The organism is Paucibacter soli, from assembly GCF_037482845.1.
GTDB classification, from domain to species: domain Bacteria; phylum Pseudomonadota; class Gammaproteobacteria; order Burkholderiales; family Burkholderiaceae_C; genus Paucibacter_B; species Paucibacter_B soli.
The window spans coordinates 952,760-1,002,716 of the sequence record NZ_JBBHJW010000001.1 but is presented as its reverse complement, the minus strand read 5'-3'; the positions used below and the strand labels follow the sequence as shown (position 1 = coordinate 1,002,716).

Annotated in this window: 48 protein-coding genes (1 of these 48 only partly in view); 23 read left to right on the top strand and 25 right to left on the bottom strand. The window is 68.1% G+C overall.

The annotated features are described in order from the left end of the window. Nucleotides 1-11 precede the first annotated feature (11 nt). Nucleotides 12-614, bottom strand: a complete 603-nt coding sequence (locus tag WG898_RS04735) for a Crp/Fnr family transcriptional regulator (RefSeq protein ID WP_339601589.1) — start codon at nt 612-614, stop codon at nt 12-14. 49 nt (nt 615-663) lie between these two features. On the opposite strand from WG898_RS04735, the gene WG898_RS04730 reads away from it, so the two are divergent. Continuing rightward, the gene (locus WG898_RS04730; protein WP_339601588.1) at nt 664-822 is read left to right on the top strand and encodes a hypothetical protein; all 159 of its coding nucleotides are present in this window, start codon (nt 664-666) and stop codon (nt 820-822) included. 4 nt (nt 823-826) lie between these two features. Next, a complete protein-coding gene (locus WG898_RS04725; protein ID WP_339601587.1) occupies nt 827-1,207 on the top strand; it encodes a sterol desaturase family protein in 381 nt (126 codons plus the stop codon). Nucleotides 1,208-1,244: 37 nt separating this feature from the next. Here WG898_RS04725 and WG898_RS04720 read toward each other — a convergent pair whose 3' ends face one another. The 3 genes from WG898_RS04720 to WG898_RS04710 form a co-directional block, all read right to left on the bottom strand. Next, the gene (locus tag WG898_RS04720; RefSeq protein ID WP_339601586.1) at nt 1,245-1,607 is read right to left on the bottom strand and encodes a hypothetical protein; all 363 of its coding nucleotides are present in this window, start codon (nt 1,605-1,607) and stop codon (nt 1,245-1,247) included. Nucleotides 1,608-1,633: 26 nt separating this feature from the next. Continuing rightward, a complete protein-coding gene (locus tag WG898_RS04715; protein ID WP_339601585.1) occupies nt 1,634-2,251 on the bottom strand; it encodes a TetR/AcrR family transcriptional regulator in 618 nt (205 codons plus the stop codon). A 70-nt stretch (nt 2,252-2,321) separates the two neighbouring features. Next, complete coding sequence (locus WG898_RS04710; RefSeq protein ID WP_339601584.1) at nt 2,322-2,753, bottom strand: nuclear transport factor 2 family protein; 432 nt, start codon at nt 2,751-2,753, stop codon at nt 2,322-2,324. Nucleotides 2,754-2,946: 193 nt separating this feature from the next. Here WG898_RS04710 and WG898_RS04705 point away from each other — a divergent pair, with 193 nt between their 5' ends. Further along, entirely contained in the window at nt 2,947-3,474 is a 528-nt protein-coding gene (locus WG898_RS04705; RefSeq protein WP_339601583.1) for an ester cyclase, read from the top strand. Between the two features lie 71 nt (nt 3,475-3,545). Next, a complete protein-coding gene (locus WG898_RS04700; protein ID WP_339601582.1) occupies nt 3,546-4,400 on the top strand; it encodes a PEP-CTERM sorting domain-containing protein in 855 nt (284 codons plus the stop codon). Here WG898_RS04700 and WG898_RS04695 read toward each other — a convergent pair. Next, nucleotides 4,361-5,038, bottom strand: a complete 678-nt coding sequence (locus WG898_RS04695; protein WP_339601581.1) for a Crp/Fnr family transcriptional regulator — start codon at nt 5,036-5,038, stop codon at nt 4,361-4,363. The two genes, WG898_RS04700 and WG898_RS04695, sit on opposite strands and share 40 nt — an antisense overlap. Nucleotides 5,039-5,103: 65 nt before the next feature. Here WG898_RS04695 and WG898_RS04690 point away from each other — a divergent pair, with 65 nt between their 5' ends. Next, nucleotides 5,104-6,210 (top strand): DUF2332 domain-containing protein, encoded by a 1,107-nt coding sequence (locus WG898_RS04690; RefSeq protein ID WP_339601580.1) that lies wholly within the window; start codon nt 5,104-5,106, stop codon nt 6,208-6,210. Between the two features lie 10 nt (nt 6,211-6,220). On the opposite strand, the gene WG898_RS04685 is transcribed toward WG898_RS04690, so the two are convergent. Genes WG898_RS04685 through WG898_RS04675 form a run of 3 tightly spaced genes read right to left on the bottom strand, consistent with a single transcriptional unit; the run spans nt 6,221 to nt 7,886 of the window. After that, entirely contained in the window at nt 6,221-6,784 is a 564-nt protein-coding gene (locus WG898_RS04685) for a hypothetical protein (RefSeq protein ID WP_339601579.1), read from the bottom strand. Continuing rightward, a complete protein-coding gene (locus WG898_RS04680) occupies nt 6,781-7,254 on the bottom strand; it encodes a nuclear transport factor 2 family protein (protein ID WP_339601578.1) in 474 nt (157 codons plus the stop codon). Before WG898_RS04680 ends, WG898_RS04685 begins: the two co-directional genes overlap by 4 nt. Beyond that, nucleotides 7,251-7,886 (bottom strand): class I SAM-dependent methyltransferase, encoded by a 636-nt coding sequence (locus WG898_RS04675; RefSeq protein WP_339601577.1) that lies wholly within the window; start codon nt 7,884-7,886, stop codon nt 7,251-7,253. The genes WG898_RS04680 and WG898_RS04675 overlap by 4 nt, the downstream gene beginning before the upstream one ends. A gap of 84 nt (nt 7,887-7,970) precedes the next feature. Between WG898_RS04675 and WG898_RS04670 the strand changes: the two genes are divergently transcribed. The 9 genes from WG898_RS04670 (at nt 7,971) to WG898_RS04630 (ending at nt 18,095) form a co-directional block, all read left to right on the top strand. Beyond that, a complete protein-coding gene (locus tag WG898_RS04670) occupies nt 7,971-9,164 on the top strand; it encodes an amino acid aminotransferase (protein WP_339601576.1) in 1,194 nt (397 codons plus the stop codon). Further along, the gene (locus WG898_RS04665) at nt 9,161-10,144 is read left to right on the top strand and encodes an alpha/beta hydrolase (RefSeq protein WP_339601575.1); all 984 of its coding nucleotides are present in this window, start codon (nt 9,161-9,163) and stop codon (nt 10,142-10,144) included. Before WG898_RS04670 ends, WG898_RS04665 begins: the two co-directional genes overlap by 4 nt. A 229-nt stretch (nt 10,145-10,373) precedes the next feature. Beyond that, on the top strand, nt 10,374-10,682 hold the full coding sequence (locus tag WG898_RS04660; RefSeq protein WP_339601574.1) for a hypothetical protein: 309 nt from the start codon (nt 10,374-10,376) through the stop codon (nt 10,680-10,682). A gap of 24 nt (nt 10,683-10,706) precedes the next feature. After that, on the top strand, nt 10,707-12,557 hold the full coding sequence (locus WG898_RS04655; protein ID WP_339601573.1) for an ATP-dependent nuclease: 1,851 nt from the start codon (nt 10,707-10,709) through the stop codon (nt 12,555-12,557). A 318-nt stretch (nt 12,558-12,875) separates the two neighbouring features. Continuing rightward, nucleotides 12,876-14,078, top strand: a complete 1,203-nt coding sequence (locus WG898_RS04650) for an MBL fold metallo-hydrolase (RefSeq protein WP_339601572.1) — start codon at nt 12,876-12,878, stop codon at nt 14,076-14,078. A gap of 175 nt (nt 14,079-14,253) precedes the next feature. Then, a complete protein-coding gene (locus tag WG898_RS04645; RefSeq protein ID WP_339601571.1) occupies nt 14,254-14,607 on the top strand; it encodes a hypothetical protein in 354 nt (117 codons plus the stop codon). 226 nt (nt 14,608-14,833) lie between these two features. Continuing rightward, on the top strand, nt 14,834-16,105 hold the full coding sequence (locus tag WG898_RS04640) for a D-amino acid dehydrogenase (RefSeq protein ID WP_339601570.1): 1,272 nt from the start codon (nt 14,834-14,836) through the stop codon (nt 16,103-16,105). Then, a complete protein-coding gene (locus WG898_RS04635; protein ID WP_339601569.1) occupies nt 16,102-17,193 on the top strand; it encodes a serine hydrolase in 1,092 nt (363 codons plus the stop codon). Before WG898_RS04640 ends, WG898_RS04635 begins: the two co-directional genes overlap by 4 nt. Next, the gene (locus WG898_RS04630; protein ID WP_339601568.1) at nt 17,190-18,095 is read left to right on the top strand and encodes a S66 peptidase family protein; all 906 of its coding nucleotides are present in this window, start codon (nt 17,190-17,192) and stop codon (nt 18,093-18,095) included. Before WG898_RS04635 ends, WG898_RS04630 begins: the two co-directional genes overlap by 4 nt. A 16-nt stretch (nt 18,096-18,111) precedes the next feature. On the opposite strand, the gene WG898_RS04625 is transcribed toward WG898_RS04630, so the two are convergent. Together WG898_RS04625 and WG898_RS04620 are read right to left on the bottom strand one after the other, a co-directional pair. Further along, nucleotides 18,112-18,846, bottom strand: a complete 735-nt coding sequence (locus WG898_RS04625; RefSeq protein ID WP_339601567.1) for a substrate-binding periplasmic protein — start codon at nt 18,844-18,846, stop codon at nt 18,112-18,114. Nucleotides 18,847-18,955: 109 nt separating this feature from the next. Beyond that, nucleotides 18,956-21,802, bottom strand: a complete 2,847-nt coding sequence (locus WG898_RS04620) for a TonB-dependent receptor domain-containing protein (protein WP_339601566.1) — start codon at nt 21,800-21,802, stop codon at nt 18,956-18,958. 229 nt (nt 21,803-22,031) lie between these two features. On the opposite strand from WG898_RS04620, the gene dacB reads away from it, so the two are divergent. Together dacB and WG898_RS04610 are read left to right on the top strand one after the other, a co-directional pair. Then, nucleotides 22,032-23,510: a D-alanyl-D-alanine carboxypeptidase/D-alanyl-D-alanine endopeptidase gene (gene dacB / locus WG898_RS04615; protein WP_339601565.1), complete on the top strand. Its 1,479-nt coding sequence runs from the start codon at nt 22,032-22,034 to the stop codon at nt 23,508-23,510. Nucleotides 23,511-23,572: 62 nt separating this feature from the next. Next, complete coding sequence (locus WG898_RS04610; protein ID WP_339601564.1) at nt 23,573-24,358, top strand: substrate-binding periplasmic protein; 786 nt, start codon at nt 23,573-23,575, stop codon at nt 24,356-24,358. A 30-nt stretch (nt 24,359-24,388) separates the two neighbouring features. Here the strand turns inward: WG898_RS04610 and WG898_RS04605 are convergent, their stop codons facing one another. From WG898_RS04605 to WG898_RS04580, 6 genes are all read right to left on the bottom strand, one after another. Further along, nucleotides 24,389-25,444 carry a S66 peptidase family protein gene (locus WG898_RS04605; protein ID WP_339601563.1) on the bottom strand — a complete coding sequence of 352 codons (1,056 nt, stop codon included), beginning with the start codon at nt 25,442-25,444 and terminating at the stop codon, nt 24,389-24,391. 17 nt (nt 25,445-25,461) lie between these two features. Continuing rightward, the gene (locus WG898_RS04600; protein WP_339601562.1) at nt 25,462-26,073 is read right to left on the bottom strand and encodes a M15 family metallopeptidase; all 612 of its coding nucleotides are present in this window, start codon (nt 26,071-26,073) and stop codon (nt 25,462-25,464) included. Next, nucleotides 26,073-26,978 carry a LysR family transcriptional regulator gene (locus WG898_RS04595; protein WP_339601561.1) on the bottom strand — a complete coding sequence of 302 codons (906 nt, stop codon included), beginning with the start codon at nt 26,976-26,978 and terminating at the stop codon, nt 26,073-26,075. The genes WG898_RS04600 and WG898_RS04595 overlap by 1 nt, the downstream gene beginning before the upstream one ends. Further along, nucleotides 26,975-28,564 carry an ABC transporter substrate-binding protein gene (locus tag WG898_RS04590; RefSeq protein ID WP_339601560.1) on the bottom strand — a complete coding sequence of 530 codons (1,590 nt, stop codon included), beginning with the start codon at nt 28,562-28,564 and terminating at the stop codon, nt 26,975-26,977. Before WG898_RS04590 ends, WG898_RS04595 begins: the two co-directional genes overlap by 4 nt. Nucleotides 28,565-28,643: 79 nt before the next feature. Continuing rightward, nucleotides 28,644-29,597, bottom strand: coding sequence for an agmatinase (speB, locus tag WG898_RS04585; RefSeq protein ID WP_339601559.1), 954 nt, complete (start codon nt 29,595-29,597; stop codon nt 28,644-28,646). 124 nt (nt 29,598-29,721) lie between these two features. After that, a complete protein-coding gene (locus WG898_RS04580) occupies nt 29,722-32,262 on the bottom strand; it encodes a TonB-dependent receptor (RefSeq protein ID WP_339601558.1) in 2,541 nt (846 codons plus the stop codon). Between the two features lie 181 nt (nt 32,263-32,443). On the opposite strand from WG898_RS04580, the gene WG898_RS04575 reads away from it, so the two are divergent. The 3 genes from WG898_RS04575 to WG898_RS04565 all read left to right on the top strand — a co-directional run bounded on the left by WG898_RS04575 (nt 32,444) and on the right by WG898_RS04565 (nt 35,431). After that, nucleotides 32,444-33,361, top strand: a complete 918-nt coding sequence (locus tag WG898_RS04575) for a LysR family transcriptional regulator (RefSeq protein ID WP_339601557.1) — start codon at nt 32,444-32,446, stop codon at nt 33,359-33,361. A 100-nt stretch (nt 33,362-33,461) separates the two neighbouring features. After that, nucleotides 33,462-34,832, top strand: coding sequence for a tryptophanase (locus WG898_RS04570; RefSeq protein WP_339601556.1), 1,371 nt, complete (start codon nt 33,462-33,464; stop codon nt 34,830-34,832). Nucleotides 34,833-34,957: 125 nt separating this feature from the next. Then, nucleotides 34,958-35,431 (top strand): hypothetical protein, encoded by a 474-nt coding sequence (locus WG898_RS04565; protein ID WP_339601555.1) that lies wholly within the window; start codon nt 34,958-34,960, stop codon nt 35,429-35,431. 3 nt (nt 35,432-35,434) lie between these two features. Here the strand turns inward: WG898_RS04565 and WG898_RS04560 are convergent, their stop codons facing one another. The 6 genes from WG898_RS04560 to WG898_RS04535 are packed head-to-tail and all read right to left on the bottom strand — an operon-like array spanning nt 35,435 to nt 41,113. Next, nucleotides 35,435-36,403 carry a peptide ABC transporter ATP-binding protein gene (locus WG898_RS04560; protein ID WP_339601554.1) on the bottom strand — a complete coding sequence of 323 codons (969 nt, stop codon included), beginning with the start codon at nt 36,401-36,403 and terminating at the stop codon, nt 35,435-35,437. Next, entirely contained in the window at nt 36,396-37,361 is a 966-nt protein-coding gene (locus WG898_RS04555) for an ABC transporter ATP-binding protein (protein ID WP_339601553.1), read from the bottom strand. The genes WG898_RS04560 and WG898_RS04555 overlap by 8 nt, the downstream gene beginning before the upstream one ends. Beyond that, complete coding sequence (locus WG898_RS04550) at nt 37,361-38,260, bottom strand: ABC transporter permease subunit (protein WP_339601552.1); 900 nt, start codon at nt 38,258-38,260, stop codon at nt 37,361-37,363. The genes WG898_RS04555 and WG898_RS04550 overlap by 1 nt, the downstream gene beginning before the upstream one ends. Continuing rightward, a complete protein-coding gene (locus WG898_RS04545) occupies nt 38,257-39,285 on the bottom strand; it encodes an ABC transporter permease (protein WP_339601551.1) in 1,029 nt (342 codons plus the stop codon). The genes WG898_RS04550 and WG898_RS04545 overlap by 4 nt, the downstream gene beginning before the upstream one ends. Next, nucleotides 39,285-40,163, bottom strand: coding sequence for an N-acetylmuramoyl-L-alanine amidase (locus WG898_RS04540; RefSeq protein WP_339601550.1), 879 nt, complete (start codon nt 40,161-40,163; stop codon nt 39,285-39,287). Before WG898_RS04540 ends, WG898_RS04545 begins: the two co-directional genes overlap by 1 nt. Then, nucleotides 40,160-41,113 (bottom strand): N-acetylglucosamine kinase, encoded by a 954-nt coding sequence (locus tag WG898_RS04535; protein WP_339601549.1) that lies wholly within the window; start codon nt 41,111-41,113, stop codon nt 40,160-40,162. Before WG898_RS04535 ends, WG898_RS04540 begins: the two co-directional genes overlap by 4 nt. A gap of 176 nt (nt 41,114-41,289) precedes the next feature. Between WG898_RS04535 and WG898_RS04530 the strand changes: the two genes are divergently transcribed. The 3 genes from WG898_RS04530 to WG898_RS04520 are packed head-to-tail and all read left to right on the top strand — an operon-like array spanning nt 41,290 to nt 44,379. Further along, nucleotides 41,290-42,372, top strand: a complete 1,083-nt coding sequence (locus WG898_RS04530) for a PEP-CTERM sorting domain-containing protein (RefSeq protein WP_339601548.1) — start codon at nt 41,290-41,292, stop codon at nt 42,370-42,372. A 50-nt stretch (nt 42,373-42,422) separates the two neighbouring features. After that, entirely contained in the window at nt 42,423-43,067 is a 645-nt protein-coding gene (locus WG898_RS04525; protein WP_339601547.1) for a response regulator transcription factor, read from the top strand. After that, the gene (locus WG898_RS04520) at nt 43,057-44,379 is read left to right on the top strand and encodes a sensor histidine kinase (protein ID WP_339601546.1); all 1,323 of its coding nucleotides are present in this window, start codon (nt 43,057-43,059) and stop codon (nt 44,377-44,379) included. Before WG898_RS04525 ends, WG898_RS04520 begins: the two co-directional genes overlap by 11 nt. A gap of 49 nt (nt 44,380-44,428) precedes the next feature. Here the strand turns inward: WG898_RS04520 and WG898_RS04515 are convergent, their stop codons facing one another. After that, nucleotides 44,429-47,734 carry a TonB-dependent receptor gene (locus tag WG898_RS04515; RefSeq protein ID WP_339601545.1) on the bottom strand — a complete coding sequence of 1,102 codons (3,306 nt, stop codon included), beginning with the start codon at nt 47,732-47,734 and terminating at the stop codon, nt 44,429-44,431. A 554-nt stretch (nt 47,735-48,288) separates the two neighbouring features. On the opposite strand from WG898_RS04515, the gene WG898_RS04510 reads away from it, so the two are divergent. Beyond that, nucleotides 48,289-49,341: a patatin-like phospholipase family protein gene (locus WG898_RS04510; protein ID WP_339601544.1), complete on the top strand. Its 1,053-nt coding sequence runs from the start codon at nt 48,289-48,291 to the stop codon at nt 49,339-49,341. A gap of 6 nt (nt 49,342-49,347) precedes the next feature. Here the strand turns inward: WG898_RS04510 and WG898_RS04505 are convergent, their stop codons facing one another. Both WG898_RS04505 and WG898_RS04500 read right to left on the bottom strand, forming a co-directional pair. After that, entirely contained in the window at nt 49,348-49,740 is a 393-nt protein-coding gene (locus WG898_RS04505) for a response regulator (protein ID WP_339601543.1), read from the bottom strand. A 2-nt stretch (nt 49,741-49,742) separates the two neighbouring features. Further along, nucleotides 49,743-49,957, bottom strand: partial view of a GAF domain-containing protein gene (locus WG898_RS04500; RefSeq protein WP_339601542.1) — the final stretch only. It continues 283 nt past the right edge of the window; only the last 215 of its 498 coding nucleotides appear in the window; its start codon lies beyond the right edge, outside the window — the gene reads right to left on this strand; its stop codon occupies nt 49,743-49,745.

Here is a 49,957-nt window from a genome sequence, read left to right as displayed (position 1 = left end):
CAAGGCCAAGGTCAAGACCTGACCCCAATCGCCGGACCGGCTTCGCGGAGTCGGCGCCGCAGGCGCGACAGCGCCACCTCGGTGATGCCCAGATAGCTCGCCACCTGCTTGAGCGCCAGCCTTTGCGCCAATGCCGGCTCGTCGGCCAGAAAGCGCTGGTAGCGCGCGGTCGCGTCCAGCATCAGCAGCTGCTGCTCGCGCGCGGTCTGGCGCGCCAGACCGGCGGCCAGGCCCCGCAGGATCAGCTCCAGCGCCTGCGGCCAAGCGTGCTGCAGGGCATGCAGCGCCGGCCCCGAGAGTTCCACCAGCTCGCTGGGCTCCAGCGCCTCGACGATGGCGGGCGCCGCCACCGCGGCCGCTGCGCCCACAGCGCCCGGCAGGCCCAGCCATTGCAGCTCGGGGTAGAAGGCGTGGTTGCGCTCGCGCCCCTGCGCATCTATGAACATGCCGCGCAACAGGCCCCGCTCGACCCAGGCCAGGCCCTCGCCGGGCCAGCGCTGGCCGCGCGCCAGGCGCCGGCGCGGCAAGGCCCGCCATTGCGCCAGGCGTTCGGCGTCCTGTTGCAGCCAGTCGAGAAAAGCGGGCCCGCACACGGGGCAGGGTGTCGTCGTCATGAACCTGGGTCAATGCGGTGGAGGTGGCGTTGCCCGAGCATCATGCCGCATGAAACCCACTCTCATCCCTCTCGCCGGCTGGAACTGGCCGCACCTGAGCCTGCTGCTGGCGCTGCCGGCCTATGCCTGGCTGAGCGGCCGGCTTGGGCTGCAGGCCGATCTCGTCCTCAGCGTTGGCACGCTCGCCGGCCTGGCCTGGCCTGGCTGATGCTGTGCGAGCGCCTGTGGCCGGCGCGGCGTTGCACTGGCAGGCCGCCCGCGCGCAGCCGGGCCTGGCGCAAGACCTGACCCCGGCGCTGGCGCTGCCGCTGGCGGTGGTGCTGGGCGAGCTGGGGCCCTACTGGCTGCACCGCGCCGCGCACCGCCTGCCGGGGCTGTTGCTGGGTTTCAGCGCCGAGCTGCACCGCTGGCACCACAGCGTGCGGGCCGCCGAGGCGCACAACTTCGGCACCGCGCTGCCGCTGTGGGACCAGCTGTTCGGCAGTTATGTATACCGCCCGGGCCAGGCGCCCGGCCGCGTCGGCTGGCTGGAGGACGCCGAGCGGCCGCGGCGCGCGCCCTGGCTGGGCTGCTGCCTGCTCAGCCGCCCGTAGCGCAGCCGCCAGCGCGGCGTGCGGCAGTGCTTTGCGGTCAAGCCCGCGCCAGGTCGGACACTTGCGTCAGCTGCAGCGGGCGCGCCAGCTCGATGCGAAAGCGTCCGCGCCCGGACTTGTGGATCTGCATCGCGGCACGGCGCTCGCAAAGGCGGCGTTGCAGCAACAGCATGCGCGTGCTCAGGTTGTCCTGCACATCGGGCAGGCGCAGTTCCGAGCCGGCCAGGCGCAGCTCGCGCAGGCTGAACTCGCTGCGCTGGCGTTCGTGACTCTCGCGGGCCAGCTTCCAGAAGATCGCACCGGCCACGCCCTTGATCAGGTAGTGGCTGTCCAGGAACACGCTGCCGTCGCGCTCGTAGTACCGCACGTCGACAGGTGCTTCGGTCGAGTTGGTGTTCATTTGCATCGCTCCTGTTGCAGCAGATGTCATCCCGGCCCTGCGGACTTGCGCGCCGCATCGACGAGGGCGCGGAGCGCCCAGCGGCGCACGCGCCGGGCTTCGGCCTCGTTGAGCTGCATCACGTCCTTGAGCGCGAGCATCGCCTCGGGGCCGATCACCATGGCCAGCGCCAGGCTCAGGGTCTTCAGCGCCGCTGGGCGGAACTGCTCGCGCGTCGGCTCCAAGGCCGCGTCAATCAGTGGCGCGCGTCGGTTCTGGCGCAGCGGCAGGTCTGAGGTTTCGCCAGGCCGCACGCTGCGCTCCAGCGAGTGCTTGAGCATCAGGCGCAGCGGCACCTCGTTGTCGCGGATCATCGCCTCGATGGCGGCGTCTACACGTTCCAGGCGGGCGACCGGATCCTCCTTGGGCGCGCCACGAAACACCGACTCGGCCTGCGGTGTGTCGATGTCCAGGGCCGCCTCGAGCATGAGCGCATGGATGTCCGGAAAGTGTCGATAGGCCGTGGCCCGCGAGACCATCGCCGCCTCGGCCACCTCTTCCAGGGTCGGACTGCGACCGCTGCGGGCCAGCTGGCCTGCCGCCTTCAGCAAGTCCTTGCGGGTGCGCCGCAGCTGATTGGCGCGAGCGCTGCTCTCGGCGCTCATGGCTGCACCCTTCGCGCTGCGCGCTGTCCCGCCGAGCGGGAATTCGCCCCTTCGGGCGGCCGCGCGGGGCTCATGTGGCGGCGTCCTGTGGCAACTGGGCCAGGATGGCTGGAAAGTCCATCCAGACGTTCTCACGGGCGATGCGGCCGTCCGCCGCGAAATCGACGACATGCAACATGCGGAACTGTAGCGGCCGCCCTCGGCCTTCCAGGCCGAAGGGTCGGCCCACCGCGCGGCCGCTCCATAGCGATTCGTCGACCACGAAATTCGCGCCATGCCAGCGGCGCAGGCGCTGCACCTGGCTGTCGGCCAGGTCCAGGAAGGTCTGTTGGTAGAAGGCCCTTGCGGCCTCGCGACCCAGCGATGGGCCGGGCGGCCAGCCGACGACATCGTGCTCGACCGCATCGGTCAGCGTGCTGAGCACGCCGTCCACATCGTCGGTGGCCTCGCATCGGAAGTGCGCGTCGAGCGCGCGATCCATCTGTTCAGGAGTGAGCGACATGGCGGATTCCGAATCCGTTGATATTTGGTGAGACAAGTGTCTCATGATGGTTTGATGTTCGCAACATGCGCATTGCTTAGCATTTTGTTAGCGCCCTGTTAGTGCTCTGTTGGCGAATTCTTAGCACTGGCCAGCGTTGCCGTTTGCACACTTGCGCTGCGTTCCCGATCTCGCCACCCAAAGGAGGCCAACCATGGACCAAGCCACTGCATTTCCGACCCGAAAGGTCGGCCCCGATAGCGCCACCTCGGAGGCACACAAGTCCGGCGGCGACCGGCCGGTCGCCGGCCCGCATCATTCGGCCGGATCCAGCACCTGTGCTCGCGACACGGTGATGGCCTTCTACGCCGCCTTCGACGGCGGCACCTTGGACGGTTTCGATGGCATCGCGCCGGGCTTCGAGGCCCGGGTGTTTGGCGCCACCGTGCTCGACTGGCCCGGCTTCTTCGGCTTTGCCAAGGCGTTCCGCGAAGGATTTCCCAGCGGCTGCCATGTCTTCGACGATGTGATCGTCGAAGGCGACAGGGTCGTGACCGTCGGCCGCTATCGCGGCCGCCACGAGCATGCCTTCATGGGTGTGCCGGCCACGCAGCGCGAGGTCGATTTCGCCGTGATGCATCTGGATGTCGTGGCGGATGGCCGCATCGTCGAACACCGAGGCATTGGCGACATCAACACGATGTGGGCACAGCTCGGTGTCAGTGCGTCGACAGCGGGCTGAGCCCGATGCGCGAGCCAACTGCAGCAATGTCATGAAACCGGCTGATCAATCACCAAGGCGAGAACACCCTGATGACGCGACCATACCGCTTCGGCCTGTTGCTCGCGACGGTGCTCGCCGCACAGGCCGGCACCGCCTCGGCCCAGTTCGATCGCCCCTTCGGCACCCGCGCCGGGGTGGGCTTCACCGGGCAGGACACCCAGTTCGTGGGTGGCGGCTTTCAACCCTATGCGTCGATCGACCTGACGGATTGGCGCCGGTCCAGGGGCCAGGCCGAGGCCGACTCGCGCGATGGCGCCCTGCACGCTTATGCCTTCACCGCGCCGAAGGTGCAGCCCGATTGTGATCCGCGCGCCAACACCCGCTGTACCTGGTTTGCCGAGGCAAACGCGCAGATGTGGGATGTCCTCACATTCCGCAAGGATGAGCTGCGCGATCCCAGCCAGATCAAGTGGCGCTTCCAGATCACGGGCGCCATGACCGAAGGCTGGCGCTCTCCCGCCGGCTCTTTTGGGTATTACGTCGGGACCGATCCGCTCGGCTGGTACGGCATTTCGGGCTTCAATGTGCGGCCGGGCGCCCAGGTGGCCGGCGCCTTGCCCATGCCCGACCAGGAGGGGGCCACGGTAAAGGTCTACGTGATGGCGTGGTTGCGGGCCTGGGCTGCCAACGGCAGCACGGCCGACTTCTCGCACACCGCACGTTTCGGTTTGGAGTTGCCCGCTGGCGTGAGCTTCACCAGTGCCTCAGGTGTGTTCATGGCGGACCACTTCCCGCCGCCGCCGGTGCCGGAGCCAGCGAGCTGGGCCTTGATGGGCGCGGGCCTGTTGCTGGTATTCCGTGCGGTGGCGAGACGTCGCGACCCTCCCAGCTCGAAGGTCTGCCATCAAGCGGGCACCCCATCCCTCACGGTGAGCCGGCCATAGGCCAGGCGCAGGCGACCGGCCGCCGCGGCCGCACGCAGCAACTGGTTGACAGTCTGGCGCGACACATTGGCCAGCGCCGCCAGTTCCGCCTGCGTGGCGCGAAATTCCAGCCAACCCTCGGCGTCGGGCGTCAGCCCGGCGCCGCGTTCGCGCCGCAGCTGCGCCAGCGCCAGCTCGAAGCGCTCGGGGGCACTGCGGTGGCGCGCGGCTTCCAGCAGGCGCAGCGTGCCGTCGTAGCGCAGCGCAAATTCGCGCATCAAGGCACGCGCAAAGCCGGGCAGCTCGTCCATCGCGTAGCGGTAGGCCTCGGGGCCGAACACCAGCACGCGGCTGGCGCGCCGCGCCACCGCCTCGTAGTTGGAACGCTGGCCGGTGACAAAGGCGGCCAGGCCAAACAGCCGCGGTGCGCGCACATGCTCCAGCACCGAGGCCTGCCCATCGGCGCTGTTGAGGCGCGCTTCGATCTCGCCCTGCAGCACGGCGTAAAAGGCCTGGGTGCGTTGGCCCTGGGCAAACAGGGTTTCGCCGGCCGCGAGGCGCTTGGCGCGCGTGAGCCTCTGCAGCTCCTGCAAGGCGCCGGCGGGCAGCGCCAGTGCGCCGAAATTGCCGTTCAACACCTGTTCCAAGTCCCTTGCCATGGGCAGAGTCTAGAGTGTCGGCAAGCCGACATTTCCAGCGTGCCGCAGGGCTTAGGCTGAGCGGCATGCCAAATCAAGCCAACTTCATCCAGCATTGGGCCCAGCAGTACCGCCACTTCGCCGCGCAGGAGTGCACGCAGGATCCGCTCTATGTGGCGATCTGCGAGGCGGTGGCCGATACACCGGAGCTGCTGGCCCTGATGCAAGAGGCGCCTGCCAGCCAGGCACGGCCGAATCTGTTGCTGGCGGCCCTGCACGAGCGCGTGCTGGCCGGCGTGCCGCACCCGCTGGCCGATTACTACCCCAGCGTCGGCGGCGGCCGCATGCCGGACGCCGACCTGGCCGCTCACTTGCTGGACTTTGCGCGCCAGCAGCGCGAGACCTTGGTCGCGCATCTGCGCCAGCGTGCCACCCAGACCAACGAGATCGGCCGCTGCGCTGTGCTCTGGCCGGCGCTGCAGCAGGTCGCGGCGCTCACCGGCCGCCGCGAGCTGGCCCTGTTCGACTTCGGCAGCAGCGCCGGGCTCAACCTGGGCGTGGACGCCTACCACTACGACTACGGCAGCTTCCAGGCGGGGGCAAGACCCGACCCCGGCGTGCCGCGCATCGCCTGCCGCTGGCTGGGCGATGCCACGCCGCCGCGGGGCGAGTTCAGCCTGCGGGCGCGCCTGGGCGTCGATCTGGCGCCGGTGGACCTGGCGGGCGGCGAGGCCCTGCGCTGGCTGCGCGCCTGCCTGTGGCCGCATGACCGAGTGCGCGCCGCGCGCCTGGACCAGGCGTTGGCGCTGGCCTGCCAGGCCGGGCGCCGCGTGGAGCGCCATGCCGATGGCCTGGACCGGCTCGAAACCTGGCTGGACGAACTGCCCGCCGGCGTGCAGCCGCTGCTGTTCAACTCCTGGGTGCTGGCCTACTTCCAGCCGCCGGCGCTGGCACGCTTCCAGGCGCGCGTGGCGGATCTGGTGCGCGCGCGCGGCCTGGCCTGGATCAGCGCCGAGGCCGCCGAGCTGCGGCCCGCGGGCCTGGAGCCGCCGCCCGCCGTGCAGGGCGCCGCGCCGCCGCAGACCGCCACGCTCTGGAGCCTGCAGTGGCGCGAGGCAGGCAGCGCGCAATTGCGCCAGCGCGCGCTGGCCTGGTCGCATGCCCATGGCCAATGGGTGCAGTGGTTGGCTTGAAGCCTGGCCCTCACCAGCTTTCTCGCCAGCCCCACCAGGGGCCATGCAGGGGCCGGTAGCTGTCCTCGCCGCGGCGCTGCGGCCTGCCATGCGCCGAATAGGCCAGGCCGGCCTGGTCCATCAGCCCGGCCCTGCCGGTGATCAGGCGCACGCTGCCGTCGGGCAGCATCTCGGTGCGGCTTACCTGGTACAGACCCACCCGGCGCACCGGGTGGCTGAACTCGTAGGCCAGCTCGACCCGGCCGTCTCGCACCGCCTGCACATAGTCGCGCAGCGCTGGCTCGCTGAGCCACAGACGCGCCTGCACAAACACGCCGCCATAGGAAAGCGCGATGCCCAGGGCCAGCGCCGCCGGTTCCCGGCACCAGCTGCGCCAGCCGCGCACGGACTGGCGCGCGCCCAGGCGCCCAGGCCGCCGCAGAAGCAGATGCCGCAGCAGACGGGCCGCGTAGAACAGGGCCCACAGCAAGGCAATGCCAGCCATCGCCAGCCCTTCGAGCACGGCCACGCCGGTATTGCTGAAGACCAGCGCACAGAGCAGCAGCCAGAGCAGAGCGGGCGCGCGGCTGCTCATGCCGCCCCTGGCGCCGCTGGTGACGCCACCCGCGTGATCTGCACGCTGACGATCTGCCAGCGTCCGCCGCGGCGCACATAGACGTCGATGTAGCGATAGTGGCTGGCGAAGGGCTTGCCGTCGTAGCTGCCCTGCATGCGCGTGCGGCCACTCAGCAGGGCGGTGTCGCCATAGAGCCGGATCTCGAAGTCTTCCACCTGGTAGGGCTGGATGTGCAGCTTGGGCGACATCAGGCCGTCCACAAAGCTGGTCTTGGTCTCGATCTCGGCGTCGGCATCGATCTGGCGAAAGTCTTCGGCCATATTCGCCTCGATGGCGGCGCGGTCCTGGCGCACGATGGCCTCGTCCCAGGCCTGGGCCTGGCGGCGCAGCTGCGCGATGTCGGCGGCGCGCGGGCGCGCCATGGCGGGCGCGGCGGCCAGCGCCAGGGTGGTGGCGCTCAAGAGCTGGCGGCGGGTCTTGCTGCTCATGCTTTGCTGGCGATGAGGATGAGGTCCTGAGTTTGTTTGCTGGCGCCGGGCGGCGCCGGCATGCGCTGCAGCTCCAGCAGCCGCAGCCCGTTGGCGCTCAGGGCCTGCTGCAGCGCCGCGGCCTCGTGGTAGTGCACAAAGGCCTGCGCGCCGCTGCCGCTGCTGGTTTCAAGGCCCGAGTCCTCGGGGCGGCCCTCCATCGCACTGAGATAGAGCGCGCCGCCGGGCCGCAGCTGCGCGGCGGCGGCGGCGATGAATTCCGCCGCCTCGGCGGCCGACAGATAGGGCAGGCCGAAGGCGCAGACGATGCCGTCAAACGGCCCCGCCAGCTCGGCCATGCGTCGACAGTCGTGCACCATGAAGCGCGCCGAGGGGACGGCCGCTTGCGCCAGCGCCACCATGCGCGGCGCCAGGTCTATGCCCAGCAGCTCCAGCTCGGGCCGCTGCGCCAGCAGGTAGTGCGCCACATTGCCCGGTCCGCAGGCCGCGTCCAGCACGCGCGCCGGGCCCGCGGGCAGCAGCGCGCCAAAGCGTGCGTAGCCGGCGTCGTACAGGTCCAGGTCCATGTACTTGTCGCGGTAGCGCTCGGCGAGCTGGTCGAAGGTGGCGGCGGAGAGCTGGCAGTGATCCATGCCTTGAGAGCGTTGGTTGGATGTCGGGGATTCTGCAGCAGCCCGAACGCCGATAATGCGGGCAGCTAAACCCGGAGCCCCGCCATGTTTCAACACGTCGACGCCTACGCAGGCGACCCCATCCTGAGCCTGAACGAAGCCTTCCAGAAGGATACGCGCCCGGGCAAGATCAATCTGTCGATCGGCATCTACTTCGACAACGACGGCAAGATCCCGATGCTGGACTCGGTGCGCCGAGCCGAGCTGGAGGTGGTGGCCGCGGCCGGCCCGCGTCCCTATCTGCCGATGGAGGGCGCGGCCAACTTCCGCAGCGCCGTGCAGGCCCTGCTGTTCGGCGCCGATCATCCCGCCATCGCGGCCGGCCGCATCGTCACCATCCAGGGCGTGGGTTCGAGCGGCGGCCTCAAGGTCGGTGCCGACTTCATCAAGCGCTACTTCCCCGACAGCGCCATCTATGTGAGCGACCCCACCTGGGACAACCACCGCGCCGTCTTCGAGGGCTCGGGCATCACGGTCAAGACCTACCCCTATTACGACGCGGCCAGCGGCGGCCTGCGCTTCGCCGAGCTGCTGGATGCGATGCGCGCCCTGCCGCCCAAGAGCGTGGTGCTGCTGCACGCCTGCTGCCACAACCCCACCGGCGTGGACCTGACGCCGCTGCAATGGGACGAGCTGATCCCGGTGCTGAAGGAGCGCCAGCTGCTGCCCTTCCTGGACCTGGCCTACCAGGGCTATGGCGAGGGCATCGAGGAAGACGCCTTCGCGGTGCGCGCCATGGCCGATGCCGGCCTGGCCTTCTTCGTCGCCAACAGCTTCTCCAAGAGCATGAGCTTGTATGGCGAGCGCTGCGGTGCGCTCTCGGTGGTGTGCCCCGATGCGGCCCAGGCCGTCAACGTGCTGGGTCAGCTCAAGTTCATGATCCGCCGCAACTACAGCAACCCGCCCATGCATGGCGGCCAGATCGTCGCCAAGGTGCTCACCACGCCCGAGCTGCGCAGCCTCTGGGAGGGTGAGGTGAGCGAGATGCGCGACCGCATCCACCAGATGCGCAACGCCCTCTACGAGGTGCTCAGCGCCAAGCTGCCGGGCCGCAACTTCGACTACTTCCTGACCCAGCGCGGCATGTTCAGCTACACCGGCCTCACGCCCGCCCAGGTCGATCGCCTGAAGGACGAGTTCGCCGTCTACCTGGTGCGCTCGGGCCGCATCTGCGTGGCGGGCCTGAACACCGGCAATGTCGAGGCCACCGCCAACGCGATGGCCGCGGTGCTGGCGTGAGCTGGCGCAGGCTTGCCAACAGGGCGGCGGTGTCCGCCCTGGGCGTGAGCCTGATGTTTCTGATCGGGCCGCGCAACCCCGAGGCGGCCCTGGAGCCTCCGGCGGCGCTGACCCCGCCGCCCGCCAGCCTGGAGGCGCTCGACGCGCACCTGGCGGCGCGCGAGGCGGCGCTCGGCAACGTCATCCCGGGCACCGAGAAGCGCATCGTCTGGGGCGCTGCCGGCAGGCAGCGCGCGCCCTGGGCGGTGGTGTTCCTGCATGGTTTCAGCGCCAGCCGCCAGGAGCTCGCACCCCTGCCCGAGCTGGTGGCCAATGGGCTGGGCGGCCATGTCTTCTACACCCGCCTGGCCGGCCATGGCCAGCCCGGCGAGGCGCTTGGCAAGGCCAGCGTGGCCGACTGGAAGGCCGATGCGCTGGAGGCGCTGGCAATCGCCCAGCTGCTGGGCGAGCGCGTGCTGGTGATCGGCAGCTCCACCGGTGCCACCCTGGCGGCCTGGCTGGCGCAGCAGGAGGCGGCGCGCCAGGTGGCGGCCTGGGTGATGGTGTCGCCCAACTTCGGCCCCAAGGATCCCTGGGCCCAGGTCATCAACTGGCCCTGGGGCCGGCAGCTGGCGCGCCTGGTGCAGGGCCCCGAGCGCAGCTACCCGGCGCGCAGCGAGTTGAAGGCACGCTACTGGACGCACCGCTATCCCACCGAGGCGCTGTTCCCGATGATGGCCCTGGTGGACCATGTGCAGCACAGCCCGCTGGAGTGGATCCAGGCGCCGCTGCTGATGCTGCTTTCGCCGCGCGATTCGGTGATCTCGGTGGAGGCCGCGCAGGCGGCCTTCCGGCGTTTCGGCAGCCCGGCCAAGCGCCTCATCGAGGTCAACTACAGCGAGTCGCTGGGCCAGCACATCCTGGCCGGCGACATCGAGGCGCCCAAGGCGAGCGCGCCGATGGCGCAGCAGATCCTGGAGTTCGTGCGCGCGCAGCGCTGAGTCGCACCCCTGGCAGAAATCGTCCGCGGCTACAACTGGCAGGCTTGCCAGTACGAGTTTCGTTTCATTTGGGCCTACATTTTAGCCGTTAGAAACGGAGCTTGCACCCTGGCAAGACGCTTGGCGATCTCGCCCTGGGCATGCAGCTCACAGCGATGTGCCGAGGGAGGCAACGATGACGACGATGCGGCGATGGGGCCTGGCCCCAGGCTTGTGGCTGGCCTTTGCCATGAGTGGGGTCCCCGTGCGGGCGGCCAACCACGACTTGCCCGCCGTGCTCGGCGAACACATGCCCTCGCTTGAGCAGTTATGCAAGAGCCTGCCGGCGAATGCCAGCAGCATGGCCGAGAACAGCCCGGCGCGCAGCATCGTCGCGTCTTGCGCGGCCATCCAGCCCCTGGCCGCCACCGGCGGCGGCAAGATCATCTGGGAGGATTGTCCGCCGCTGATCAACGCGCGCCAAAGCATCGGTGCGCTCAGTGCCGACGCCGTCTTCGGCAACCAGCATCTATGGCAGAGTAGCCGCACCAACACATGAGCCCCAGAGGGCCAAGGGAGGAACATGAGGCTTCGCCGTTTCGAGATTCGCAATTACAAGTGCATCGAGCATGTGACCCTGGAGTGGGAGGACTTGATCGTCCTCATCGGTGAGAACAACGCGGGCAAGTCGTCGGTGCTTTCGGCCATTGCCGTGTTCCTCAGCGGCAGCTCCATCAAGGATTCGTCGCTCTTCCGCCGGCATCAGACCGATGACGCCAACGCCATTGAGCTGATTGGGCACTTCGACAGCCTGACCGACGAGGAGAAAGGCCAGGTCGCTGTTCGCGGCCGGATGGATGGCGACCATTGGGTATTGAAGAAGCGCTATTGGTTCGAGGCTGGCGAGGTCGGCGAGGCAGGCGGTTGGAAAGAACAGCTGTACTCGTTCTCCGGCCTTGAACAGTTCATGGGCTGGCCTGACCCTGACACAACCTGGGCTGCGTTCCCCGCGGATTACCAGCCCATCATTTACGCGCTGCCCAACAAGGCCGCCCGGCCGAATGCAGGCTCACGGGAATCTCTCAAAGCGGCTGTGCGCGAACAACGCCCCGACTTGGTTGCGGTCACTGCGCCAACCTGGGTGGCGAACCCCGGCGGGGGCGGGAACTGGAAGAGCAATGCCAACTCCATCCTGCCGCGCCCCATTCTCGTAAAGGCCGTCCAGGAGGCGAGCGACGAGACCAACGCGAAGGACGCCACGACTTACGGTAAGCTGGTCAACCTCATTGTCGAGCGCAGCTTGGCGCAGCGCCCTGAGATGGCTGCGCTTCAAGCCGCTCTGGATGACGTCTTGGCGCTTTTCCGCCCTGACCCTGCCAACCCGCAGCGTCAGGCTCAAGAAGTTCGGGATCTGCAGGACCGAATCAACCAGAGCCTCAACGAGGTCGTGGGCGGCCAGGCGCTGATCCGTACAGAGGCGCCTGAACTTCGGACGATGGTTCTGCCATCGACATCCCTCGTCATCCGCGACGCTCAGGCGGGCATCGACACGGAAGTTGGCCATCAAGGGCATGGTCTGCAGCGCACGCTGGTTATCACGTTGCTCCAGTTGCTGGCTGACGCGCAGGCCCAGGGCCAGTTGGCGCAGGGTGCCGGTCTGCAACGCGGCACCATCTTATTGATAGAGGAGCCCGAGCTCTACCTGCATCCGCAGATGGAGCGCTTGATGCGGGACGTATTGCACCGGCTTGCTGCGCAGCCCAATACCCAGGTGGCCTGCTGCACTCATTCCCCGGTATTCCTGGACATCGCTGCGAACTACCGCGCCATCGTGCGTATGTTCAAGACGCCCCAGGGGGATGCCTCATGCCACCAGGTGACGCAGGACTTGTTCCCCGGGCAACCGAACCAAGCCGACAAGCAACGCCTGAATACGGTCGCGCGCTTCGACCCCACGGTCAATGAACTCTTCTTCGCCCAGCGCGTGGTGCTGATGGAGGAGTTCAGTGCGATTGCTGCGTTCGAGCGCGCTGCTGAGCTGATGGGGCTTTTCGAGCGCCACCGGCGCCTACGCCGGGAAGCTGCGTTGGTGGACTGCAACGGCAAGTCCAATGTTCCGGCCTTCCAGCGGGTGCTGAACGCATTCAGCATCCCATATAGGGTTCTGCATGATGCGGACCCAGGCAACCCTGCGGAGCAGGCGAACAACCAGAAGATTCTTGGCCTGTTGCCTCATGGAGCAGCCCAACTGCACATGGTGATGCCGGACCTTGAAGGGTTGCTCGGCTACCAGGCACCAAACAAGAACAAGCCCTATGTGGCGGTATGTACCGTAGAGAATCTTCATGCCCAGGGGCAACTACCGGCCGCGTTCCAGCAGGCAGTGTGCATGGCCTATTTTGGCCAGCCTGCCGAGCCGCAGCCGGCGCCCTGATTCGAACTTGGAGGGAGGTGAAGTGGAGGCTTAGCAGACCGCGCTCGTGGCCTTTGTTGGCAACGCAGCGCTATTGGGCCGTCAGGCCATCGTTGTCAGGCTCGCGTTCTATCGGTGACGAGACGTAGAAATCTGGGGAACAAGATGAGAATCGTTCATTCACGCCTACAACACGGCGTGGGGCAAGGATCATTTCACTCAGCCTCAGTAGAGACTACCGAGGTTGGCGGCGCGCGCTATCGGTTTGACTACGTGTACGACTGTGGAGCGCTCGTAGGCCGAAACGCATCGCCGCACCTGCTGAAGAGTATCAAGAGGATGGACCTGTCCCTGCGGGCTGACAGTGGGGGTAGGGGTGTCATCGACGCTCTGATCCTCTCGCATTTCGACCGCGACCACATCATTGGTGCCGCGTTGCTGGTGGACAAGTACATGGTTCGTCGCGTTTACGTTCCATACCTAGCTCCAACGGAGTTGGCCTTTGTGCTGGCTGGACAGGAGGTGCAACTGGAAGAGTCCTACATTCGCGAACTGCATGGGCTCGCGACGGGCACGGGCACACTTTTTGGGGTGCCAGTAACCATGGTTCAGCCTGGTGGGGATGGGAACAATGACGGACCTCCTCAGAACCCCGATGGCCCGCGTCCGGACCGCGATGAGGCGGCGGATGTGAAGCGTGAGCTAACTTCACTCCAAGCCCTTGATCGGCAAACCGGCCGGCCTGCCGGTGCAGTGCTGTCTGCCCGCAGTGATGTTGGCCTTGGTGCGCCGGGGCTGCCGGGCACTGCGCCGTGGGTACTGAGGTTCTGGAATCGTGGGCTTGACAATGACTTGACTGCTCATCTGTTCGATGAACTTGTGATGTGCGAGTTTCCGATGGCTGCTCTGTCCGAACCAAGCGCCGTGGACGAACTCGTGGACTGGCTGGAGGTTTCCACGAACCGAAGAGCCGCCCTTCAGGCCTATCGAAGTGCCATCGCGGCGTACAAGCCTGCGTGGGCTGCAGAAGCGAGCGGCCAGCGGCTCGCGAACCTGCTCTCCCTCTGCATGTATTCGGGCCCAACGGCGGCACAGTTCGGCGTGCGTGGATATGAATTCCTAGATTCATCCGGTCAAGACCGGGGTTACGAACGCAGATACTGGCGCAGCGAAGATCGGCTCTGGCATTTGCTCGTTGGCGGGGAGCGTGTCGGATGGCTTGGTACAGGAGATGCTCCGCTCGGCGAGCCACCAATCTGGGCTGATTTCAGTGCGCACTATGCGGACGTGCTGGACCGAGTGTTGACCGTGCAGGTGCCGCACCATGGAGCAGCTCCGACTGGTGGTCCCAAGTTCTTCAATCCCGCGCTGATTGGGGCTCCCGGAATGAGCGCTGTCGTATCTGTGGGTACTACCAATTCCTACGGACATCCCCGGGCAGGCGTCTTGAAGGAAGTTTTGGCCGAAGGTGCCCGCCTACATGTTGTGACGGAGGAGTGCTGGCTGGGATTCCACGAAGTCATTGACCTTCAATTGTCTTGACGGTGAAGCCTGAGCGGCTCTTTGAGTCGCCGTTCACGGACGTCAATGCACAGGGGCCGTTGGCTGTGTGTATGCCGGCGCAGATCACTTGAATTGGTGAGGTGTTGACTGAATTCTGGTCGTAGGCCGTCGGCTAAAGCTGTCTCGCTTCACGACAACAATCCTGGAGACATCCGTGCTTGAGCTCAATGGAAATCACGTCGCCGCTTTGGACGACGAAGACCTGCGTGTGCTGGTCGCTAAGCTGTGCGAAGCGGAATTGCAGCGCAATGCCTTGCCGGTTTCAGCCATTCTTTCTGGCGGTAACCAGACGGCGCAGGATTGCGGCATCAACGTCGCAGTCGAGCTGGACGCATTCGTATCCTTGGCAGGGCTGGACTTCGTGCCCAAGCCGCTCACTGGCTTTCAGGTGAAGTGCGAAGACATGCCCGAAGTCGATTGCGCGCCTCGCTGTCGTTTCAGTTTCTGTAGATTTGGCACCGCCCAGCATGGAAGCTGGATAAGGCTGGATTCAAGAAATCTAGCCTGAGACCAGTGGTGCAGCACGTTGAGGGTCTCTGTTTGACGCGCGCCGTGCTCAGCACCGCCGGCAGCTAACGTGCAAGGGTACTGAATCGCCTGCGGGTCGTTCGGCGACAAATTGGATGCAATGCCCTGCGGTGGATCAGACCTGCCTGGCGGCGCATAGGCGCAAGTTATGGGAGCCGCCCTGGCTTTCATTGGCTGGCCGCGGCCCGAATCCCTAAGCTGCCGGCATGTCGATGATGAGCAGCAGCAAGCATGTGGTGGTGATAGGCGGCGGCATCGTCGGTCTGACGAGCGCCTGGTGCCTGGCCGAGGCCGGCCACCGGGTCAGCCTGGTGGAGCGCGAAGCGGCGCTGGCGAATGGCGCGAGCCGCGCCAATGGCGGGCAGCTCAGCTACCGTTATGTCTCGCCGCTGGCGGATGAGGGCGTGCCCTTGAAGGCCTTGCGCTGGCTGCTCGATCCCGACGGCCCGCTGCGCTTCAAGCCCGAGGCCAGCTGGCAGCAATGGAGCTGGCTGGCCGCCTTCCTGGCCAAATGCCGTGGGCCGGTGAACCGGCGCACCACCGCGCGCCTGCTGGCGCTGGGCGCCTACAGCCAGACCGCGTTTGCGCAGCTGCAGGCCGAGACCCGGCTCGACGCGATCGCCCTGCGCAGCCCCGGCAAGCTGGTGCTCTACCGGCAGCCCGCGGAATTCGGCCGCGTCGCGGCGCGCGTGCGGGCCGCCGGCGATGCCGCCGAGCGCGCGCTCAGCCACGCCGAATGCGTGGCCCTGGAGCCGGCACTGGCGCACAGCCCGGCCCAGCTGGCGGGCGGCATCTTCACCGAGGGCGAGGCGGTGGCCGACTGCCATGCGCTCGCGCTGGCGCTGGCCGAACGCCTGCGTTCGCACCCCAACTTCCGTGCTTTTGTGCATGCCGAGGTGCAGGGCTTTGTGCGGCGCCAGGGCCGCGTGGTGGGCTTGCGCTGCGAGGCCGGCGAGATCGCTGGCGACGAGTTCGTGCTCGCCGCCGGCCTGCAAAGCCGTGCCCTGGCGGCCGAGCTGGGCATCAGGCTGCCGATCTACCCGCTCAAGGGCTACAGCCTGACCGCGCCGATCGCCGCCGACCATCTGCCGCCGGTGGTGAGCGTGACCGACTTCGAGAAAAAAATCCTCTATGCGCGCATCGGCGCGCAGCTGCGCGTTGCCGCGATGGTGGATCTGGTGGGCGAGGATGCGCGCATCGACCCCGGCCGCATCGCCTCGCTGCAGCGTGCGGTGCGCGCCATGTTCCCGCGCGCCGCCGATTACGATAGCGCCGAGACCTGGGCCGGCCTGCGCCCCGCCACGCCCAGCGGTGCGCCGCTGCTGGGCGCCACGCCGGTGCCCGGGCTGTGGCTCAATGTGGGCCATGGTGCATTGGGTTTCACCTTTTCCTTCGGTTCGGCGCGCATCGTGGCCGAGCTGGTGTCGGGCCGCGCGAGCCCATTGAGCCTGGATGGGCTGCAACTAGCCACCCCATGAATTCAAGTGCTGATCTGGCCGAACTGCTGCGCCGCGCGGTGCTGGCACAGGACTTCGGCGCCACGCCCGACCCGCTCGATGGCGGCCGGCCGCTGCGCCATTTCCCCAGCATCGATCTGGCGGTGGCCTGTTTCCCGGCCGGCGGCGCGCCGGCCCTGTTTGCCAACGTGCTGTTCTCGCGCGCGCATCCGCTGGGCCTGGTGGCAGGCATGGCGGCCGGGGCGGGCGCGCTGCAGGGCATGCGCCTGCTGGCCGATCAACAGGATGGTCAGGGCCGCTCGATCGCCTGGCTGCCCGAGTCCGACTGGCAGCGCCTGGACTGGCTGCCCCTGCATGGCGACAGCGGCCCCACGCTGGTGGCGCCCTATCCGGCCTCGCTGCTGAAGCTGATGGTGCTGGTGGGGCTGGCCTGGCTGATTGACCAGGGCCGCAGCCGCTGGGATGCGCCTGTGTCTTTCGAGGGGCAGTGCCGGCCGGTGAGCGACTGGGCGCTGGACATGACGGCGATCAGCTGCAACACCGCCACCTCGGCCCTGGTGGCGCATCTGCATGCGATCGGCGCGATCCGCCGCGACGCGCTGGGCGAATGCCATAACGAGCTGCACCTGCTGTTTGCGCAGCTGGGCCTGCCGACGCTGCGCCTGGCCAATACCCGGCCCGATGGCGGCTGGGGCAATGCCGCCGGCGCCGGCGTGGGCCAGCTGCAGATGACGGCCTGGGACACGGTGCGCCTGCTCTGGTGGCTGGACCCCGATGCGCCCGCGGCGCCCTGGCTGCCGGCACGTGCGCCGCGGCTCAGCGCGGCGAGCCGGGGTCAGGTCTTGCGCGCGCTGGAGGCGCAGACCCTGCGTGTGCTGATGCCAGACAGTCTGATGGCCGAGCTGCGCTTCGCGCACAAGACCGGCACGACCGAGAACTACGCCTCCGACGCCGGCATCGTGCGCGGCATCGCGCCGCAGCGCCGCCACTATCTGATCGCCATGCTCAGCAACCTCGGTTCGCGCTACGGCGTGCCCGAAGCGCGCCTGGCGGCGCTGGGCGCGGCCATCGATGCCGGGCTCAAGCCCTGGCTGGAGTCCGACTCTTGAACGAGTCATTTCTGCTGCAGCCGCTGCCGGCCGGCGCCTGCCTGGGCGTGGTGGCGCCCGCCGGGCCACCCAAGCCGGGCGTGCTGGAACAGCTGGCGCCGCTGATCGAGCAGCTGGGCTTTCGCGCCAAGCTCTTTCCCGGCTGCGCCGGCCCGGTCGCACTGGGCCATCTTGCCGCCGCCGACGCGCAGCGCCTGGCCGATCTGCATGGCGCTTTTGCCGACCCCGAGGTCGATGCCCTGCTGTGCCTGCGCGGTGGCTATGGCTGCATCCGCCTGCTCGATGGCCTGGACCTGGAGCTGCTGCGGCGCCACCCCAAGCCGCTGATCGGCTACAGCGACATCACCTCGCTGCACGGCGCGCTCGATCGCCTCGGCCTGCCTTCCTGGCATGCGCCGATGCCGGCCTCGGATTGGCTCAAGCCCGGTGGCATGGACGATGCCCTCCAGCTTGCCGCGCAACTGCAGCGCGGCCTGCGCGCGGGCGATGTGCTGGCCCCCGCCGGGCTTGCTGCGCAGCCGCTCAGCCAGGGCGGCAGCGCGCGCGGCCGGCTGATCGGCGGCAACCTCGCGGTGCTGGCCTCCAGCCTGGGCACGCCCTGGATGCCCGATGCGCGCGGCGCCATCCTGTTCCTCGAAGACATTGCCGAGGAGCCCTACCGCGTCGACCGCTACCTGGCCCAGCTGCGCCTGGCCGGCGTGCTGGACGCCGCCGCGGGCTTTCTGATCGGCAGCTTCAGCGATGCGGCCGAGGCCCCCGACGCCGTGCTGGCCGACTACCTGCCGCGGCTCGGCAAGCCCATCCTGGCCGGCTGGCCCAGCGGGCATTGCTGCCCCAATGTGGCGCTGCCGCTGGGCGTGACGCTAACGCTGGACGTGCAGGGGCGCTGCCTGCGCGCCTGAGTTAGGGGCCCTATGCCTACTTCAGTCCGGCAAACGCCAGCCCGCCCTGCCTGGTGACTTCGGCGATGCCCTGCGTCAGGCGTGCCATGGTCTCGTCGGGCAGCTGGGGGTGGCAGGCGAGAAAGGTCTGCACCTCGCGGATCACATAGACCAGCTGCGGCGCGGGCGCATCGCTGCGCTTGATGAGGACTTGGGCGTTGAGTTCATGCACGGCCCAGAAGTCGATGCGTCCGCTGTTCAACATCTGCAAGCCGTTCTGGTTATAGGGCAGCTGCAGTGGGTTCAGGCCCTGTTCGCTCAGCCAGCCGGCCGGCTGGCTGCCGCGCATCACGCCAATGCGCGCGCCTTGCAGATCCTGCGCCGAGGCGATCCTGCGGCTCGTGTCGTGCCGGGCGTAGATCACCTGGCGCGAGTGGCTCACCGGTCCGGCCCATTTGTAGTCGGACAGGCGCTGCGCGTCCTGTGCCAGGCCGGCCACGCAGGTGTTGGGCCGTGTGGCTGCCTCGATGCTGGATCGGGCCAGCGGTGCCAGTTGCAACTGAATTGACAGCCCGGCGTGCTGGGCGATCTTTCGCAGCGCGTCGGCCGCCGGCCCCACGATGGTGCGGCCCTTGTCCGGGCTGCCTATCAGCTCGGGGGTCGCATCCATATAGATGGTCAGCGGCTCTGCACCTGCCGCGCCGCAGCGCAGGCCAGTCAGCAGTAGCAGCAGCGCCAGCGGCGTCAGCGACGTTCGGGGCTTGTCTGCCATGGATGGTGCTCGCCAGGATGGTCGCCCCATGCTAGCAGTTGTCGACACGCAAATGGACAAAGGGCCTGGCGGCCCTTTGTCATGCCGATGGCACTATGGCCCGGCTACCTCACTTGAACGCGTACTTCATCAGCATGGTCAGCGAGCGGCCGCGTGGGTCGGCTACGCGCGGATCCCAGGAGCTGCCCGAGCCCAGGTCGGCGTCGTAGTAGGCGCTGAAGGGCGGGTTGGCGCCGAAGATGTTCTTCAGGCCCACCGTGACGCTCAGGTCCTTGATGCCGCTGTAGGTCACCGAGTAGTCGTAGCTGATGTAGGGCTTGACTTTGGCGCTCCAGTTCGGCGGCGTCACCGTGCCGTTGGCTACGCCCGGCAGCACGGCGTCGGTGTAGCCGCCGGTGTAGCGCTGGGTCAGGCTGTTGACCCAGGGGCCCTGGCTGTAGGCCAGCGTGGCCACATGCTTCCAGCGGATGCCGGGGTCGTCGTAGCGGTTGAACTGGCCCAGCTGGCTCGGACCCCAGGGGTCGCTGTTGCTGATGCGGGACTTCTTGTCCAGCAGATAGCTGCCATCCAGGCTGGCCGCCCATTGGCCCTCGAAGATCTTGCCGCCCGAGGCGAGGTTGAGTTCCAGGCCCGAGGTCTTGGCGCCGCCGGCGTTGAACCAGCGCTGGTCCACCGCCACCAGGGCGCCGCTGGCGTCGCGCCAGAAGCGATCCTGGAACAGCGCGTAGTTGCTCTTCAGCTCGGTCAGCGAAGGCGTGCGGATCGCGTCGTTGCGGGTGATGGTCCACCAGTCAAGACCGATGGAGGTGTCCTTCCACGGGCTCAGCACGATGCCGACGGTGCCGCTCTTGGCCGTCTCGGGGCCGAGTGCGTTGTTGCCGCCGCTGATGATGTCCGGGAACACGGCCGCGCAGCCCGGCACGGCGGGATTCACCACGCCGCTCGCGCAGCTCTTGGGGTCGGCCAGGTCCTTGCCGTCGAAGGGCGCCTTGGTCGGCCCGTTGAGGGCCTGGCTGAAGGTGGGCACGCGGAAGCCGGTGTTGTAGGAGCCGCGCACCAGCACTTCCTGCATGGGCGTGTAGCGCAGCGAGAACTTGGGGTTGGTGGACTTGCCGAAGCCGGTGTAGTCGTCGGTGCGCGCCGCGGCGGTGAACTCCAGGTTCTTCAGGATGGGCACCAGCAACTCGGCATAGATGGCTTTGACGTCGCGCTTCACACCGTTCACCGCATTGCTGCCGTCAAAGGGCGCGGCGATGATGACCTGGCCATTGGGGGCGCCGTCCTCGCCCTTGAAGCTGAACTTTTCGCGCCGGGCGTCGATGCCCACGGCGGCCATCACCTCGCCGGCCGGCAGCTTGAACAAGGGGCCGGTGGCCGAGGCGTCGGCCTGGGTCACGGTGAATTTGCCGCCATACAGGGCCAGGCCCTTGGCCGAGGCCGCCGCCAGGGCGCTCAGGCCGGCAGCGGTCTGCTGCCCTGGCATGGCAAAGGGGTTCAGCGCGCCCGAGCCGATGGCGGCAACCATGCCGTCGCGGTAGTAGTAGCCGGTGCCCAGGGTCGACTTGTCTTCGCTGAAGGCCGATGACAGGCCGGCCTTGTAGTCCCAATCTTTGAGGAAGGCGACGGGGCCGTCGATGCCGGCAAAGATGCGGCGCGATTCGGTCTCGGTCTCGATCTGGCGCGGGCCGCAGTCCATGCAGCGCCAGCGGAAGGCGATCGGGTTGCCCTTGTTGGGCAGGATGCTGGGGAAGACCTGCGCAATCGCGTTGAACACCGAGTTGTAGGACGCGCCGCTGCTGGGGTAGAGGTAGCGGTTGGTGGCGCTGGAGATCAGCTGCACCTCGGAGAATGACTTGGACGAATGCACCTTGCCGCTCACCAGCTCGGCGGTGAAGAGGTGTTCGCCCAGCGACTTGCTGAAGCGCGCGACCAGGCTGGTGTTTTCCACCGGCTGCTGCAAGGTGGCGGACACGCCGGTGTCCCAGGCGCAGCCATATTCGGTGCCGGGCGAGGCCCAGAGCTTGGCGTCATAGGCCATCGAGTTGGGCATGCTGGCGCAACCCGCACCGCCGGGCATGGCCAGCGGGTTGATACCGTTGTAGCGTTGCGTGCCGCCGGGCAGCAACACGCCCGAGCTGCTCGGGCTCAGGATGGTGGTCAGGCCTGCGCGTGCGAACACCGTGGCCACCGGTGTGCCGCGCGTGTCCACCGACAGTCCGCGATCGGGCTGGAAGGTGTTGACGAAGCCGCTGCGCTGCGTGCCCTTGAGGATCTCGTTCTCGGTGCGCGCCACGGCGAACATGGCGTTGTAGCCATCGCTGGCCAGATTGCCCACGCCGCCGCTGGCGGAGAGGCGGTAGATATGGCCACCGCCCTCGGTGGTGAGGTCGCTGAAGGCCTGCATCTGCAGGCCGCTGAGGTCGCGTCGCAGGATGAAGTTGATGACGCCGCCGATCGCGTCGGTGCCATAGATGGCCGAGGCGCCGTCCTTGAGGACTTCGATGCGCTCCACCGCCGTCATCGGGATGGTGTTGAGGTTCACCGCCGTGCCGTTGAGGCCATGCGATGCCACACGCCGGCCATTCAGCAGCACCAGGGTGTTGCGCGAACCCTGACCGCGCAGATTGGCAAAGCTGGCGCCGTTGTTGCCGCGCGCGTCGCCGGCCACCACGTCCGATTGGCTGGCCATATTGTCCAGACCGTTGCCGTTGGAGGTGAGGGTGGAGATCAGCTGCTCGGCGGTGACGATGCCGGCGCGCTCCAGCTGCGCGGCAGAGATCACCTGCACCGGCAGCGAACCTTCGTCCTTGATGCGCTTGATGCTCGAGCCGGTGATCTCGACGCGCTCGACCCTCTGCACCGGTGCGGTGGACTGGGCGCTGGCGAGCAGCGGGGCGGCCAGGCCCGTCAGGGCAAGGCATCGGGCAAGGCATTGGGCGATGGGGGTCAGCTTCAAGACACTTCTCCTTCAACAACAACGACGTTGGGACTGCTTGGCGCCATGATCGAGTAGCCGGCGCTCCCGGGCCATAGGGGCCGGCCGCATTTGTTGCTTTGCCCGCAATGAATGCTTGTGCGAGCCTCATAACCTGCGGGAATGCGCCCCGGGGAACGCGCCCGTGCGGCCCCCTCGCTCAGGGCTTGAGCCGGCTGTGCCGGGCTGCTTGCGCCGCTAGAGTGGGGCCATGTCTTGCCTCCCCCCGATGCGGCGCCGCGGCGCTGCCACCTTGCTGACGGCCTCTCTGGCGGCGTCGCTGATGGCCTCGCTGGTGCTGAGCGGCTGCGCCGCCCTGGCGCCCGCCAGCCACGAACTCCCCGCCCCGGTGCGCGCGGCCCTGCAGCGCGCTGGCCTGCCCGAGCAGAGCCTGGGCGTGGTGGCCTTTCCGCTCGATGCGCCGGGCCGTGGCCTGCGCTGGCGCGCCGATGCGGCGATGCAGACCGGCTCCACCATGAAGCTGGTGACGGCCATCGTGGCGCTGGACAAGCTCGGCCCGAACCAGCGCGGCCGCACCGAATTGCTGGCCACGGCGGCGCCGCAGGATGGTGTGCTGCAGGGCCCGCTCTATCTGCGCGGCGGCGCCGACCCCGAGCTGGACTGGGGCGTGCTGCACAGCCTGCTGCGCGAGCTGCGCGAACAGGGCCTGCACGAACTGCGCGGCGGCATCGTGGTGGACCGCACGCGCTTCCAGCCGGCGCGGCCCGAACTGGGCCGGCCGCCCTTCGACGAGCAGCCCGAGTTCCCCTACAACGTGATCCCGGACGCCCTGCATCTGAACGGCAGCCTGCTGGACCTGGCGCTGCAGTCCGACGGCGCGGGCCTGGTGCAGGCGCGCCTGAGCCCCGCCTGGCCGGGCTTGAACGTGGATGCCAGCGGCCTGCAGCCCAGCGACAGGGCCTGCCAGGACTGGGAAGACGACTGGCTGCCGCCCGAGGTGCAGGACGGGCAGCTGCGGCTGCGCGGTGCCTTTCCGCGCCACTGCAGCCAGCGCCAGGCCATCAATGTGTTCGACCGCCAGCTGCTGACCGGTGCCGCGCTGCGCGCGCTGTGGCAGGAGCTGGGCGGCGCGCTGCCGGGTGAGGTGGGCGAGGGCGCCACGCCCGCGCACGCGCGCCTGTTGGCAAGCCACTCGGGCCGGCCACTGGGCGAGCTGATGCGCGGCGTGATGAAACGCTCGGACAACGCGCTCACGCGCCTGACCTTTCTCAGCCTGGGCGCCGCGCACCCGCAGGCCGCCAGCTTCGCCAGCACCCAGGAGGCCGCCGCCGACCAGGTGCGGCAATGGCTGGCCGAACACCGCATCGCCGCGCCCGAGCTGGTGCTGGAGAACGGCTCGGGCCTGTCGCGCACCGAGCGCATCGCGCCCGCCAGCCTGGCCGCGATGCTGGCCGCGGCCTGGCGCGGCCCCTATGCGCCCGAGCTGCTCAGCAGCCTGCCGTTGGCCGGGGTGGACGGCACCCTGGGTCGGCGCCTCAAGGGCACGCCGGCCGAGGCGCGCGCGCGCCTGAAGACCGGTACGCTGCGCAATGTGGTGGGTCTGGCCGGCTATGTCTACGACGCCGGCGGCCGGCCCTGGGTGATGGTGGCCCTGCTCAACCACGACGCAGCCCCCGAGAAGGGCAGGCCGGTGCTGGACGCGCTGGCGGCCTGGCTGGCGCAGCTCTGAATTCGGGGGCCGCTGTATAAGCCGCTATGCTGGCACCATCGCAGGCCTTGAACGGGGGCGGGATGGCTGGAAGCTGGGCAGCGGCGTGCGCCCTGACGGTGGTGGTGGGCTTTGGCACGCCGGCCCAGGCACAGCCGCCCGCCAAGCGCCTGGACTTTGTCACCGAGCCCTACGCCCCCTACACCTACGAACGCGATGGTCGGGCCGCCGGCCCGATGATGGACGTGCTGCAGGCCACCTGCGCGCGGCTGCAATGGCAATGCCAGGTGCAGGTGCTGCCCTGGCGGCGCGCCTATGGCATGGCCGAGCGCGGCCTGGTGGATGGCATCTTCACCCTGCTGGAAACGCCCGAGCGGCGCGCCCTGTTCCGCTTCTCGATCCCGGTGATCGAGGCTCGCTTTGCGCTGTTCGCGCGCAGCGGGCAGGACTTTGTCTACACCGGCCCGGTCAGCCTGATCGGACATGAGATCGGTGTCTACGGCCCCTCGGGCAGCTCGGCCTCGCTGGCCGAACTGGTGCAGGGCCTGGATGTCAAGACGCAGCTCGAACCCGACAACACCACCGTGCTGCGCAAGCTCGTCGCCGGCCGTTATGGGGAGCAGGGCCTGGCCTTCATGAACGAGAGCGTGGCCCTGTGGCTGCTGAAGGCAGAAAAGCTCCCCGGCCTGCAGATGGCCGGCGTGGCCAAGCAGTTCGCCTATCCCTTCGGCCTGGTGCGCAGCCGTGTCACGGCCGCCGAGGCCGCGGCCTTCGACGCTGCGCTGCTGGCCAACTGCCGCAGTGGCGTTACCGCGGCCCTGCTGCGGCCCTATGCGCTACCCGCGGCGCCTTGTGGCGCGCCGCATTGATGGGGCTTGCGGCGCCTGCCGCCGCGCCAGTCAGCTCACCGCCGCCGCCAGCAGCCGGATGCTGCCCGCATCCGCGTCGATCTCTACCTGCGCGCCCACCGGCAGGGTGAACTTGCGCTTGATGTGGCCGATCATGGCGCCGCGGTAGACGGGCACATTGAGCGGCAGGAAATAATCGTCGAAAACCTCGTCCAGCGTCAGCGTGCCGAAGTTGCCGTCGCCGGGTTCGCATTTGGTGAACTTGCCCAGCACAACGCCGGCCAGCTGGTCCAGCGCGCCGGCCAGGCGCAGCGTGGAAAGCATGCGGTCGACGCGGTAGATGTACTCGTTGATGTCTTCCAGGAACAGCACGGCGCCGCGCCAGTCGTGCCAGTAGCGCGAGCCCGCCAGCGAGCTCAGCACCGCCAGATTTCCGCCCAGCAGGCGCCCGCGCGCCTTGCCGCCGCGCAGGGTCTGGATGCGGTCTTCGGTCTGCACCAGCTTGTCGCCCAGCTCGCCCTGCGGGTTCTTCAGCAATGGCAGCTCGCCGCTCTGCATCACCATGTCCTTGAAATGCGCGACGCTGAACTCGTTCCATTCCGAGCCCGCCACCGGGCAGTGGAAGGTGACGAGGCCGGTCTGCTGGTGGATGGCGTTGACCAGGCAGGTGAGGTCGGAGAAGCCGCCGAAGAACTTGGGCTGGCGCCGGATCAGGCCGTAGTCGAGCTTGTCGACGATGCGGTTGCAACCCGAGCCGCCGGTGAGCGCGATGATGCCGGCCACGCCATCGTCGGCGAACATGGCGTTCACGTCGGCGGCGCGCTCGGCATCGCTGCCGCCGAACTGGCCGTAGCGGCCGCGTACATGGGCGCCCAGCTTGACTTTGAAGCCCAGCGCCTGCAGCGCCTCGACGGCCAGCTGCAGCGGTTCGCGCTCATAAGTGGCGTTGGCGGGGCTCACCAGGCCCAGGGTGTCGCCGGGGCTGAGGCGGCGCGCCAGCAGCGGCGTGGGCGTGGCGGCGGCGGATGTAGCCCCAGCGGGCAGGGCGGCCGCTGCGCCTGCGGCCAGGGCCGAGACGAAATGGCGGCGTTGCAAAGAAGAACTCATGCGGGCAGCTCCATCCATCAAAGCACGCGTGGTAGCTCGCGCCGCACCAGCACGCGATCGCCGAAATCGAAATGCCACCACTCGGTGGCAATGCCGTGGAAGCCGGCCTGCCGCATTGCCGCGCGCAGCCAGCCACGCTCGCTCAGCTGGGCGGGCTTCAGCAGGCCCTGCGCCAGGTGCTCGGCCTCGAACTCGGGGTGCGAGATCGGCGCCATCTCGTCGAAGGCCGAGCCCATGTCGACCTCGCGGCCCTGCGGGTCCAGCAGGGTGAGGTCCACCGCCATGCCGAACGAGTGGATTGAACCGCGCTCGGGGTGGGCCAGGTATTGCGCCAGCGGCGTGCCGGCCAGCTCGGCATAGAGCGCCTCCTGCACACGCTGCGGGCGCAGCGCGTCCAGCACGCGCAGCCGGTAGCCGGGGCGCTGCCGGGCCAGCCATTGCGCGGCATGCAAAAGCGCCGCTGCCGCTTCACGCCGCAGGTAGGCGCAGTCCAGGCCGCCGTAGACGTCGCGGCCGACGAAATTGTCGGGGCTGGCGTAGCGCAGGTCCACATCCACGCCGTCCAGGCTCAGCAGGGTGCGGAAATCGGGGTGGCCGGCAATGTCTTCGCAGGCAATCATCGTCGTCATCAGGCTTCGCCCAGCGAGCCCAGCTGTGCGCGCGCCGCCTGGCCCAGGTAGCCAACCAGCTTGCGCGCCGGCTGGGCCAGCGGCGCATTCGCGGCGGTGAGCAGGTGCAGCTGCACGGGAATGCGCGGCAGCAGCGGCCGCACGCGCACGCGCGCGCGGTCGGCCGAGGCGGCGGTGAAGGGGTCCACCACCGTCATGCCCACACCTGCCTCCACCAGGGCGCGCGCCAGCTGGTAGGTCTGCACCGTGATGCGGCTGGCGACCGCCAGGCCCTGAGCCTCGAAGGCGCTCATCACCACGCTGCCCAGCGGGTCGTCCTCGGCCATCGCGATCAGCTCGCTGCGGATCTGTTCGATCGGCAGCGGCCCTTCGCCCGCGGCCTCGGGGCTGCCCAGCGGGCACAGCGCCATCATCGGTCCGGCGGCCAGCACCTCGGCCTTGATGCCGGGGTGGCGCGGGTCCTGCAGCGAGAGCGCCAGATCGGCCTCGCCCAGCAGCAGGGCGTTGACGATCTCGCGCGTGTGGTTGGTGGCCAGGATGCAGCGGCTGGCCGGGAAGGCCTTGGCCCAATGCGTCATCGCCGCCGGGATCACCGAGGCGCCCAGGGTCGGGGTGGCCACCAGCTTGACCTGCTCGGCGATGCCCGAGCGCAGATTGGCCGCCAGACGCCTGATCGTCACCAGGTCGCGGTTGAGCTTGTCGATCTCGACGAACAGGCGCTGCGCCTCGGGGGTGGGGTAGAGCTTGCCCTTGAGGCGGTCGAACAGCGGCATGCCCAGCTGCAGCTCGGCATGCTGCAGCACCTTGGTCACCGCCGGCTGCGAGATGTGCAGCAACTGGGCCGCACCGCTGATGGTGCCGGCCTGCATGATGGCGTGGAAGACCTCGATGTGCCGGAGTCTCATTTCCTGTAGACGTTCTCGAAATCGACGCTGCCGTTGGGCGCCATGATGAAGCCCTGCACATCGCGGCGCACCGGGATGTAGACGGTGGAATGCGCCATCGTGATCCAGGGCCGCTCGCGCTTGAAGATCTCCTGCGCCTGCTCGTACATGGCGATGCGCTTCTTGGGGTCAGGTGTTGCGCGCGCGTCGTTGATGAGCTTCTCGAACTCGGGGTTGCAGAACTTCACGCCGCTCTGGTTGGCGGCGCAGCTCAGGTTGGGGGTGAGGAAGTCGTCGGCATCGCCGTTGTCGCCCGACCAGCCGCTCATATAGACCTGGTGCTCGCCCTGGTTGGCGCGCTTCAGGTATTCGCCCCACTCATAGGTCTTGATATGGGCCTTCACGCCGATCCTGGCCCAGTCCTGCTGGATCAGCTGCGCCATCAGCTGGCCGTTGGGGTTGGTGGGGCGCGTCACCGGCAGGGCCCAGAGCTCGATCTCGAAGCCGTTCGGGTAGCCGGCCTTGGCCAGCAGCTGTTTCGCGCGCTCGGGGTTGTATTCGTTCCTGAGTTTTTTGTTGTAGCCGGGGATGGCGGGCGGGAAGGCGCTCACCGCCTGCATCGCATCGCCGCGCGGGAACAGGGCCTTGAAGATCGCATCGCGGTCCACCGCGATGTCCAGCGCCTCACGCACCTCGCGCTTGTCGACCGGCGGCTTTTTCAGATTGAAGCTCAGGTAGGAGATGTTGAGCGCCTGGATCTTGAGCAGCTGCACATCGGGCTTGCCGTCGAGCGAACTCACGTCCACATCGCGCAGCGCGGCGCTGACCTGGCATTCGCCCGCCAGCAGCTTCTGCACCCGCACATTGGGCTCGCGGCTGATGCTGAACACCAGGGCGGTGGTCTTCTGCTTCTCGCCCCAGTAGTCGGGGTTGGGCTCCATGCGCACCACATCGTCCTTGGCATAGGACTTGAACTTGTAGGGCCCGGTGCCCACCGGCTGGTTGTTGATCTGGTTGGCGCGTCCTTCCTTCAGGAGCTGGGCGCCGTACTCGGCCGAATGGATGCCGGCAAAGGCCATCGCCAGATAGGTCTGGAAGATCACGTTGGGCTGCTTCAGGCGGAAGCGCACCGTGTATTCGTCCACCTTGTCTATGCCCTCGATCAGCTTGGCCAGGCCGAGGTTCTGCGGGTAGACGAAGTTGGTCGGAAAGGCTTGGTTGAACGGATGCTTGGGATCGATGAAGCGCCCGAAGGTGAACAGCACATCGTCGGCATTGAGCTGCCGCGTCGGCGTGAAGTAGGGCGTCTTGTGAAAACTCACGCCGCGGCGCAGCGTGAAGGTGAATGTCTTGGCGTCCGGCGTAATCGTCCAGGCGCTGGCCAGCTGCGGCTCCAGCTCGGTGCCACCGCGCTTGAACCCCAGCAGGCCCTGGAACATCTGGCTGGTGACGTTGTTGGTGCTGGCCGAGTCCCACAGGCCGGGGTCGAAGCCCTCGGGGCTGGCGTCGGCGCAGTAGACCAGGGGTTTGGCGGCGATGCTCAGGCTGAGCAGGGAACCGAGCAGCAGGGCAAGCAGGGTACGCGGAGTGGAACGAGGCGTCATCATGGAGGCGGGGCCGGCAGCAAGGTGGAGGCCATTGTTGGGAGCCCCCACCCGGAACAACAAGTGACAAGTCCGGCGCCGACTATAACCCTGGCTTATGGCATGCCTTGGCCAGCTGACCGCACAGATAGGTCCAGACGCACTGCGCCGCCGCATAGCTGGTGAGCTCGGCATGGTCGTAGGGCGGGGCCACTTCCACGCAGTCCATGCCCACGAAGTTCAGCGGCGCCAGCTCCTCCAGGATGCTAAAGACCTGGTTGCTCGTCATGCCGCCGGGCTCGGGAGTGCCGGTGCCGGGCGCGAAGGCGGGGTCCAGGCAGTCGATGTCCAGGCTCAGGTAGAGCGGCGGGTGGCCCAGCGCGGCCATGCGCTCTTCCGCCTGCTGCAGCACCGGGCTGAGCTGGATCGGGCTTTCCAGGCCGCGCAGGCTGCGGGCGTCAAAGATCAGCCCGCCCTGGTCCTTCACATACTCGCGCGCCTCGCGCAGGCCGGCCGAACGGATGCCGAACTGCACAAAGCCTTCCTTCACCACCAGGCCTTCCTGGATGGCCTCGTAGACCCATGTGCCATGGCCGCTGGGTTCGCCGAAATGGTCTTCCCAGGTGTCGCAATGGGCGTCGAAATGGATCACCGCCAGCGGCCGGCCGTGATGGGCCCGGTAGGCGCGCAGCAGCGGCAGCGTGATGGAATGGTCGCCGCCCAGCCAGGCCATATGGTGGCGGGCGATCATGGGCGCGATCAGCGGCATCATCGCCGCACGCATCGCCTCCAGGCTGGTGTTGGGCAAGGGCAGGTCGCCCAGGTCGGTGCAGAAGCCCTCGGGGCTGGTGTCGAACAGCGGATGCGTGCCGTCGCACAGCATATGGCTGGCCTCACGGATCGCGCGCGGGCCGAAGCGCGCGCCGGGGCGGTTGGTCACGCAGCCGTCCCAGGCGATGCCGGCAATGGCGAATGGGGTGGGGGACGGCAGGGCCGCATCGTGCTGCGGCAGCTTCATGAAGGCGGTGTGGCTGAGGAAGGCGAAGCTGTTGCTCATCGGGGCTGTCCTTGGGGTGCAGGCAGGTCGTTGATCGCGCACATCATGCCCCAGCGCCGGCCCGCCGGCACAGGGCGGCGGCGCCTGGGGGCTTGCACAGCCTGGCCCGCGGTGTCGTGCCGCCTCATCGGAAGCTGTAGCCCAGGTTCAGGCCCACCGTGCGCGGCTGGGTGGTGATGAGGCGGCGGCCCAGCTGCGAGTCACCCACGGCCTGGTAGGAGGTGACGGCGCGCACATCGCGCAGGTTTTGCACCCACAGACTCAGGTCCCAGTGATCCCAGGCCAGGCCCAGCTGAGCGTTGAGCAGGGTGTAGGCCGGGAACTCATGCGGCGCGGGCTGCTTGGGGTCGTCCTGGCGCGAGGACAGCACGCTGCCCACGCGGCGCGCATTCAGGCTGGCACTGAAGTCCATGCCCATGTCCAGCGAGCGGCTGTAGCGCAGGCCAAGGTTGTGCTTCCAGGCGGGCGCGCCGCCCAGCGCACCGCCGGCCGACCAGGTGGTGCAGCCGCTGCCATCCGTGTAGGCGCACAAGGTCTTGCTGCGGTCCCATGCGGCCTTGGTGTAGGCGCTGTTGAGGCTGAACTGCCAGTGCTCGTTGAGCAGGTAGCGCGCCGCGAACTCGACGCCCTGGGTGTGGGCGTCGGGGCCGTTGGCCGTGCCGTTGATGGGGAAGCCGATGCCGAAGTTGGGGCTGTCGGGGTTGTGGTCTTCCAGGCTCTGCGAGAAGTCGGTCTGGGTGTTCTTCCACTTGATGCGGTACACATCGGCCTGCAACTGCAGGCGGCGCTCCAGCGCAAAGCCCTTCACGCCGAGTTCGAGGTTGGTGGTGGTGTCGGGGAGGTAATTCCTGACCTCGGGGTTGACGGCCTTGACCGTGCCGCTGAAGCTGTCCACATCATCGCGGAAGCCATTGCTGCCGCCGCGCCGGAAGCCCTGCGAGAGCGTGGCGTAGGCCAGCATGTCGGCGCTGAGCTGGTAGGCGCTGTTGAGCTTGAAATAGGCCTTGCCCTTGCCGCTGTCGACATACTCGCCGCTGCGGCTGGTGGAGCCGATGTAGTCGCGCACCAGCGGTGTCGCGCGATCCTCGTAGTTGAAGACGCGGGCACCGGCGGTGAGGGTCCAGCGCTCGATGGGTTTGAAGCTCAGCTCGCCATAGGCGGCGGTCTCGCGGTAGCGGCTCTGCATGTCCTCGGCATAGCCCTCATCGATGCGGCCGCCCACGGCCGCGCGCGTCCAGCTCAGGCCCGGATACCAGCTCTGCAACACCGGAAAGCCCACCTCGTCCAGCCCCGGCAGCCATTCGGAGAAGCGCAGGTTCTTGCGCTGGCCGGTGCGGTACAGACCCAGCAGCCAATTCCACGGGCCGCTGTCGGCCGAGACCAGGCGCAACTCGTGGCTGTGACCGCTGTAGCTGTTGTCGAAGCTCATATAGGCGCTGCGCTTGCCGTCGCCCAGGCCCAGGCCGGTGATCCAGCCGTAGTAGCTGTTGCCGTTGGCCGCATAGTCGCCCTGGCCGACGCGCGCGTCGCTGAAGCGCGAGCTGCTGGCGTGCAGACGCGCGAAGCCGAGGTTCCAGTCCAGGTCCACGCTGTCGAGTTTGAAGTCGCGGTCCGCGTACTCCGGATAGCGCGAGATCAGGGTGTGGTCGTTGACGACAAAGGGGGTGTCCCAGGTCGAGTCGTAGCTGCTGCCCGGGTTTTGTGCCTGCGCCACCTTCACCGGCAGGGTGTTGGCGCCATTGCTGCCATGCGCCAGCATCGATTGTTCCGCATGGGCCAGCAGCAGCTCGACCTCGGCCGAGGGCTTGAACAGCAGGGACAGCCGGCCGCCCGTGACGCGCTGCCAGTCGTCGCGCTGGTACAGCAGGGTGGCGGGGTCGGGCCGGCCGTCCCAGGCCAGCTTGGGGTCGTTGATCCAGGGGCGCTCGGCCAGGCGGTCGGTGTAGCCCTTCTCGTCGAGCTTGGCCAGCGAGACGCGCAGCGCCAGCTGCTCGCCCAGCGGCGCGTTGAGCATCAGGTCGGTGTCATTGCTGAGACCGCCGTGGCGCGTCTGGTAGAAGGAGCTGTTGAGCCTGGCGTCGAAGCCGCGCGTGTCCGGCTTGTTGGTGATGGTGCGAATGGTGCCGCCCAGGCTGCCGGCGCCATAGAGTGTGCCCTGCGGGCCCAGCAGGGTCTCGACGCGGGACACGTCCTTGATGCGGTAGCCCATATGCGGCAGCGGCGTGTCGTCCAGGTAGTAGGCCACCGTGGTGCGAACGAATTGCTCCAGGTTGTTGGCGTTGACGTTGGAGACATTCAAGCCGCGCACCGACACCGAATCGGCGAAGCGCGCGCTGTTGCCCGGCGCGTTGATCGAGACGTTGTCGGCGATCAGCTTCTTCGCGTCGCTGATGTTGGCCTCGCGCAGCTGCTCCTGCGTGAGCGCGCTGACGTTGTAGGGCACCTTGTGCGCGGCCTGCTGGCGTTTGCTCGAGGTGATCACCACGGTCTCGAGCTTGTCGGTGGCCTTCTTGCTGCCGGGGCTGAGCACCGGCGCCGCCTCGTCGGCCGCCTCCGCCGCCCGGGTCTGCGCCTGGGTCGGCGCCATCAGGGTCAGCGCCAGCCATGCCACCGCATGGGCCACCGGGGTGGCGGAGATCCTCTTTTTTTCGTTCATCGCGCTCATCGTCTTGTGCTCCTTGCGTGGGGATGGCGCGACTGTCTCGGCTGCCGGGAATTGCGGCGACTGAGAATTTCGTTGGCACTCATGCCACACGGTTATGCCCAAGGCGCTTTCTCCTGGGAGAACAGCATGCCAAAGGTAAATGTCCAAACTGGACATATCAGGTTTCCAATTACGATGAGGCATGGGCAACACGCTGAATCCACTGGAAGTTCTGCTGGAGCTGCACCAGAGCGGTAGCCTGGCCCTCACGGCCAGCCGCATGGGCAAGACGCCGTCGGCGCTGTCCAAGTTGATACGCGCCCTGGAACAGCAGGCCGGCCATGTGCTGGTGGAACATGCGGCGCGGCCACTCAGGCTCACCGAAGCGGGCAGGGCCTACGCCGAAGCGGCGCGGGTGGTGCGCAAGCAGCTGCGCGAGACCGAAGACCAGATCGCCAGCCTGAGCAAGCAGCCTGGCGGCAGCCTGCGCATCACCAGTTCGATGCTGTTCGGCCATACCGTGCTGGCCGACTATGTGGTGGAGTTCCGGCGCGCTTACCCCCAGCTGCGCGTGGAGGTGGTCTTGAGCGACGATTACGTGGATCTGGCCCGGGACGAGCTGGACCTGGCGATCCGCCACGGCCAGCGCGCCGGCGGGGACATGATTGCGCGCGCCATCGGCCGTAACCGCGTGCGCCTGTGTGGCACGCCGGGCTATTTCAAGCGCCATGGGCGGCCCGAGCGGCCCGAGGACCTGTTTGCGCACGAGTGCCTGAACTTTCGCGCCGACACCCTGGACTCGCGCTGGCGCTTTCACAGCGCTGGCGGCGAAAGCGTGTTCGCCACGCCGATGGCGCGGCTGAGTTCGAACAGCGACGACTTCCTGCTCGCCAGCATGCGCGCCGGCGATGGGCTGCTGCCCTGCTTCGAATGGGCCGTGGGCAAGGACCTGCGCGCCGGGCGGCTGCAGTCCTGCCTGGACGACTGGCGCTTCGAAAGCGATGCCTTCGGCGAGCCCGAGCTGTGGGCGGTCTATCCGCGCGGCCAGCGCGGCAAGGCCAAGGTCAAGGCTTTTGTCGACGGCCTGAGCGAGCGGCTGGCCGCGCTGGCCTTGGCTTGACCTTGCGCAAACCACCCCCGAGCCGTTGGAATTGACCGACACCACGCCGGCTGCCCCGGTGCTAACTTGCGCGCACTTTGCAATCCCGCCGAGGTGCCCCATGCCCAAGACCCTGATCGAACCCTTCCGCATCAAGAGCGTCGAACCCATCCGCATGACCACGCGCAGCGAGCGCGAGGCGCTGCTGGCCGAAGCCAAGCTGAATGTGTTCAAGCTGCCCGCCGAGGATGTGCTGATCGACTGGCTTACCGACTCGGGCACCGGCGCGATGTCATCGCGCCAATGGGGCGCCATCATGGAAGGCGACGAGAGCTATGCCGGCGCGCGCAGCTTCTACCGCCTGCAGACGGTGATCCAGGACATCACCGGCATGCAGCACTTCGTGCCTACCCACCAGGGCCGCGCCGCCGAGAAGGTGCTGTTCACCGCGGTGTGCAAGCAGGGCGACCTGGTGCCCAACAACTGCCATTTCGACACCACCCGCGCCAACCTCGAATACCTGGGCGTGGAGGCGCGCGATCTGGTGATCGCCGAGGGCCTGCAGCCCTCGCTGGTCCATCCCTTCAAGGGCAATATCGACCTGGCGCGCGTGGCGGCGCTGCTGGAGGCCGAGGGCGCGCGCATTCCCTTCGGCATGATCACGGTGACCAACAACACCGGCGGCGGCCAGCCCGTCTCCATGGCCAATATCCGCGCCTATGCCAAGCTGCTGAAGGCGCATGGCAAGCCCTTCATCATGGACGTGTGCCGCTTCGCCGAGAACGCCATGTTCATCAAGATGCGCGAGCCGGGCTATGAGCAGGTCTCGATCCGCGACATCGTCAAGGAGATGTTCTCCTATGCCGACGGCTGCACCATGAGCGCGAAGAAGGACGGCATGGTGAATATCGGCGGCTTCATCGTGCTGCGCGACGAGGCCTGGATGGACGCGGTGCGCAATGTGCTGATCATGACCGAGGGCTTCCCCACCTATGGCGGACTGGCCGGGCGCGATCTGGAGGCGTTGGCCGTGGGGCTGGAGGAGGGCATGCAGGAGGACTATCTGCGCTACCGCCTGCGCACCGCCGAATACCTGGGCGAGCGCCTGGAGGCGGCCGGCGTGGGCTTCGTCCGGCCCACCGGCGGCCATGCGGTGTACATCGATGCGCGTACCGTGCTGCCCGACATGCCGGTCGAGCATTACCCGGCCTGGGCGCTGTGCAATGCGCTCTATCTGGAGGGCGGCATCCGCGGCGTCGAGATTGGCTCGGTGATGTTCGGCAAGCGCCTGGACGACGGCACCGAGACCTATCACAGCATGGAGCTGCTGCGCCTGGCCTTCCCGCGCCGCATGTACACCCAGTCGCATTTCGACTATGCGGCCGAGGTGATTGCCGAGGTGAAGCAGAAGGCCGCCAGCATCCGCGGCGTGCGCATCGTCAAACAGCCCAAGTTCCTACGCCACTTCACCTGCGAGTGCGAATGGATCTGAGGCAGGACCGAGGGCAAGACCCGCGTCTTGCCCGACGCCTGACGAAGGCCATGCCGCATGCAGGCGGCATGGCTGAGGCAGCCCTCCTAGAATGCCGCGTCGCCCTCGCCTCCGGGCCCGCCAGCATGTCGTCATCGCAGCCCATCATCAGCACCAATGCCTTTTGCCAGGGCAGCTTCGCGCCGCATGGTGAATTCCGCATCCAGTGTCTGGACGGCTTGTTCTGCTATGAGGCGATTGGCCCCTTCAATCTGGAGGCGGTGCGCGCGCTGGGGCCGGCGCGCCGCCAGGCCCTGGAGCGCTGGGCGCCCGCGGCTGGCGCCCGCGTCGCGGTGCTGGTGCATTGGCAGCACAGTGCGCTGATGTCGCCCGAGGCCTTTGCGGCCTATCGGGCCGGGCTGAGCGCCACCGCGCAGTCCCTGGCGGTGCCGCCCGTCGTGGCCTGGGTGGCGGAGCCCGAACTCGAGGGCATGGACTTCATGCTGGACCGCTTCGCCGAGGTCTTCAGCGCCAATCGCGTCGAATTCCAGCTGTTCACGGCTTGGCAGGATGGCGCGCGCTGGCTGCGCGCAAGGCTGGCGCAAGCGGCCGAGCGCTGACGCTCAGACCATGTGGCAGGCCACCTGCCGCCCATCGAGCTCGCGCAGCTCGGGTTCCTCCACCGCGCAGCGCGCCTGCGCCAGCGGGCAGCGCTTGTGAAAGGCGCAGCCGCTGGGCGGGTTCAGCGGGCTGGGCAGCTCGCCCTGGATCTTGATGCGCAGCCGGCGGTCCTGCGCGCGCAGTGCCGGTGTGGCGCTCATCAGCGCCTGGGTGTAGGGGTGCAGCGGGCGGGCGAAGATGCGGGCCTTGTCGCCGTATTCAACGGCGCGGCCCAGATACATCACCAGCAGGTCCTTGGCCACATGCTCGACCACGCTGAGGTTGTGCGAGATGAACACATAGCCGGTGCCGAACTCGTCCTGCAGGTCCATGAAGAGATTGAGGATCTGCGCCTGGATCGAGACGTCCAGCGCCGAGACCGGCTCGTCGGCCACCACCACGCGCGGGTTCAGCATCATGGCGCGCGCGATCGCGATGCGCTGGCGCTGGCCGCCCGAGAACATATGTGGATAACGCCTCAGGTGCTCGGGCCGAAGGCCCACCTTGTGCACCAGGGCCTCCACGCGTTCGAGGCGCTCGGCACGGCTCAGCCGGGTGTTGATGACAAGGGGCTCGGCCAGGGTGTCCGCAATGCTCTTGCGCGGGTTCAGCGAGGCAAAGGGGTTCTGGAACACCATCTGCACGCGTTGGCGCAGGCGCTTGAGCGTGGCCGCGTCGGCCTGCGCCGCGTCCTGGCCCTCGATCAGCAGGGCGCCGCTGCTGGGCGGCTCGATCAGGGTGAGCTGGCGCGCCAGCGTGGACTTGCCGCAGCCCGACTCGCCCACCACCGCGAGGGTCTCACCGGCCCTTAATCCGAAGCTCAGACCGTTGAGCGCCTTTACCGTGGCCTTGGGCGATAGAAAGGACCAGCCGCGGCTGACGCGGTAATGGCGTGCCAGGTCTTGCGCCTGCAAGAGCAAAGGCTCAGACATGGGCCACCTCCTGCGGGGCTGGCACCGGGTGGATGCAGCGCACACCCTCGACCAGGCTCGGGCGCGCGGCCTCGCAGGCGGGCGTGACATAGCGGCAGCGTGGCGCCAGCAGGCAGCCGCGCGGGCGATCCAGCGCGCCGGGCACGATGCCGGGCAGGGCGGCCAGGCGCCGTGCACCCTTGTTGTGCTCGGGTATCGCGGCCAGCAAGGCCTCGGTATAGGGGTGGCGCGGGCGCTCGAACAGGGCCGGCACCGGCCCGGTCTCGACCACCTGGCCCGCATACATCACGACCACTCTTTGTGCCATCTCGGCCACCACCGCCAGGTCGTGCGTGATCATCACCAGCGCCATGTTTTGCTCGCGCTGCAGCTTCAGCAAGAGGTCCATGATCTGGGCCTGGATGGTGACGTCCAGCGCGGTGGTGGGTTCGTCGGCGATCAAGAGCTTAGGCGCGCAGGCGATCGCCATCGCGATCATGACGCGCTGGTTCATGCCGCCCGAGAGCTCGTGCGGATAGGCCTTCAATCGGCTCGGGGCATCGGGGATCTCCACCTGCTCCAGCAGCTCGAGCGCGCGTGCGCGCGCCGCGCCGCCGCGCAGGCCCAGGTGTGCCTTCAGCACCTCCTCGATCTGGTAGCCCACCGTGTAGCTGGGGTTCAGGCTGGTGAGCGCGTCCTGGAAGATCATGGCCATGTCGCGGCCGACGATGGCGCGGCGCTGCGCCGCGCTGATGCCCTGCAGCGAGCGGCCCTGGAACTCCAGCGCGCCGGCGCTGACGCGGCCCGGTGCGGCGATCAGGCCCATCAGCGCCATCATGCTGACCGATTTGCCCGAGCCCGATTCACCCACGATGCCCAGCACCTCGCCGGGCGCGAGCGTGAAGTCCACGCCATCCACCGCGGCAAAGCCGCCGAACTCGACCCGCAGGCCTTCTATGCGTAAGAGTGGCGCTGACATCAGCCGGCTCGCTTCAGTTTGGGGTCCAGCGCATCGCGCAGGCCGTCGCCCATCAGGTTGATGGACAAGACCGAGATCAGAATGGTCAGGCCCGGCAGGGTCACGACCCAGGGGGCGCGCTCGATGTAGTCGCGCGCGGCCGAGAGCATGCTGCCCCATTCGGGCGTGGGCGCCTGCACGCCCAGGCCCAGAAAGCCCAGGCCGGCGGTTTCCAGGATGGCGGCCGAGAAGCTCAGCGTGGCGTTGACGATCAGCGGCGCCATGCAGTTGGGCAGCACCGCCGAGAACATCAGGCGCAGCGTGCCGGCGCCGGCCACGCGGCTGGCGGTCACGTACTCCTTGCCGATCTCGGCCAGTGCGGCGGCGCGCGTCAGCCGCGTGTAGCCGGGCAGCGCGCCGATCGCGATCGCGATCACGGTGTTGACAAGACCTGGCCCCAGCACGGTGATGACGCAGATCGCCAGCAGCAGGCCCGGCAAGGCCAGCATGATGTCCATCACGCGCATGATGGCGGGTGACCAAGCGCGCTGGTAGAACGCCGCCGTGAGGCCCAAGAGCACGCCCGGCAGCATCGACATCAGCACCGAGGCCAGGCCTATGCCCAAGGAGACGCGGCCGCCATGCAGCAGGCGCGAGAGCAGGTCGCGCCCGAGCTCGTCGGTGCCGAGCAGAAAGCGCCAGCTGCCGCCCTCGGCCCACACCGGCGGCGTGAGCATGTGCTCGCGGTATTGCTCGATGGCGCTGTGCGGCGCGATCCAGGGCGAGAGCAGGGCGCAGGCGGCGATCAGCGCGAACACGATCAGCGCCAGCAGCGCACCGCGGTTGGCGGCAAAGCCGCCCCAGAACTCGGCCAGCGGCGAAGGGTAGGCCGGGGCTTGGGCAACAACAGGGCTCGTCATGATTTGTTGGAACGGATGCGCGGATTCACCACGCCGTAGAGAACATCCACGATGAGGTTGACGGCGATGAAGGTGCAGGCCGAGATCAGGATGCCGGCCTGCACCACCGGGTAGTCGCGCCGGGCGATCGAGTCGATCAGCCATTTGCCGATGCCGGGCCAGGAGAAGATGGTTTCGGTCAGCACCGCGCCGGCCAGCAGGCTGCCGGTCTGCATGCCCACCACCGTGAGCACCGGGATCAGCGCATTGCGCAGCGCATGCACCAGCACGATGCGCATGGGCTTCAGCCCCTTGGCCTGGGCGGTGCGGATGTAGTCCTCGCGCAGCACCTCCAGCATGCTGGAGCGCGTCATGCGCGCCACCACCGCCATGGTGGAGGTGCCCAGCACCAGGGCGGGCAGGAGCAGGTGCAAGCAGGCGGATTGGAAGGCGCCCGCTTCGCCGCCGCTTCTGTCGGCCATCCAGGCGTCCCACAGCATGAAGCCGCTCACCCGGGCCACGTCGTACTCGATGCCGATGCGGCCCGAAACCGGGGTCCAGCCCAGGCCCACCGAGAAATACATGATGAGGATCAGGCCCCACCAGAACACCGGCATCGAATAGCCCACCGTGGCCACGCCCATCACGCCCTGGTCCAGCAGCGAGCCGCGCCTGAGGCTGGCCGCCATGCCCAGCAGCAGGCCCAGGCTCACGGCCAGCAGCAGGGCGCTCAGCGCCAGCTCCACGGTGGCGGGGAACAGCACCGCGAACTCGGCCGACACCGGCGCCCGGCTCACCAGCGACTGGCCCAGATCGCCATGCAGCAGCCGGCCCAGATAGTCGAGGTATTGCACGTGCAGGGGCTGGTCCAGCCCCATGCGGTGCACGAGTTCGGCATGCGCCTCGGGGTCGAGCCGGCGCTCGCCCATCATCACCTCGATCGGGTCGCCCGGCACCAGCCGTATCAGGCCGAAGGCGACGATGGTGATGCCCAGCAAGGTGGGCAGCAGGGCGGCGAGCTTGTGCAGCAGGAACTTTACGAACATCACCAGGGCGAGGAGGAGGTGGACGCGGTGCGGCCGCGGGGGTCGGTGCTTGTCGTCAGCTTCATGCCATCCGGCAGGTTCACCACCTCCAGCAGGGCCGCGGTTTCGGCGTCGGGCTCGCCATCGTACTTGGCGGGGCGGTATTTCATCTGGAAGGCGGCGATCACATGGCGCGTCGCCTCGTCGAGCGCGCCATGGCGCGGCACGTCGAAACCGTGGCGCGCCAGCTGCTCCTGGAACCAGGCCACGCCGGGCAACGCGGCCTGGTGGCCGGCCAGCCTGGCGGCCACCATTCCGGCATCGGGCCAGGCGATCAGGCCGGCGTCGGCGAACTGCTTCCAGGGGAACATCGGGCCAGGGTCCTGCTTGCTCTGGGGCTGGATATCGCTGTGGCCAAGGATGCGCTCGGGGCGGATCTGATGGCGCCGCACGATGTCCTTGCTGAGCGCCAGCACCGCGTCGATCTGCTGCTGCGGGAAGGGCGCATAGCTGACCGTGCCGTCGGCCGCCACCTGGCGGCCCGGGTTGACGATCTCGATGCCGATCGAGCTGGGGTTGAGATTGGCATGGCCGCGCCAGTAGCTGGGGCCGGCATGCCAGGCGCGCTGGCTTTCCTCCACCAGGCGGTAGGCGATGACGGGATCGTCGCGCACCAGGTAATGGCTGGACACCATGCCGCCGGTGGTGAGGGTCTTGAGCGAACTCTCGAAATTGCCCACCGTGTAGTGCAGCACCAGGAAGAGCACGCGGCTGTCCTGGTTCTCCGAGCGGTAGCTGGTGTCCAGCCGCACGCCGGGCGGGCCGCTGGCGCAGGCGCTCAGCAGCAGCAGGGCGGTGAGGGCGCAGGTGGCGAGTGGCAGTTTGGTGGGCAGCTTCATGGGGTCAGGTCTTGAGCGTCATGCAGCGCGAGGCGGGCGGCGGTGTGATGGGCTTGCAGCTGCTGCACGCGCAACTCTATGCCGGCCGGCAGGGCCTCGCGCAGGCCGGCGGCGATCGATTCATGCAGCAGCAGGGCGCGGCCGGCGGCCAGCACCGGGCGCGGGCCATGGCGGTGCAGCAGGGCCTGGGCCAGGCGCGCCAGTTCATGGCCGGCGCGGCGCAAAAGCGCGCGCGCCCTTGCGTCCTGCTCGGCGGCGGCGGCCACGGCCAGCGCCAGGCGGCCCACCGCGCCGCGCTCGGCGCCATAGACGAAGGCGCGCGTGCTGGCCCAGTCGCTGCCGCCGATGGCGGCAAACAGCGCCTGCGCCAGCGGCCAGGCCTGGGTGCTGCCGGGCTGCTCGTCCTCCTGGCGCCAGACGGCGGCCAGGGCCTCGCGCGCGATCCAGTAGCCGCCGCCCTCGTCGCCCAGGATGGGGCCACGGCCGCCGGCGCGCTCGAAGCGGCCCTGCGGGTCGATGTAGGCGGCGATGGCGCCGGTGCCGGCATAGACCAGATAGCCCTCGCCGGGGCGGGCAAAGGCGCTGCGGTAGGCGATCTCCATATCGCTGCCGCAGTGCATCAGGCGCGGCGCCAGGCCCAGCGCCTGCGCGAGCAGGTCCTTGAGCTGCTGGGCCAGCGGCCCCTGCGGTTCGGCCAGGCCGGTGATGCCGGCCACCAGGCGGCTGGGCCGGCCATGCGGCAGCACCGCGGCGGCCAGCTGGTGCAGGGTCTGGGTCAGCGCCATGCGGCCGGCGGTCTGCGCCAGCTGCGTGGCGCTGATGCCCGCCACCTGGCCCTCGGCCAGCAGCGCACCGTCGGGGCCGGCCAGGGCCCAGCGCGTGTGCGTGCCGCCGGCGTCCAGGCCGAGGCCGCGCGCGTGAGGGCTTGAGCTGGGTGTGGCGATAAGCATGGGCAGGCCGAGCTTACGTGGCGGCGCGCCCGGCTGACCAATGTCAATGGCGTTGGCGGGCATAACCGCGACGCATGTTCGGGATCTCCCGCAGGTGCCGGGCCAGCGGCGCTGGTTCAGCTTCGGTTCATCTTGACCACGCATGCTGGCGCCGCGCTTGTTCACAGGAGTGACCGATGAAGCCTTTCTGCACCACCTCCCTGCCGCCCCTGGTCCTGAGTCTGGGTTTGTTGAGCCCCTGGTGGGCCGCTGCCGCCGTGTTCGGCACGCTGGGCAATTTCGACGTCGTGAATGACACCGGTCAGACCGCCCACGGCTTCGAGATCGAGCTCGAAGGCCTGCATCTGGGCGACATCACCGACACCTTTGGCGGCGCCGGCCGCGGCTTCCCCACCACGGTGGAGCGCTATGGCGCCCCCGCGGTCAGCGAGTACAGCGTTGGCGGCGTGTTCGGCGTGCGCGTCAGCTACAAGGCCAGCTTTGCCGCCGGCGTGTGGAATGTGGGCACGCCCAGCGGCGTGTTCAACACCCCGGGCGAAAGCTGCTGGACCGGTGGCGGCATCGGCTATGGCCCCAGCACGCCCTGCGATCACTTTGGCGTCGGCACGGTGGGTAATGCCAGCCAGACGCGTTACAGCTGGCTGGTGGAAAGCAGCCCCGGCTCGGGCACGCTGGTGCCGGTGACGGCGGCGCTGCCGGCACCCGCCTGGCAGGTCATTCCCGCGCCCCTGCCGGCGCAGCCGCCGGTGGTGGTGGCGCGCATCCAGGCGCCACCGCCGCCGGAAACGCCCGAGCCGCAGTTCGGCGAGCCGGTCTGGGTCAAGGTCTACACCACCGAGTTCGAGGACAAGGTCGGCCTGGAAGAGCTGATGGGCGGCGACCCCAGGATCCAGGCGGCCAAGAGCAAGACCGAGATTGAATGGCAGTTGCTGCAGACCGACCCCGGCAACCCGAACGCGGGCCAGTTGGAGAACGGCGGTCTGGCGGCGGTGGGCGAGAAGTCCGAATCGGTGGTGCGGCGCTACGAGTTCTACCACTACATCGGTGCCTTCGACCCGCAGAACCACGAGGCCAAGCCCCTGCTGGGCGATTCGCATGCCGATCCCAGCGAGGTGGGCGAGTTCATCGGCGCGCAGAACGTCGCCGTCAACCTGAATGGCAATATCGTGGCGGTGCCCGAGCCGTCCAGCTGGGCGATGCTGGGCCTGGGTCTGGCGGGCCTGGCCTGGCGGCGCCGCGGCTTGATTCAGCGCAACTGAGCGCGGGCTTTGCCCGCCGCGCAGCGGCCGCCCGGCGCGATGATCGCCGCATGCAAGTGCTGCTCGTCGAGGATGACATCGATCTGGGCCAGGCGGTTTGCGAGCATCTCGAGGCGGCCGGCCTGCAGGTGCATTGGTGCAAGCTGCTGGCGCAGGCGGCAGCGCTGCCGCCGCCAGAACTGGCCCTGCTGGACCTGCAACTGCCGGACGGCGACGGGCTCAGCCTGCTGCGCCGCTGGCGCGCCCAGGGCCTGCGCCTGCCGGTGCTGGTGCTGACGGCGCGCGAACGCATCTCCGAGCGCGTGCAGGGCCTGCGCGCCGGCGCCGACGACTACCTCAGCAAACCCTTCGACCTGGACGAGCTGCTGGCCCGCATCGAGGCCTTGTGGCGGCGTGCCCAGCCGCCCGGTCTGGCGGCGCTGGGCGATCTGGAACTTGACCTGCGCCAGCATTGCGCGCGCCGCGGCGGCCAGGCGCTGGAGCTCACCGCGATGGAATGGGCGTTGCTGAAATGCCTGGCCGCCGCACCCGGGCGCATCGTCGAGCGCGACCGTCTGGAGAGCGCGCTGGAGCCGCTCAGTCATGCCGATAGCAGCAGCAACTCGCTGGAGGTGATCGTCAGCCGCTTGCGCAAGAAGCTGGGCCCCGCGCGCATCAGCACCCACCGTGGCCTGGGCTACCGCTTTGAGGCCTGACAGCGCCAGTGCTGGCTGGAGTCTGGAGCGGCGCCTGCGTCGGCGCCTGCTGCTGGCCTTCCTGCTGGCCTGGCTGCTGGGCAGCGGCGCGGCCCTGCTGGCGGTGCAGGAGGAAACCGACGAGGTGCTTGACAGCGCCCTGGTCGAGACCGGCCAGCATCTGCTGGGGCTGGGCGATGCGGTGCTGGGCAGCGTGGCGCTGCACGGCGCGCCGGCGGGCTTTGCCGCGCACGAGGAATTCGTCGTCTACCAGGTGCTGGACGCGCAGGGCCGCTTGCGCTGGCGCTCGCACCGTGCGCCCGAGCAGCAGCTGGCGCCAGCGCTGCGGCCGGGCCTGATGAACCATGGCGACTGGCGCGTGGCGGTGCTGGACTCACGCGCCAGCGCCTATCGTGTGCTGGTGGCCGAGCCGCTGGCGCATCGCGCCGAGGTCTTGTGGGAGGCTGCCCTGGCCATGCTGCTGCCGCTGCTGGCGCTGCTGCCGCTGAGCTGGTTGATTCTGCATCTGCTGCTGCGCGCGGGCTTTGGCAGCCTGGATCCGGTGCAGCAGGCGCTGCGCCGCGACAGCCGGCAGCCGCTGCCGTTGCAGGGCATGCCGCAGGAATGGCTGCCCCTGCTGCAGGAGGTGAACGCGATGCGGGCGCGGCAGCAGATGATGGTGGAGGCCGAGCGCGCTTTTGCCGGCCAGATGGCGCATGAGCTGCGCACCCCGCTGGCGGCGGCGCGCGCCCAGGTGCAGCGCCTGCTGCAGGTGCTGGGCCCGGCCGCATCGCCCGAGCAGGCCGAGCGCGCCGGCGCGGTGCTCAAGCAGCTGGACCGCGTCAACGCGCTGGCCGCACGCTTGCTGGAGCTGGCGCGCGTGGACGCCGGTCTGGCGCTGCGGCGCGAGCCGGTAGACCTCAAGCTGCTGGCGCGCCTGGTGCTGGATGAGTTCGAACATGGCGGCCAGCGCCCGCCGCAGCTGCATCTGTGCGAGGCGCCGGCGCTGGTGCAGGGCGACATCGACGCGCTTGGCATCGCGCTGCGCAATCTGGTGCACAACGCCAGGCAGCACGGTGGTGCTGACGCCAAGGTCGATGTGCTGGTGCAGCCCATGAGCCTGTGCGTGCGCGACGACGGTCCGGGCCTGGATGCCGACCGGCTGGCGCAGTTGCGGCAAGACCTGACCCTGGGCCAGGGGCCGCAGGCGCGCCTGGGGCTGGCCCTGGTGCACAAGATCGCCGAGCAGTCGGGAGCGACGCTGCGGCTGAGTTCGCCCTGCGCGGGCGGGCGGGGGTTCGAGGCCGGATTGGATTGGCCGATGGCAGCATGAAAAAGGGCTCCCGAGGGAGCCCTGTGCGATGCCTGAGCGCTGGTGCTACTTAGAACTCATATTTCGCGGTGATCTGCACGGCCCACTGCGACTCACCCTTGTTCTGCTTGGTCTCGTAGTCGTCGGCTGCTGCGTTCACGCCGTAGACGTACTTGCCACCCTGCATGCCGGCGAAGTTGACGAAACCGCGACGGTTGCCGCCATTGCCGCCACCGGCGGTGAAGGGGATCTCGTCGATACGGCCCCAGCTCTTGTTGAGCATATTGCCGACGTTCAGGAAGTCCATCGTCAACACACCCTTGTGGCCGGCGAACAGGCCCGGCACTTCCTGGCTCAGGCGCAGGTCGAAGGTGTTGGCGAACTTGGACTTGGCGCTGTTGCGCCCGATCACGGTGCCGCGCGCGGCGTCGAGGTCGGGGTTGGCAGCCACGACTTCCCAGAAGCGCGCCTCGGCGGCGGCGGCGCTGTTCAGGCCGCTGCCAGGGGCGCCGCGGAAGATCACCTCACCCGAGCCAGGTGCCTTGGGGATGTACATCAGGTCGTTGCCGGTGATGCCGTCGCCATTCATGTCGTTCTTGTAGGTCCAGCTATAGGGCTTGCCCGAACGGCCTTCGTACACCAGGCCGACGGTGGTCTTGTACTGGCTGACGAAGGCCTTGGACCAGTTCACGGCGCCGGTGAAACGGTTTTGGATCAGGTAGGACGACTTCGAGGCCACCTCCTCGTTCGGATTGAACACCGCGCGGTTGGCATAGTTCGAGAACGAGGTCGACGAAGTCAGCGGGCTGACTTCCTTGGCGGTCGTGTAGGTGTAGGCCGTGGTCCAGTTCCAGCCGGCGTTGTTCTGACCCAGCGACAGCGTCAGGGCCTGGCCGCCACCCTTGCTGGTGCGCTCCGCCAGGATCACGTTGCCGAAGGTGACGTCACGATTGGCTCGGTTGGAGCCACCGCAGCCGCTGGTCAGCGCAGGGCCGCCGTTCCAGCACTTCGTGCCGTCCAGCGCCGCGGCGTTGTAGTAGAGCTCGCGGCCGTCAGGGCCGGTGGCCACGGGTGCGCCCAGGTTCAGGTTGCGGTAGTTGATGCCGTCCTTGGTCTTGGTCAGCAGCAGCTCGACGCCGGCCACCAGATCGTAGGGCAGCTCGGTGTCGAAGGCCAGATTGGACTTCCAGACCGAGGGCTGGCGCAGGCTCGGCGACAGGAAGTCGACCGCTGCTGCCGGCACCGAACCCGGGATGGTGTTGGGGTTGTCCGCATCGGGCTTGAAGACCAGGCCCGGCGGGCACAGCGGGTTGGTGGTGTTGCAGCTCAGCGTCATCACCGCCATGCCGGTGTTCGAGAAGGGGTTGGACAGCCAGACATTGGCCGCTGCGCCCTGGAACAGGCCGAAGCCGCCGCGCAGCTGTTGCTTTTCCTTGGCCTTGGTATTCAGGGCGTAGTTGAAGCCGAAGCGCGGCTGGAACAGCGTGGCGCCGTCCATGGTCTGGGTATTGTCGTAACCGAACTTGGCCAAAGCCTTGGCATTGGCGATGGGGCTGTCCGGCACGATGGCACGGTCCATGCGGGCACCCAGGGTCAGGTTCAGTCGGTTGTTGACGGTCCAGGTGTCCTGCACGAACAGGCCGAGATTGGCCATCGACCAGATCGCCGCGCCGTCGTCCAGCACGCGGCCGGTTTGCGGCAGCTGCACGGTGTAGGTGGAGGGCTTGCCGGCAGCGAACAGGGCCACCGGATCGGTGCCGCGGAAGATGTACTGGCCCTTGACGGTCTGCAGGAAGGCGTTGAACACGTCGTTGTTGCCGTAGTCGCCACCAAACTTGATCTCGTGGTCGTCCTTGATCCAGGTGCCGGCGAAATAGGCGTCGGTGGTCTTGGTGCGCAGCACGTTGAAGTGGCGGCTGTTCTCGGTGCCGAAGAACAGGGTGCGGTCGCCGGCGGTGGTGCCGGCCGGCGCTGCGCCGGTGAAGGTCAGGCGGATCTCGGGCAGGTTGGCGTTGTTGGCCACCAGGGCGTCGTACTTGCGCGTCGAGAGTTTGAACTCGGTGGAGAAGTTGTCGGTCCAGTCAGAGAACCACTGGCCCACAACGGTTTCGATGTTCTTGGTCTCGGTGTACCAATGCGAGCTCAGCGACAGCGAGGTGGCGCTGAAGTTGGTGAACAGTGGCTCGCCCTGCTCGGTCTTGGCATAGCGCAGGCTGGCGCGCTGCTTGTCGGTGATGTTCCAGTCGAGCTTGAGCAGGTAATCCTTGACCTTGGCCTGGGCGCCGGTGGGGGCGTCCGAGTTGCCGATGTCGATGCCCCAGTTGTCCTTGGCAACCTTCACGGCGGCATCGATCTGCGCCTGGGTGATGCCCACATTCGTCAGCGCGCTGCCGACCGGACCGAAGCTGGGGGTCGAGCGGGTGCTCTTGAACTCTTCGTAGTTGGCGAAGAAGAACAGCTTGTCCTTGATGATCGGGCCGCCCAGGGTGAAGCCCTTGGTGTCTTCCTTGAAGGCAGCGGGCTGGAAGTAGCTCTGGTTGCCCCGGTTGAAGCGCTGGCCGGCCAGTTTGTCGTCGCGGTAGACGTAGTAGACGCTGCCCTTGAAATCGTTGGTGCCCGACTTGGTCACCGCGTTGATGTTGGCGCCGGTATAGCCCTGCTGCGTCACATCGTAGTTAGAGAGATTGACCTGCACGGCCTGGATCGCGTCGATCGAGATCGGTTGCTTCAGGGTGGGCAGGTTGTTGGCGGCCAGACCGAAGGTGTCATTGGTGCGCACGCCGTCGATGGTGATGGCGTTGAAGCGGGTGTTCTGACCCATGGCCGACATTTCGCCACGGTCCTTGTCGGTCTGCGCCAGGCGCGGATCCAGGCGTGCATAGTCCTGCAGATTGCGCTGGATCGAGGCGTAGGCGTCGAGTTCCTTGCGGCCCAGGCTGGTGCCGGCCCCTTGCGAGGAGGCATCGAACTTGCTCGCCACCGCGCTACCCGTCACCACCACCTGGCTCAACACATTGCTGCCCAGGGTGAGGTCGAGGTTCAGCGACTCGGCCAGCGCGAGATAGATGCCGTCGCGGCTTTCCTTCTCGCTGCCCTTGCTCACCGTCACCGTGTAGGGGCCGCCCACGCGCAGGCCGCGCACGCTGTAGCGGCCTTCGGCATCGGTGGTGAAGTTGTTCACCGAGCCCGACTCACGGTGCACGATGCTCACCGTGGCGCCGGCCACGGGCTTGCCATCGGCGCCGGTGACGCGGCCGCCCACGGCCGAGGTGGTGTTCTGTGCGAACGCGGGGGCCGCCGCGACGATGGCGACGGCCACGCTGAGTGCCGTCCTCGAAAATCCAGACCAATCTCTGTTGTTGCTGCTGCTGCTCATCCTGCGTGCTCCATGTTGAGAATTCAGTGACCGAATCCTGGCCTGCCGAACACCTCCGACGGAAACCGCAAACGTTTGACGTTGCGATTTCCAGGCCAAAAATGAGGCCTTAGAGGGTCTTTGACGGGTTTCGGCAAGCCGGACGAGGGCGCCAAACGCACTCATCCCACTTCTATCCAAGCGAAAAGCCTACCAGCGGGGCATTTTCACTTCAATCCGCGCGTTCCCAGGATTGCCAGGGCGCGGGCAGGCGCCAGGCCAGGCCCGGCGGCGCGGATTCGGTCGTCCACGGGGCACAGTCTGAGGCCTGGATATGGCGCTTTTGTGACTCTGTCACAGAGTGTGACGGGCGGCCCACGCTGGGCCACCACGACGCTACGCGCCGGCCCCGGCGCGCCACCGGCTTGGGCGCCCGGCCCTGCCCGAACCGGCGCGAAGGTTTTTGTTGGCCGTTGCTCAAAGTCCACAGGCAGGGGGCGAATTCTTCGGCGACGCTGGGGCATGATGGTGCAAGACCCGCCTGCGCAGGCGGGGCGGTTCCGATCGGGGGACGCATGGGGCGCGCATCCAAACCAGAGGGAACAAAAGCCATCAATCTGGCGCTGCAGGGCGGTGGCTCGCATGGCGCCTTCACCTGGGGCGTGCTGGACGCCTTGCTGGCCGACGGCCGCCTGCGCGTCGAGGCCATCAGCGCCACCAGCGCCGGCAGCCTCAACGCGGTGGCCCTGGCCGACGGCCTGCGACGCGGCGGCCCCGAGGGCGCGCGGCGCTCGCTGGCCGGGCTCTGGCAGGCGGTGGCCGCGGCCGGCCGGCCGACGCCCTGGCAGGCCCCCTGGCTGGACGCCTTGATGCAGGGCTGGCAAAAAACGCTGCCGCCCGAGTTCTTATTGCCCCAGCATTGGTGGGCGGGCAGCCTGTTGCAGGCCTTCTCGCCCTACCAGCTCAATCCGCTCAACATCAACCCGCTGCGCCAGCTGCTGCAGCAATGCGTCGATCTGGACGCGCTGCGCCAGGCGCCGCCGCTGGTGAAGCTGTTCCTCAGCGCCACCAATGTCGAGACCGGCAAGATCCGCGTTTTCAGCGGCAGCGAGATCACGGCCGATGCGGTGCTGGCCAGCGCCTGCCTGCCCAACCTGTTCCAGGCGGTGGAAATCGACGGCGAGTATTTCTGGGACGGCGGCTTCATGGGCAACCCGGCGATCTTCCCGCTCATCTACGAAGACGTCTCGGCCGATGTGCTGATCGTGCATGTGAACCCGCTGGTGCGCCGCGGCGTGCCGCGCAGCGCGGCCGAGATCGCCAACCGCGTCAACGAGATCAGCTTCAACTCTTCGCTGATGCGCGAGATGCGTGCCATCGCCTTTGTCACCAGCCTGATCGACCGTGGCAAGCTAGCGCCGGCGGACGCGCGCCGCATGCGCATCCACTCGATACGCTGCGACGAGCTGATGGCGGCGCAGTCGGCCAGCAGCAAGCTGGACATTGGCTGGGCCTATCTGTGCGAGCTGCGCGACGCCGGCCGCGCCCAGGCCCAGGCCTGGCTGGCGGCGCATCTGGCGCAGGTCGGCAAGGCCTCCACGGTGGATATACGCGCCGAGTTCCTGTGACGGCGCTCAGCCTGGCGCGTCGACCAGCATCCGCACCACTTCCAGCGCCGTCTTGACCTTGAAGGGCTTGAGCATCACGCGCTTGATGCCCAGTGGCCCGAACAGCGCCAGCGTAGCCGCGTCGACGCTGCCGGCGGTGAGCGCGATCGGCAGGTCGCGCGGGCATTGCAGGCTGCCGGCGCGCACGCCCTGCACCAGGGCCAGCGCGGCCAGGCGTTCGTCCACGTCCATCAGCAGCGCGTGCACCGTCCTGGCCTCCAGCATGCGCTGCGCCAGCTCATGGCTGTTGGCCTCCACCACCATGGCGATGTTGAGCTCGCGCGCCACCATCGCGAGGGTGCGCCGGAACAGGGTATTGGGGTCGACCAGCAGCAGCAGGGGGCGAGCGGCCTGACCCATGCTCAGGGCTCCAGCGGCTCGCCGAGCAGTTCGCCGCGTATCAGATCGCGCAAGCTGCCGAGGATGGCAAGCTCGGTGTTGTCCAGTTCGCGCGGCCTGGTGTCGAGCAGGCACAGCGTGCCGACGCGCAGGCCCGGGCCGGTCTCGATCGGCGCGCCCGCATAGAAACGCACCTGCGGGCCGCTGGTCACCAGCGGGTTGTCGACGAAGCGCGCGT

Excerpts from the sequence above, each read along its gene's own strand:
- WG898_RS04560 (WP_339601554.1), bottom strand. The coding sequence starts at position 36,403 with ATGTCTGAGCCTTTGCTCTTGCAGGCGCAAGACCTGGCACGCCATTAC.
- WG898_RS04705 (WP_339601583.1), top strand. The coding sequence starts at position 2,947 with ATGGACCAAGCCACTGCATTTCCGACCCGAAAGGTCGGCCCCGATAGC.
- WG898_RS04515 (WP_339601545.1), bottom strand. The coding sequence starts at position 47,734 with ATGAGCAGCAGCAGCAACAACAGAGATTGGTCTGGATTTTCGAGGACG.
- WG898_RS04655 (WP_339601573.1), top strand. The coding sequence starts at position 10,707 with ATGAGGCTTCGCCGTTTCGAGATTCGCAATTACAAGTGCATCGAGCAT.
- WG898_RS04570 (WP_339601556.1), top strand. The coding sequence starts at position 33,462 with ATGCCCAAGACCCTGATCGAACCCTTCCGCATCAAGAGCGTCGAACCC.
- WG898_RS04640 (WP_339601570.1), top strand. The coding sequence starts at position 14,834 with ATGTCGATGATGAGCAGCAGCAAGCATGTGGTGGTGATAGGCGGCGGC.
- WG898_RS04590 (WP_339601560.1), bottom strand. The coding sequence starts at position 28,564 with ATGATGACGCCTCGTTCCACTCCGCGTACCCTGCTTGCCCTGCTGCTC.
- WG898_RS04525 (WP_339601547.1), top strand. The coding sequence starts at position 42,423 with ATGCAAGTGCTGCTCGTCGAGGATGACATCGATCTGGGCCAGGCGGTT.
- WG898_RS04730 (WP_339601588.1), top strand. The coding sequence starts at position 664 with ATGAAACCCACTCTCATCCCTCTCGCCGGCTGGAACTGGCCGCACCTG.
- WG898_RS04715 (WP_339601585.1), bottom strand. The coding sequence starts at position 2,251 with ATGAGCGCCGAGAGCAGCGCTCGCGCCAATCAGCTGCGGCGCACCCGC.
- WG898_RS04685 (WP_339601579.1), bottom strand. The coding sequence starts at position 6,784 with ATGAGCAGCCGCGCGCCCGCTCTGCTCTGGCTGCTGCTCTGTGCGCTG.
- WG898_RS04540 (WP_339601550.1), bottom strand. The coding sequence starts at position 40,163 with ATGAAGCTGCCCACCAAACTGCCACTCGCCACCTGCGCCCTCACCGCC.
- WG898_RS04695 (WP_339601581.1), bottom strand. The coding sequence starts at position 5,038 with ATGGCAAGGGACTTGGAACAGGTGTTGAACGGCAATTTCGGCGCACTG.
- WG898_RS04505 (WP_339601543.1), bottom strand. The coding sequence starts at position 49,740 with ATGGGTCAGGCCGCTCGCCCCCTGCTGCTGCTGGTCGACCCCAATACC.
- dacB (WP_339601565.1), top strand. The coding sequence starts at position 22,032 with ATGTCTTGCCTCCCCCCGATGCGGCGCCGCGGCGCTGCCACCTTGCTG.
- WG898_RS04680 (WP_339601578.1), bottom strand. The coding sequence starts at position 7,254 with ATGAGCAGCAAGACCCGCCGCCAGCTCTTGAGCGCCACCACCCTGGCG.
- WG898_RS04595 (WP_339601561.1), bottom strand. The coding sequence starts at position 26,978 with ATGAGACTCCGGCACATCGAGGTCTTCCACGCCATCATGCAGGCCGGC.
- WG898_RS04555 (WP_339601553.1), bottom strand. The coding sequence starts at position 37,361 with ATGTCAGCGCCACTCTTACGCATAGAAGGCCTGCGGGTCGAGTTCGGC.
- WG898_RS04550 (WP_339601552.1), bottom strand. The coding sequence starts at position 38,260 with ATGACGAGCCCTGTTGTTGCCCAAGCCCCGGCCTACCCTTCGCCGCTG.
- WG898_RS04710 (WP_339601584.1), bottom strand. The coding sequence starts at position 2,753 with ATGTCGCTCACTCCTGAACAGATGGATCGCGCGCTCGACGCGCACTTC.
- WG898_RS04675 (WP_339601577.1), bottom strand. The coding sequence starts at position 7,886 with ATGGATCACTGCCAGCTCTCCGCCGCCACCTTCGACCAGCTCGCCGAG.
- WG898_RS04635 (WP_339601569.1), top strand. The coding sequence starts at position 16,102 with ATGAATTCAAGTGCTGATCTGGCCGAACTGCTGCGCCGCGCGGTGCTG.
- WG898_RS04545 (WP_339601551.1), bottom strand. The coding sequence starts at position 39,285 with ATGTTCGTAAAGTTCCTGCTGCACAAGCTCGCCGCCCTGCTGCCCACC.
- WG898_RS04670 (WP_339601576.1), top strand. The coding sequence starts at position 7,971 with ATGTTTCAACACGTCGACGCCTACGCAGGCGACCCCATCCTGAGCCTG.
- WG898_RS04575 (WP_339601557.1), top strand. The coding sequence starts at position 32,444 with ATGGGCAACACGCTGAATCCACTGGAAGTTCTGCTGGAGCTGCACCAG.
- WG898_RS04650 (WP_339601572.1), top strand. The coding sequence starts at position 12,876 with ATGGACCTGTCCCTGCGGGCTGACAGTGGGGGTAGGGGTGTCATCGAC.
- WG898_RS04605 (WP_339601563.1), bottom strand. The coding sequence starts at position 25,444 with ATGAGTTCTTCTTTGCAACGCCGCCATTTCGTCTCGGCCCTGGCCGCA.
- WG898_RS04720 (WP_339601586.1), bottom strand. The coding sequence starts at position 1,607 with ATGAACACCAACTCGACCGAAGCACCTGTCGACGTGCGGTACTACGAG.
- WG898_RS04565 (WP_339601555.1), top strand. The coding sequence starts at position 34,958 with ATGTCGTCATCGCAGCCCATCATCAGCACCAATGCCTTTTGCCAGGGC.
- speB (WP_339601559.1), bottom strand. The coding sequence starts at position 29,597 with ATGAGCAACAGCTTCGCCTTCCTCAGCCACACCGCCTTCATGAAGCTG.
- WG898_RS04660 (WP_339601574.1), top strand. The coding sequence starts at position 10,374 with ATGAGTGGGGTCCCCGTGCGGGCGGCCAACCACGACTTGCCCGCCGTG.
- WG898_RS04625 (WP_339601567.1), bottom strand. The coding sequence starts at position 18,846 with ATGGCAGACAAGCCCCGAACGTCGCTGACGCCGCTGGCGCTGCTGCTA.
- WG898_RS04535 (WP_339601549.1), bottom strand. The coding sequence starts at position 41,113 with ATGCTTATCGCCACACCCAGCTCAAGCCCTCACGCGCGCGGCCTCGGC.
- WG898_RS04580 (WP_339601558.1), bottom strand. The coding sequence starts at position 32,262 with ATGAGCGCGATGAACGAAAAAAAGAGGATCTCCGCCACCCCGGTGGCC.
- WG898_RS04735 (WP_339601589.1), bottom strand. The coding sequence starts at position 614 with ATGACGACGACACCCTGCCCCGTGTGCGGGCCCGCTTTTCTCGACTGG.
- WG898_RS04610 (WP_339601564.1), top strand. The coding sequence starts at position 23,573 with ATGGCTGGAAGCTGGGCAGCGGCGTGCGCCCTGACGGTGGTGGTGGGC.
- WG898_RS04700 (WP_339601582.1), top strand. The coding sequence starts at position 3,546 with ATGACGCGACCATACCGCTTCGGCCTGTTGCTCGCGACGGTGCTCGCC.
- WG898_RS04530 (WP_339601548.1), top strand. The coding sequence starts at position 41,290 with ATGAAGCCTTTCTGCACCACCTCCCTGCCGCCCCTGGTCCTGAGTCTG.
- WG898_RS04690 (WP_339601580.1), top strand. The coding sequence starts at position 5,104 with ATGCCAAATCAAGCCAACTTCATCCAGCATTGGGCCCAGCAGTACCGC.
- WG898_RS04600 (WP_339601562.1), bottom strand. The coding sequence starts at position 26,073 with ATGACGACGATGATTGCCTGCGAAGACATTGCCGGCCACCCCGATTTC.
- WG898_RS04510 (WP_339601544.1), top strand. The coding sequence starts at position 48,289 with ATGGGGCGCGCATCCAAACCAGAGGGAACAAAAGCCATCAATCTGGCG.